Annotated in this window: 33 protein-coding genes and 2 pseudogenes (1 of these 35 only partly in view); 25 read left to right on the top strand and 10 right to left on the bottom strand. The window is 57.8% G+C overall.

All coding sequences use genetic code 11. The features are described from left to right. A protein-coding gene (locus L861_RS12965) for a BCCT family transporter (protein WP_016417475.1) crosses the window boundary here: on the bottom strand, positions 1-573 show its beginning. The gene continues 1101 nt to the left of window position 1, outside the view; 573 of the gene's 1674 nt are visible here — the first part of the coding sequence; it begins with the start codon at positions 571-573; its stop codon lies beyond the left edge, outside the window. Between the two features lie 432 nt (positions 574-1005). Between L861_RS12965 and L861_RS12960 the strand changes: the two genes are divergently transcribed. The 8 genes from L861_RS12960 (at position 1006) to L861_RS12925 (ending at position 9372) form a co-directional block, all read left to right on the top strand. Continuing rightward, positions 1006-3513, top strand: a complete 2508-nt coding sequence (locus L861_RS12960) for a CoA transferase (RefSeq protein ID WP_016417474.1) — start codon at positions 1006-1008, stop codon at positions 3511-3513. Between the two features lie 195 nt (positions 3514-3708). Beyond that, positions 3709-4542 carry an AraC family transcriptional regulator gene (locus L861_RS12955; RefSeq protein ID WP_016417473.1) on the top strand — a complete coding sequence of 278 codons (834 nt, stop codon included), beginning with the start codon at positions 3709-3711 and terminating at the stop codon, positions 4540-4542. Positions 4543-4711: 169 nt separating this feature from the next. Beyond that, positions 4712-5515, top strand: a complete 804-nt coding sequence (locus tag L861_RS12950) for an AraC family transcriptional regulator (protein ID WP_016417472.1) — start codon at positions 4712-4714, stop codon at positions 5513-5515. Positions 5516-5785: 270 nt separating this feature from the next. Then, entirely contained in the window at positions 5786-6001 is a 216-nt protein-coding gene (locus tag L861_RS24560; RefSeq protein ID WP_016417471.1) for a hypothetical protein, read from the top strand. A 75-nt stretch (positions 6002-6076) separates the two neighbouring features. After that, a complete protein-coding gene (locus tag L861_RS12940) occupies positions 6077-7579 on the top strand; it encodes a radical SAM/SPASM domain-containing protein (protein WP_016417470.1) in 1503 nt (500 codons plus the stop codon). Between the two features lie 16 nt (positions 7580-7595). Then, complete coding sequence (locus L861_RS12935) at positions 7596-8336, top strand: 2OG-Fe dioxygenase family protein (RefSeq protein WP_081645852.1); 741 nt, start codon at positions 7596-7598, stop codon at positions 8334-8336. Further along, positions 8333-9064 carry an AzlC family ABC transporter permease gene (locus L861_RS12930; RefSeq protein ID WP_016417468.1) on the top strand — a complete coding sequence of 244 codons (732 nt, stop codon included), beginning with the start codon at positions 8333-8335 and terminating at the stop codon, positions 9062-9064. Before L861_RS12935 ends, L861_RS12930 begins: the two co-directional genes overlap by 4 nt. Further along, positions 9061-9372 carry a hypothetical protein gene (locus tag L861_RS12925; protein WP_016417467.1) on the top strand — a complete coding sequence of 104 codons (312 nt, stop codon included), beginning with the start codon at positions 9061-9063 and terminating at the stop codon, positions 9370-9372. The genes L861_RS12930 and L861_RS12925 overlap by 4 nt, the downstream gene beginning before the upstream one ends. Before the next feature lie 105 nt (positions 9373-9477). On the opposite strand, the gene gstA is transcribed toward L861_RS12925, so the two are convergent. Both gstA and L861_RS12915 read right to left on the bottom strand, forming a co-directional pair. Beyond that, on the bottom strand, positions 9478-10089 hold the full coding sequence (gstA, locus tag L861_RS12920; protein ID WP_016417466.1) for a glutathione transferase GstA: 612 nt from the start codon (positions 10087-10089) through the stop codon (positions 9478-9480). 157 nt (positions 10090-10246) lie between these two features. Beyond that, complete coding sequence (locus L861_RS12915) at positions 10247-11173, bottom strand: LysR family transcriptional regulator (protein WP_016417465.1); 927 nt, start codon at positions 11171-11173, stop codon at positions 10247-10249. A gap of 447 nt (positions 11174-11620) precedes the next feature. Here L861_RS12915 and glnA point away from each other — a divergent pair, with 447 nt between their 5' ends. After that, positions 11621-13033: a type I glutamate--ammonia ligase gene (glnA, locus tag L861_RS12910; protein WP_016417464.1), complete on the top strand. Its 1413-nt coding sequence runs from the start codon at positions 11621-11623 to the stop codon at positions 13031-13033. After that, a complete protein-coding gene (locus tag L861_RS25320) occupies positions 13033-13233 on the top strand; it encodes an FmdB family zinc ribbon protein (RefSeq protein ID WP_016417463.1) in 201 nt (66 codons plus the stop codon). Before glnA ends, L861_RS25320 begins: the two co-directional genes overlap by 1 nt. 195 nt (positions 13234-13428) lie before the next feature. Here L861_RS25320 and L861_RS12900 read toward each other — a convergent pair whose 3' ends face one another. Both L861_RS12900 and L861_RS12895 read right to left on the bottom strand, forming a co-directional pair. Then, positions 13429-22500 carry a Tc toxin subunit A-related protein gene (locus L861_RS12900; protein ID WP_016417462.1) on the bottom strand — a complete coding sequence of 3024 codons (9072 nt, stop codon included), beginning with the start codon at positions 22498-22500 and terminating at the stop codon, positions 13429-13431. 17 nt (positions 22501-22517) lie between these two features. Further along, positions 22518-30101 carry a SpvB/TcaC N-terminal domain-containing protein gene (locus L861_RS12895; protein ID WP_016417461.1) on the bottom strand — a complete coding sequence of 2528 codons (7584 nt, stop codon included), beginning with the start codon at positions 30099-30101 and terminating at the stop codon, positions 22518-22520. 975 nt (positions 30102-31076) lie between these two features. Here L861_RS12895 and L861_RS12880 point away from each other — a divergent pair. The 8 genes from L861_RS12880 to L861_RS12840 all read left to right on the top strand — a co-directional run bounded on the left by L861_RS12880 (position 31077) and on the right by L861_RS12840 (position 47935). Beyond that, positions 31077-34688 (top strand): Dyp-type peroxidase, encoded by a 3612-nt coding sequence (locus tag L861_RS12880; protein ID WP_016417458.1) that lies wholly within the window; start codon positions 31077-31079, stop codon positions 34686-34688. 459 nt (positions 34689-35147) lie between these two features. Further along, a complete protein-coding gene (locus L861_RS12875) occupies positions 35148-37664 on the top strand; it encodes a hypothetical protein (protein WP_016417457.1) in 2517 nt (838 codons plus the stop codon). Between the two features lie 245 nt (positions 37665-37909). Further along, positions 37910-38878, top strand: a complete 969-nt coding sequence (locus L861_RS12865; protein WP_035568415.1) for a hypothetical protein — start codon at positions 37910-37912, stop codon at positions 38876-38878. After that, positions 38875-40713 carry a hypothetical protein gene (locus L861_RS12860; RefSeq protein WP_016417455.1) on the top strand — a complete coding sequence of 613 codons (1839 nt, stop codon included), beginning with the start codon at positions 38875-38877 and terminating at the stop codon, positions 40711-40713. Before L861_RS12865 ends, L861_RS12860 begins: the two co-directional genes overlap by 4 nt. Next, entirely contained in the window at positions 40710-42650 is a 1941-nt protein-coding gene (locus L861_RS12855; protein ID WP_016417454.1) for a hypothetical protein, read from the top strand. The genes L861_RS12860 and L861_RS12855 overlap by 4 nt, the downstream gene beginning before the upstream one ends. Then, positions 42650-44590 (top strand): hypothetical protein, encoded by a 1941-nt coding sequence (locus L861_RS12850; RefSeq protein ID WP_016417453.1) that lies wholly within the window; start codon positions 42650-42652, stop codon positions 44588-44590. Before L861_RS12855 ends, L861_RS12850 begins: the two co-directional genes overlap by 1 nt. A 141-nt stretch (positions 44591-44731) precedes the next feature. Continuing rightward, positions 44732-46891: a hypothetical protein gene (locus L861_RS12845; RefSeq protein ID WP_016417452.1), complete on the top strand. Its 2160-nt coding sequence runs from the start codon at positions 44732-44734 to the stop codon at positions 46889-46891. 3 nt (positions 46892-46894) lie between these two features. Then, positions 46895-47935, top strand: coding sequence for a hypothetical protein (locus L861_RS12840; RefSeq protein WP_016417451.1), 1041 nt, complete (start codon positions 46895-46897; stop codon positions 47933-47935). A 20-nt stretch (positions 47936-47955) separates the two neighbouring features. Here L861_RS12840 and L861_RS12835 read toward each other — a convergent pair whose 3' ends face one another. Then, the gene (locus tag L861_RS12835; RefSeq protein ID WP_016417450.1) at positions 47956-48807 is read right to left on the bottom strand and encodes a hypothetical protein; all 852 of its coding nucleotides are present in this window, start codon (positions 48805-48807) and stop codon (positions 47956-47958) included. Positions 48808-48824: 17 nt separating this feature from the next. Further along, a complete protein-coding gene (locus L861_RS12830) occupies positions 48825-49259 on the bottom strand; it encodes an ABA4-like family protein (protein ID WP_016417449.1) in 435 nt (144 codons plus the stop codon). A 167-nt stretch (positions 49260-49426) separates the two neighbouring features. Between L861_RS12830 and L861_RS12825 the strand changes: the two genes are divergently transcribed. The 6 genes from L861_RS12825 (at position 49427) to L861_RS12800 (ending at position 53328) form a co-directional block, all read left to right on the top strand. After that, positions 49427-50059, top strand: a complete 633-nt coding sequence (locus tag L861_RS12825) for a TetR/AcrR family transcriptional regulator (RefSeq protein WP_144063041.1) — start codon at positions 49427-49429, stop codon at positions 50057-50059. 264 nt (positions 50060-50323) lie between these two features. Further along, positions 50324-50620 carry a YciI family protein gene (locus tag L861_RS12820; RefSeq protein WP_016417446.1) on the top strand — a complete coding sequence of 99 codons (297 nt, stop codon included), beginning with the start codon at positions 50324-50326 and terminating at the stop codon, positions 50618-50620. Positions 50621-50628: 8 nt separating this feature from the next. After that, the gene (locus tag L861_RS12815) at positions 50629-50946 is read left to right on the top strand and encodes a hypothetical protein (RefSeq protein WP_016417445.1); all 318 of its coding nucleotides are present in this window, start codon (positions 50629-50631) and stop codon (positions 50944-50946) included. A 132-nt stretch (positions 50947-51078) separates the two neighbouring features. After that, positions 51079-51354, top strand: a complete 276-nt coding sequence (locus tag L861_RS12810) for a hypothetical protein (RefSeq protein ID WP_016417444.1) — start codon at positions 51079-51081, stop codon at positions 51352-51354. A gap of 150 nt (positions 51355-51504) precedes the next feature. Further along, positions 51505-51888, top strand: a complete 384-nt coding sequence (locus L861_RS12805; protein WP_144063040.1) for a hypothetical protein — start codon at positions 51505-51507, stop codon at positions 51886-51888. 126 nt (positions 51889-52014) lie between these two features. Continuing rightward, positions 52015-53328, top strand: coding sequence for a hypothetical protein (locus L861_RS12800; RefSeq protein ID WP_016417442.1), 1314 nt, complete (start codon positions 52015-52017; stop codon positions 53326-53328). A 311-nt stretch (positions 53329-53639) separates the two neighbouring features. Here the strand turns inward: L861_RS12800 and L861_RS12795 are convergent. Then, positions 53640-55069 (bottom strand): annotated as a pseudogene (locus tag L861_RS12795) (IS1182 family transposase). 384 nt (positions 55070-55453) lie between these two features. Between L861_RS12795 and L861_RS24555 the strand changes: the two are divergent. Then, complete coding sequence (locus L861_RS24555) at positions 55454-55744, top strand: hypothetical protein (protein WP_144063039.1); 291 nt, start codon at positions 55454-55456, stop codon at positions 55742-55744. A 1170-nt stretch (positions 55745-56914) separates the two neighbouring features. Here the strand turns inward: L861_RS24555 and L861_RS12785 are convergent. Further along, positions 56915-57202 carry a LysR substrate-binding domain-containing protein gene (locus tag L861_RS12785; protein ID WP_016417439.1) on the bottom strand — a complete coding sequence of 96 codons (288 nt, stop codon included), beginning with the start codon at positions 57200-57202 and terminating at the stop codon, positions 56915-56917. Between the two features lie 70 nt (positions 57203-57272). Next, positions 57273-57671 (bottom strand): annotated as a pseudogene (locus L861_RS12780) (hypothetical protein); the annotation flags it as partial.

Below are 57671 nucleotides of genomic sequence, written 5' to 3'. Positions count from 1 at the left end.
CCCCTTGCGATAGGCGAAGTAAGCCAATGCCAGGCCTACCAAGGCGAAGACCCCCCAGCCATGCAGTCCCCAATGGAAGATAGCCACACGCATCGCGACCTGCGCCGCCTCTATGCTGCCCTTCTGCTCCTCACCGATGAAGGGCGTCCCCTGCAGATGGTAGATCGGCTCGGCAATACTCCAGAACAGGATACCTATGCCGATACCGGCGCCGAACAGCATCGAAAACCAGGAGAAATTACTGAACTCCGGACGGTCGCTGTCCTTGCCCAGGCGGATATCGCCGTAGCGGCTGAAAATCAGCCAGATCACCAGTAACAGGCAGAAGCTCACCAAGCCTATGTAGTACCAGCCCAGGTTGCTTGCGATATAGGATTTCGCCGCTTCATACAGGGAGTTCGCATAATCGGTATTCAGGATGGTGAAAAGTACGAAGGCTGTCACCAACAGGCCGGAGCCTAGCACCATCATTGGATTGCCTACGACAGTTGCATCGGTTCGGCGGATTGGCTCGGGCGTCGACAGGTTTTGATTGTTTTCAGGAGCCTGCCTGGTCTTGTGGTTATTGTTCATCGTGAAGTCCTTTGTTTTACTTGCTCAATAAAAGGATCGGGATGTCTTTATATGTCAGCACCTTACAGTTACTCAGGCGTCGAGAAATAAGGCTGTATGAACCGGCGCGGATTGAATTCTCGTAATTAAATCGCAGCTTTGGAAGCAATAAAAAAAAGGCCTTAGACCCGAATTTATTTATGCCGGGCCCGTCATAAAAAAAATGATATCTCAGGGCGATTTTTTATTGCTGGTGCCGCCTGTTAGGCGCTCTTAGTATCGCTCCAAGTCTCATGACATAGTTTGGCGAGAACCGATGAGTTACTAAAAACCAGGATTCATGGCGAACTTACCGTTTCGTTTGAAGTAGCGCCTTAATAACTGTCATGCAAAACAATTTTCAAAACATTGGGTCGCAGCTAACTGCGTCGACAGCGAGAGGGACAAATTGAAATGCAGAACAACAGTCAATTGCCTTTGACAGGTATCCGTGTCGTTGACTTCGGCCAGCAAATTGCAGGGCCGGCGGTTGCCATGGTACTGGCAGACCTCGGCGCGACCGTCGTCCATATCGATCCGCCAGCCGGCCCGCAGTGGGATCACCCGGCCAACGCCATTTTGCATCGCAACAAGAGCTGCCTGAGGCTAGACCTCAAAACGGACGCCGGCCTGCAACAGGCGCTAACACTGATCGATCAGGCCGACGTGGTCATCGAGAGCTTCCGTCCGGGCGTGATGCAGCGCTTAGGTCTCGACTTTGTCCGGTTGCGCCAGGCGCGCCCGGAGCTGATCACCCTTTCGGTACCGGGCTTTGCCAGCAACGACGAGCTGCGTCGTGAATGGAAGGCGACCGAGGCCGTCGTCGCCGCAACGTCGGGCGCCTATACGGATATGGGCTTCAACAGGGTGCTGATGGGGCTCAACCCCAGTTTCTCGCCGCTCCCCCTGGGCTCTTCCTATGCTGTCTCGCTCGCCGCCAGTGCCGTGGTCATGGCTCTGCTGGCGCGGGAGAAGAGTGGTCGCGGCGACAATATCGAAGTGCCTGTCGCTGCCGCCTTGATGGAGGGCCTGTCCTACAACTCCATCGTCATCGACGGCCTGCCGGAGCGCTACAAGACCATGCGCGAGAAGGAGATCGAATACCGTCGGGCGAACAATATCGAAATGGACCTGAGTTACGAAGCGCTGCAAGAGTATCTCGATCCCTTCTATCGCACCTACGAATGCGCGGACGGCCGCATGTTCTACTGCGTCTGCCCGTCGCACCGCAACCATGCCAAACGCTGCCTGCAGGTACTGGGCATCTATGAGGAGCTGCTGGTGGAGGGCCTGCCCGAGGTCAAGGACCTGCACCTCCCGATCAGCGAGTGGGATGGTGAAACCTCGATCGGTGTCTACCCGCTGCCGAAGAAGTGGGCCGATATCATCTCGGCCAAGATGAAAAAGGCCTTCCTGACCCGGACCTCCGAGGAATGGGGGCGCATCTTCGGCGAAGGCCAGATTCCCGGCGCACCGCATCGCACGACCCAAGAGTGGGTCAACAGCGAGCACAGCAATGCCGCCGGTTTGATCATCGAAGTCGACGACCCCGAATATGGCGTGATGAAGCAGCCGGGGCCACTCGCCTGGCTCGAAGGTCTGGCAGAGCCCATGTTACGCCCGCGACCGCGCCGCAACGTCAGCTTCGACGAGGCGCTGTCGCTCCTGCAGTCACTGGCGACGCACACCGACTATGCCGCGCTGCGGGCCAAGGCGCCTGCCGCCAAGGCCAGCTGGCTCGACGGCCTGCGCGTTCTCGACCTGACCAACGTGATCGCCGGTCCCCATTCCGGCACTTTCCTGACCCGCTTCGGCGCCCAGGTCACCAAGCTGGATCCGGTGACGCCGCTGTACGATCCGCTGATCGGTACCCTCTTCACCTTCCAGTGCGGCATGGGCAAGCAGAGCGCCCTGGTCGATATCACGACCGATGAGGGACGGGAGGTGTTCAACCGTCTGGTGCGTTCCGTCGACCTGGTGCTGATCAACGCCCCCGAACGTCAGATGAAGCCCCTGGGCCTTGACCATGACAGCCTGCAGGCCATCAACCCGGGTGTGCTGTTCTGCCGTCTGGACTGCTTGGGCGGCCCGCGTATCGGGCCGAAAAGCAACTACATCGGCTACGACGATATCGTCCAGGCCAACAGTGGCATCATGAGCCGTTTTGGCGGGCCCGCCACTCCGGAGGAACATGCCCACCTGGGCACCCTGGACGTCAACTGTGGCTTCGCCGCCGGTCTCGGCATGGCGGTCGCCCTCTATCACAAGCTGAAGACCGGTGAGGTGACCCGGGCCCGCACCTCGCTGTCCGCTGTTACCAACTTTGCCCAGTTGCCGTTCGCCTTCGACTACGAGAGGCGTGCTCCCTTCGACGAACCCTCGGGTCGCGAAGCCCTTGGCAACCACGCACTGTCGCACTTCTACCGGACCGAGGACGGCTGGATCTTCCTCGACGCCAGCCCGGCCGAACTCGAAAAGCTGGAGGCCATCGAGGACCTGGGTGGCATCGGCCAGGCGCAGGATCGAGCGGAATTCCTGCGTGCGGCCTTTGCAAAGGCCCCCTCGGCCTACTGGATCGAAGTGCTGCACGAGGTGGACATCGCCGCTGCGCAACCGCTGGCCATCGAGACGCTGCGCGAATGGTACAGCCGGGAAGCCGACGGTACCGTGAGGATCGACGGGGGGAGCTATGCCTTCTCGATCTACCGCGATCACCCCAGCGGCCACTGCATCACCCAGATCGACCACTATGCGATTCGCCCCCGGGAAGCCGCCATCAAAGCGGTCAGCCCGACGGAGCGCTTCGGACACTCGACGCGCCGGATACTGAGCCAGGTCGGCTACAGCGAACCGGCAATCGACTCGATGATCGAACGCGGTGTCGCCGGCCTGGGCTGGGGCAAGGAGTTCCTACCCAGTTAAACCGTCCCACCCCTGCGCTTGCCTTTCTCCTCCTACCGCACCCCGGCTTGCCGGGGTGCTGGTCGTCTTTACCGATGTCCCGGTCGATCTAAGCGCGAAAAGAGGGCATATCCGGCGTTTTCCGCAATAATGTCCAAGCCATTGGCTTGGTGCATGGCCTAAGCTATGGCTGGTTGGCGTTCAGGGAGGTGTGGCATGGCGAAGCAGTCCAGCCGATTTGAGTACTTCAAAAGTCAGCATATCCCCGAGCTTACGGTCCTCCAGGCGGCGTTGAGCGATTTCAGCTATGACCGTCATGCCCATGAGGAGTACGCCTTCGGCGTCACCCTATCCGGGCGGCAGGACTTCTTCAGCGGCGGCCAGTTTCACCGCAGCCCGCCCGGCAACGTCATCCAGTTCAACCCCGAGCAAGTGCACGACGGGCACCCGGGCGACGGCAGCACGCTGGGGTATGTGATGCTCTATGTGCCTTCCGCCCAGCTCGAGGCATCGTTTGCCGATGCGGTTGGGTGCGAGCGTGCCGGTGGGTTCAGAAGCAGTGAGACCCTGATAGCGGATCCCTCCCTACGCCACGCCATCCTGGAATTGGCTCGCCTGGTGACCGATCAGGTGGGCTCCCGTATTGACCAGGAATATGCTCTCTACCAAATGGCGACACGCCTCGTTCAGCGTGCCGGCAAGTTCCAACCGGGCAGTACGGTAAGTCGCCCCGATGCCCTGCTGCAGCAAGCCAAGGGGTACATCCATGCGCACCTCGAGGCGGATCTCTCGCTGGACGAGATCAGCCAGGCCGCCCACCTCTCGAAATACCACTTCTTGCGCCTGTTCCGTCAACAGTTCGGTATCACGCCGCACCAATACGTCCTCAACTGCCGGATCAATGCCGCGCGCAGTGCCCTGGAGGCAGGCGTTGTCCCCAATGAGGTGGCATTCCGTTACGGCTTTGTTGATCTCAGCCATTTCAACCGCCGCTTCAAGCGCATCTATGGAATGACGCCGTACCAATACCAGCGAAGCGTGACCAACTAAGGACACACTTTGCTATGCACTCGGGTGTACAGGGCTTGCATCTTTGCCGTGATGTGGCGGCCCAAGATGCGCTTTGGCTAGAGTCCATTTCACTAGTAATCTAGACGACGAGCAGGCTTTATTAGCATGTCAAAAAATAAATCAATACGCAGCGAGACAGGGAGGGGAGATGAGCGGCAACCAGGATTGGGCGTTACGTGCTCCGCAATCGATGAAAGTGGAGCGCATGGAAGCCTTCTTCTGTGGATATGGCTTCGAGCCGCACCGTCACGACACTTACGCTATCGGCCGGACTCTGGCTGGCGTGCACAGCTTTCATTATCGTAACAGCATGCGTCACAGTTTGCCGGGCGGTACCATTGTGCTACATCCGGACGAACTTCACGACGGTGAGGCGGGAACTGATGACGGCTTCCGCTACCGCATCCTGTACATCGAGCCGGCTTTATTGCAGCAAGCTCTCGGCGGCAAGCCGCTGCCGTTCATACCCGAAGGCATATCTCGCGATTCGCGTCTGTATGAGGCTTCTCAGACTCTCATGCAGGGCATGGAGTGTCCCATCGATCCTCTCGAAGAAGAGGATGCCATCTATGATTTGGCGCAGGCACTGGCCGTGGTGGCTGGTACGCGGCGTGGGCGCAAGGCACTGGATTACATGGCGGCAGAGCGCGCTCGCGAATACATCCACAGTGCACTGGACAGCACGATCACACTCGAGGAACTCGAACAGGCCAGCGGACGTGATCGCTGGAGCTTGTCGCGTGATTTCCGAGCGCTCTATGGCACCAGCCCCTATCGTTACCTGACCATGCGCCGCCTGGATCATGTACGTGCGCTGATCGTGACAGGGCAGACGCTAACAGAAGCCTCCCTGATCGCCGGCTTCTCCGATCAGAGCCACATGACTCACCATTTCACCCGTACGTACGGCATCACGCCGGCGCGATGGCTGCGAATGCTACATCGCCAATGACCTGCCACTGTCCCTGATATCTGCAGTAAACCTGCACGATCTTACAAGACCACCTCGAATACCTCTCTCTAGACTCGACCCATCCCATTGCAGCAAGAACCGCTTCGGTTGGGCTCCGCATGCCCTTGTGGCGCGTCTGCACGGGGCCTTGGTCGGGGTGTCTGCTGCGCCCCGGTTTGACCTGTTGAGAAATGGATTCGCACCCGCTTGCGGGTGTTTCACGCGGCGCCTGAATGGCTCGGCGCCACACAACCAAGAGAGGAAAACGGGATGAACTCCATTACCAGCATCTCCACCATCGGCGGGACTGTAGGCGGGACCGTTGGAGGAACCGTAGGCGGAACGGTCGGCGGCACTGTAGGAGGGACAGTCGGCGGCACCGTGGGAGGAACGGTCGGTGGCACTGTGGGAGGAACGGTCAGTGGCACCGTGGGCGGCACTTCTGCTGTCGGTGGCCTGCCGCTCAATGACCGCCTGACCAAGTAACCGGTCGAAGGTGGCGTCCGGCATCGTGGCGCTGCCTTCGTTTGACAGTCTCCACGGAACCACGGAGCGTGCCAGTTGAAAGCCACAGTTGAAACCGAAGCCTATATCTTGTCCAAGGACATAGTTCAGACCAGAGTCGGTGAGCGTTTCGCCACCTATCACCGACGACTCGGGGGCCTATTCTTTCTGGACGATGCCGCCCAGGAGCAGCTCCTAAGCTTCCAACAGCCACGCCAGGTGCCCGTCAGCATTCTTTCCGGCGTTGCCGACAACCGCACCGACGAGCTGATCCAACAGCTGATTGCACGCCGCATCCTTGTTCGACCGAGCGACCAACATACAACACCCACCGCGCCCTCGACGCTGGAGAAGAAGGTCAACATCATTCAGCTTATCCTCGCCAACGCGTGCAATTTCGGTTGCACCTACTGCTTTGAAGGTGTGCAGGGCAAGGAAATGTCCGCTGAAGACGAATTCAACAAGGTCGACACCTCGCGTCTGATCGCCCGTGAAGGGATCAAGGTCAACATCGAGGATTCGATCTATGCGTCGAAGGAGCGCTTCGATCACCAGTACGACCCGAAGAACCGTTCGATGAAGCCCGCCGATGGCATCGCCTACGTCGAGTCGGCGCTCGCCGTGGCACGTTCCGCCGGCGTGTATGACGTGATGCTGCAGTTCTTCGGGGGCGAGCCGCTGCTCAACTGGCGCACCATCGAAGCGGTACTGGATCGCTTCGGCAATGGCGAGCACGACGGCATGACGATTCATTACTCGACCGTCACCAATGGCTCGCTGATCACCGACGAAATCGCTGAAATCTTCGCCAAGTACCAGGTCGCCGTATGCGTTAGCTTCGATTCCCCGACCAGCCCAAGCCGGCCGTTGAAGAATGGCGAGGACAGTACACCAGTCGTGATGCAAGGCCTCAGACTACTGCAAAAGTACGACAACCGCGTGGCGATCAATGCCGCTCTGACATCGGCCACCTGGAGCGACTTCGACGAGTCCATCGTCGACCTGGCGGTTGATGTCGGTGCGCGAGAAATCGGTGTAGTAGTCGACTTCGACCCAACCTTCTATACCGACTTCGGCGCCGAGAATATCGTCGAGCGCCTGTGGCGAGTAGTGGAGTATGGACGCCGTCGTGGCGTGGTGCTCACCGGCTACTGGCACCAAATCTTTCAAGTGATGTTGGGCTTCGACAGTGTCAGTTATCGGGGCTTCAAAAACTGCTCGGCCAAGGGGGCGCAATTCAGCATTGAGCCCAACGGCTCGGTGTTTGCCTGCAAGGCCGGTTCTACGCTGTTGGGTGATATCCGCGACGGCGTAAATATCCTCGATTCTGAACCTTATCTGGCGCATGCCAGCCTGCGGCGCGATAACCCGGAATTCTGTCACGGCTGCGAAATCGAGGGGTTCTGTGGGGGGCTGTGCCTGGGGCCTTTGGAGAAAAAGTACGCATCGGTCAATGCCGTCGAACCATCGGCCTGCGATTTCTACCGTGGCATTACTCGAAAGCACATCGAATCTCTCAAGCCGTACGAAATCGCCACCTTCGACCTCCAACCTACCTGACCCGAGAGATACGTAGATGAATACCCCCATGGTGCAGCCCCAGAAGCTCTTCTCAGCCAACGTCGACTACCTTCGCAAGGGTTACTGCGTGGTAGACATGCCAGCTACGCCACGCGACGTACTGGAGTCCTTCGATAATATGCCGCGTGACGGCCACAGCCTCGGTCGTCTACGACAGATCCGCCTGTCGCAATACATCGGCTTCTGGGATGAGAGCGAATGGGTCTTCGCCGTCCTGCCCCAACGCAAGTACATCCAGTCAGCGCGCTACATCAAGCTCGAGGAAGCGGGTGGGATCCCTCGTCACCGCGAGCCATTGGAAGTCGATCCGTCGCCACTGATTGCTCGTGTGCTAGACAACCTACCGATCGAGCAACATGACATGGTTCAGGTCAACGTCAACCAGATTCGCGTCACTGCCAACGCGCAATACCGGGGCGTGACAGTACCTGAGGGGCCTCATCGCGACGGTCACGAGTACAGCGTCATTGCCGTCGTTCGCCGCGAGAATGTCATCGGCGGCGAGACCCAGGTGATCGATCCGTTGACCAACCAAGTGGTACATCGCCAAGTGCTGGAAGAAAATCAGGCAATTATCATCGACGACCACCGCTACATCCATTACGCCACCGACATCGAGCCGGCGACCGGTGAATTGGGTTATCGCGACATCTGGGTGATCGAAATCAACCGGTGGGAAAACCGTGCCTACGGTCGGGCACACGAACGCGAGGCGATGGAGAATAGCTGCCTATGAGAGAAGCCCAACCGGCCACAGGTGACGGAGTCGCACCGCCTGCCGGCACCAGCAAAGCGGCCACGCTGCGGCGAGTAGCTCCAGCGGCGATTGCGGTTGTGCCGGTCAGCATGCTATTCGGCGTGCTGGCCGTGCGTGCCGATTGGTCGCTGCTGGAAGTGGTTGCCATGAGCCTGCTGGGCTTCTCCGGTAGCGGGCAGTTCGCCTTGCTCCCTCTTGCTGAATCCGGTGCTGGCTTTTTCACCATGCTCCTGGTCACTGCCTCGATCAACAGTCGCTACTTGCCAATCGCCTATACCTCGGCCGCTCGCCTGCCGTCAGCGGCTGGCAAGCGGGCCTGTGTGGCCCATATGCTGGGCGACGAGGCTTATGCCACGGAGCACGAGCGCGATAGCGGTGCCTGCGTGTGGTGGATTCGTGTCACCATCTTCACCACATGGGTGCTGGCCGGGCTGCTCGGTGCGCTGCTTGGTCAAGTCATTCCGACTGCCTGGCTTGGCGCCGACGTGAACCTTGGATACCCCGCCAGCGTGGTGCTGATGTACCTGTCGGCCTCGCAGTTGCGAGCCCGACTTTGGAATAACGAGCAACGGCGATCGGCGATGTTGGCTGCGTCCGGGCTGAGCGCAGGTTTGGCACTGTTGCTCATCCAGTGGTTCGGGCCGGTGTACTTCTGGATACCAAGCATACTGCTTGCGACCGTCATTCTAGGGAAGGCGTGGCCGTGAGTGGGTCGGTACTGGTGGCGATCGTCGCGCTTTTCACTACCAGTTGCCTGGTTCGTATCGCGCCGGCGTTCATCTCGCTGCAGATCGATCCGCAGACCCAGCGCTATCTCGAACGTCTGCTGCCGGCCGCTGTGTTCATCAATTTCGCTGTCTACCTCCTGTACAGCGAAATGATGCGCGAACCTGTTCCAGCCTTGGTTTCCCTGGTGATGGTCGGCGCCGTCGCCTTTCTTAACCTGCTGGGGCTGATCGGCACCGCCGTACTCGGTACCACGCTTTATTTCGTGCTGACACGCATCATTGGCTGAGGCAGTCTGACCATCTCTCGAATAGCCCAGATGGTAGATGGTAGCCACAGGTGCCTTGATGACGCGACGGATGTCGAGGGAAAACTCATGCTGATCAGGTTGAACCTAAACAGGATCAGTTTCGGCTTCAGCTGAAATGGCTGCTTGAACTGCTTCACGAACTTCAATTCGTTGCATATAACGATGGAGTACTGGCCAATCTTTGATATCTATCGAAAAGTTGGGCATCCAAGTCAGTACGGTATAGAGGTACGGGTCAGCAACACTGTAGGTTCCGATCAGGTAATCCTGATGTTCAAGGGTATTGACGATAAAGTCGAAACGTTTGAAGAGTTTTTTCTTGAAGATGTCTTTCACATCTTCTGGAATCTCGTCACTGAATAGCGGTCCGCTACCCCCATGTATTTCAGAAGTTATGAAGCTGAGCCACTCCTGGAGACGTACTCGCTCCCAGGTTCCATTGGAGGGAGCAAGGTTCGCTTCGGGTACCAAATCAGCAAGATACTGTACAATAGCCGGGCCTTCTGTCAGTACCTCACCATTGTCAAGCTCAAGTGCCGCAACATAGCCTTTTGGATTAACCTCTAGGAAATTCCCGCCTTCTGCTGTTTTTTTCGTTTTGTTGTTAATTCGGATCAACTCAAATTCAAGGCCAAGTTCCCGCATGATGATATGGGGAGAGAGAGAGCATGCCTTGGGGGCGAAATATAGCTTCATATTACCTCCAAAATTCAATTTCGACCGTAAGATTTTTTAGACGTGTCATTATCGAGACTTCAAAATTAATCCTTTTCGAATGGTACAGAGCTACTGTTCTAGCTGTAAAATTACGATTTCATTAGTGAGGCATTAGTAGGTCTAATGACGTACATGCTTATGCTACCTGAGAATTTTGGGAGGTTGTTTTCTTGCTGTTTGGGTAAGATGCCAGTGACTTTTGGATTTGATCGACTAACGCGGTGATGGGAAGAGACTTATTGTTGGGGTCTGAAAATACCAAACCAAACTCACGGTATACGGGCTGGGCTAGCTCTAGAACACGAATACCGCGGATGTTGTCCGGAATGGTAGAGAATGGCACCACGGAAAGCCCCATGCCTTCACTGATCAGTGCGTAGGCCGTATCCCAGTCCTGCACTGTGATGCAAATGTTCTTGAGTTCTATGCCCTGTTGAGAGGCGATTTCTTGACCATGTAAATGGCATCCGCCTGTAGCAGCGATAAAGGGTTCGTCGACCAGTTCCTGGAGCGCGACACCTTTTGATGATGAGCGGCGGGACAAAGGGTGTGTAGAGGGAATCACTGCCACCCATGCGTCGCGTCCTAAGGGTATCGCATGCCTATGACGAGCGGGGTTCATAACCACACCGAGGTCGATACTTCCATTGGCCAGCCACGCTTCTACCTCTTGATCCGTACCGTTTAGGTTGACTACTTCGATACTAGGATGCATTCGACAGAAGGAACTGATGAGTGGTTGTAGCATCGTCGTGAAAACCGACGGAAAGCTTGCTAGCTTGATCTTTCCCGTATCCCAGTCCTTGGCTGAATCCGCTAGCTTCTGAATTGACTCGAGCTCAGCCAGCATTTGGCGGGCTCTGTCCAATACCTGTTGCCCGACAGTAGTGACGGTCGTCTGGCGTCGCTCTCGCACGAAGACCTTGATGCCGAGGGCGTCCTCCATCTGTGTAATGGCTTGGCTGGCACCAGATTGAGTAATGCCATAGCGTTCAGCGGCTTTCGACACACTGCCAGCGTCGGCAACGGCTACGAGTAGTCGCCAGTGCAAGAGATTCATCATATCAGTAGCTCTCCTTATGTGCAGGTTGTGGATATCTAACTGTACTTGTCGACTGTGATCGGCCCAAACTCGTCTTGTTTGATATTTGTTACTCTACTATCCAATTCATCGATCCGGTTGAAAATGAACTCTCAGGCCACAGGTACCGATTCCAGGCCAAAACCGGGCTGGAAGTGCCGAAGTCGGGGATTCTACCCCGCCGATGGCTGCCAGGTAGCTACGGCGGGATTTATGCAGTATTTCCTTAGGGCGTTATTGGCGTTGTGTCGAGAGGAATAGCTGCCACTTCCGGGCTATGCTTATGTAATAGTCTAGAAACCACAGACTCTGCTGGGCCCTCGAGGCCCTGTGGAGGGTGGCGGGCATTAACCAACCAATGATGCACCGAAAAGAGGCGCGGCGACCTTATCAATGAATCCCCGTATCGATCGGTGCGGGAGGCTTGATATGAATCCGCAGCAAGCCCTTGAGTTCTCGAAAGAGAATCATTGCGAAATCGTGGACCTGAAGTTTTCCGACATGCTGGGGATGTGGCAGCATTTTTCCATTCCTGTCAGTGAGTTGGATGAAAACGCTTTTGATGCCGGGATCGGCTTTGACGGCTCGTCAATCCGAGGTTGGCAGGCGATCCATGCCTCTGACATGCTGGTGGTTCCGGATCCGAGAACGGCGGTACTTGACCCCTTCACCGAAGTCGCCACCCTCTCCCTGATCTGCGATATCGTGGATCCCGTTACCCGCGAGGCGTACAGTCGTGACCCCCGAAATATCGTGCGCAAGGCAGCGGGCTACCTGAAAAACACTGGCATCGGGGATGTCGCCTATTTTGGCCCGGAAGCCGAGTTCTTCATCCTCGACGATGTCCGGTATGAACAGAATCAGCAGTGTGGTTACTACTTCATCGATTCGATAGAAGGCCAGTGGAATACCGGGCGAGAAGAGTGGCCAAACCTGGGATACAAGCCGCGATACAAGGAGGGGTATTTCCCTGTCCCTCCCACGGATTCGCTGCAGGATATCCGCTCTGAAATGGTATTGACCCTGGAAAAGCTTGGCTATCGTATCGAGGCTCATCACCACGAGGTGGCAACGGCGGGACAGGGTGAAATCGACATGCGCTATCTGGCCATCCAGGAAATGGGGGACGGCCTGATGTGGTACAAGTATGTGATAAAGAACGTGGCCCGCCGCCACGGAAAGGTTGTCACTTTCATGCCAAAACCGGTATTCCAGGATAACGGGACCGGCATGCACGTACACCAGAGCCTTTGGAAAGAGGGTAAGCCGCTGTTCGCCGGCGACGGCTATGCAGGTCTCAGCCCTCTGGCCGTGCACTACATCGCCGGCATTCTCCAACATGCCCCGGCCCTGGCCGCGTTCACCAATCCCACCACCAACAGCTACCGGCGCCTGGTGCCGGGATTCGAGGCGCCAATCAACTTGGCCTACTCCAGTCGCAACCGTTCGGCAGCAGTACGCATCCCCATGTATCAGACCAATCCCGAGTCGAAACGGATCGAGGTGCGGTTTCCCGATCCTTCATGCAATGGCTACCTGGCATTCTCGGCAATGCTGATGGCCGGGCTGGACGGGATTCAGAACCGGCTGGAGGCCGGCGATCCTCTCGACAAGGATATCTATTCGCTGAGCCGGGAGGAGTTGGCGAAAGTTCCTTCGACGCCGGCCTCGCTGGAAGAAGCCTTGGAAGCGCTGCGAAACGACCACGAGTTCCTCCTACAGGGAGATGTCTTTACCCAGGACATGATCGAGACCTGGATCGACTACAAGTTGGAAAACGAGGTGTCCGCTGTGCGCCTGCGTCCCCACCCGTACGAGTTTACACTCTATTTCGATGCCTGATGGAGGCCGCCAGCCTTAGATGGGGGTATACGACCATGCCAACGTATCAATACCGTTGCAAGAAGTGTGGAGAGGAATTCGAGTTGAGCGAGCACATGACGGATCACACCAGTACGCAGCACGAGTGCCCGAAGTGCAAGAGCAAGCAGGTTGATCAGGTGATGACGCCGTTCTTCGCCAAGACCTCCCGGAAGAGTTGAGAAAAGCACCCTAGCAGGCCTCTACGAGTTTCAGATCGGCACAGATGGCCTGCCACAGCCGACGGGTGTGCATGTGATGGGTAAGCTTGTAGGGTGAGATTTCTCACTACATGTCGTTTATCCAGCGCATGGATAGAGCTATGATTATCATCATAGCTCTACTACTATTTCTGTTCGTTGGATTGACCAGGCTCCTTAGCTAAACGTGTAATGAACGATCATGACTAACTTTTTGAGACTTGTCAGGTCGGCTGGGGATGCGGCGAGAACAAATGGTGTATTCAGGGTAATGTCCGTTGTTTCACCTTTGCAGATCTTCCATTCATCGATCCTTGCCAGGTTAGTCGTCGCAGCGTCGATATCCAGCGAAAACGAAGCGGGATTGCCGTCCAGTTCTGCCAGTAACACCACCTTGGCTATGCTCGCATCCAGTGCCTGGGCCAGGTACGGCAAGCGCGATTCATTCAAGACAATATTTGCCGACCCGTTGTGCTTAAGTAAATGCCACTCGTTGGGCAGGTCGTGCTTGAGGTTGATGGCGGTGTGCAAACCGGTCTGGTTGAGTTCCTGCTTAATCTCCTGCAGGCGGTCAGTCATGGTTGACTCCGCCAGAGTCCGCAACGCCGAGCCACCTTCGCGTGCCGTATAGTTGAGATGCAATACAACATCGGCGATGGTGTCATAGTTGAATTGTGCCAGGTTCTTTCCGGGCAGTTCCAGCCGCCAGGCGCTGATGGCGCCGGTACCCTCAAAGGGAAGGTAGCGGTCGTCGCGGAAATTGAGTTCAAACAGGCCGCTGTCCTGCTGCGCGGTCGATGTGGCAATCGATTGGATGGCGCCAATGTTGTAGACAAAGCGGCCGTCGTTACCGGGATCTTCAGCGTAACCGGTACCGGCGAGATTGTCCGGCTGGAGGTCTCTGCGGTACTTGTTGCTCACCAACGAAAGTCTGGCGCCAACCGAAGTATGCGGACCAGCGACGCAAGGCAAGCTCATGCTCACCGCTTTGATTCGGCGAAAGTAATGACCGGGATGGTCGAGATCAAATATCGCTTCGGGCACTTCAAAATCGCAACTTCCGGTGGCTCGCAATTTGAACAGCACTAGCGGGTCGAGTGCGGCCAGAGAAATGTGTTTGGTGATCTCGTATTCACGCTTGTTGTAATCTAAATACGCCGTACTCATTCGATTGATGTCGTGGATGAGTCTATCGGCACTCTGCAGACCTTTTTTCAAACTATCCCAGTAACCGAAGGCAATGAACGTGTCGTTGCGGCCCAGTTCAAACTGGTAATTCCGTTCCGCCTTTTTGGCGAAGTCGTGGGCCAGCTTGTAGGCGCTGAAATACACCGAGCTGAGCTTGCCGATCATCCACTGGTACAGCTCCTGGTTGGTAAACTTGGAGCGCATATACTCATCGGCTTGGGTAGTGTTTTCGATCTGCTGTTCGTGGGTTTTGAGATCCGCCTCGGCCATGGCTTTGCGAATCTCGGCGGCAGTGATTTGCTTGTCTATGGCGTCCAGCTCCCTCTGTGCCAGCCGCTCCTGCAGCTTCCAGTCATCAAAGCGGCGGTCATATCCACCGAGAATAGATGCTCGATTGGCCTCGTAGGCAGCCACGCCCGCGAGGATATCCATCACATCGGCCGCCGAATTCGCCGCGGCAGCCAGGTTTTTTCCGCCCCACTGCAGAGTGACATGAGGGCTACCGCCAAAACCGGAGGCACCGCCCAGCAAGTCGGGCACCATTGCCACCACGCCCGCGAGGGTACGGCTGATCTGTGAGCCAAGTTGCATATCCTGGCTGTCACCGAGCTTGTCGAGATTGAGCTGTTCCTTGGTATTGATTTTCTCCACATCAACGTAGAATTTATGGCGCTCTTCCGTCACTTGGCGCGTGCGCTTTAACACGCCAATTTGTTCTACAGCCTCGTCGATACTGAGTTGCTTAACGCGGGTAGTGGTATCGAGCAGTTTGATTTCCAGTTCATTGCGCAATAGCGCCAACTCCTCGGCATCCTTTTTTTCCAGCGCTTGCAGCAGTGAATTGCCGAGACTGCGCACTTCGTTGGCCAGTTCACTGGCCTTTTGTGACAACACACTAAACCGGTAGTAGGGCAGTGGTGCATTCAGTCCGGCAATAATAGAGGAAATGTCGAGGCCGGCCGCCGCAGCTTTCACCAGCATGGCCGGATCGATCGGCGGCGCAAACAGTGCCAGAGTCCGTTCGATACCATCGATATTCTGACAGTGGCGGATCTTGAACAGGCGATCGGCGATCCGGTCCCAATAGGCCAGCATCTGTTCGTTTTGTGGCACGCAAAAATACAATGTGTGAAGTGTCACTGGTGCCGGGGGCAGCTCCGCGCCGCCTTCAGGCAATACCGAGAGATCCGGCAAGATGTTTTCCAGATCAATCAGGGCGTTACCCAGTGGGCCGAGCTTGGCTCGCAACTGATGGTAGGTTTCCGGCGGTGGCTCCACCAACGGCGGCACCACGCGAGGCTTGGGGCCCAGCAGTTTATCGGCCAGCACGTACATTTGGGTGGCCTGGGTGATCGACTCCATGGTGTCCTGACGGAACAGGTAATCGCCCCACTCAACCAGGTTGTCTATGTACTTCATGAGAATCGCTTTCTGGTAAGCGACGGTGCGGAAACGCGCTACCACATGGGGCCGGAACGGTTTGTCGCGCCACTGTTGAATGGCGAACTCCAGTTCCTTTATCTCCGGTGTATTGGGGTCAGCGATTTTATAGAGTAGGTTGTCGATACGCTGATCGATATAGTCGCTATCGCTGCGCAGGAAGAATGGCTTGGTCACCCAGTACTTGTTAGGCGCATCGCCGGGCAGCGCCCCGGTGGGATTAAAAATGAAATGCAGCCAATCCATCGCTTCTTCGAAACGCTGGTTGCGAGTCAGCTGGGTGGCGATCAACATCGGTAGGTGGAAGAAGATTTCCCAATTATACCCGCTGTAGCTACCGTCGGAATCGAAATCGACATTTTCCACCGGATACGCCAACGGTACAAACGGTGTGGGATCATAATGGGTATCGAAGTCAAAGCCGGTTTGCTGCAATTGCGTGCCGCGCCGCATCAGTGCAGGGATGCCTTCCTTATAGAGTATCTTGCGGAATGCGCACATAAGAGGGTGATACATATTGCTGAAACGCTCACCGTACTGAAGTCCGGCGTAAACTTTGAGTTCGGCCAGGATGTCGTGATAGTCATCATCGGCGAGCAGTTCCTGCAGTACATCGGCGGGGCTTTGTCCGCTTTGAATCTTGGCGATGTATTTCTTGTAGAGATTCAGCACATCTTCAATCAACTGGATAACGTCGGACGCGGTGCGTCTGGCCACGCTGCTGGCTGTGTTCTCTATAGTGAAGCTTTCCTCCGGCGCTTTGGATGATGAATAAAAACCGGGAATAATCACATAAGCGTGTTCACTGTCCTCCATGAAATAGGGTAGCAGGGTGCCAAACGGAATTTTGAACACCCGGTCATAGCGCGCAACCGAGCTGGAGTTGCTGCTGTAGGACATCAACAGAATGTAATGAATCAACAGCAACACCCAGTCGATGATGGTCATTTGATGGGGGTAGGTAATACGGAAGTTGCCGGGCGTTTTGTTCAATATGTTGTAGAAGCTGAATGGCCTCAGCGCCGTGCGTGCAGCCAGCTCATCGGTGACATCCCAATTGCGTTCGTTGTAGCGCTGCACGGTCAGCAGCGTATCCCTGAAGTCGGGGAAGAAATCTGGAAAATGTACCTTGCCTTGAGAGGTGAGCTCGGGATAGCCCTTACAGCCGGTGAGCAGAAACGAGCCGCGCAATTCGGTGGCGTCCTGGCCCAGTGTCTTGAGGAGTAATATCTGATCGATCGCTTCGATGTACACCAGGTTGTAGAGGTGTTGCTCGAGGTCTTCGGTGGTGTAGGTGGAGGGCGTGAGTACCGCGTCCTTGGATACCCGTTTGGGTTGCCACCTGCCGTCGGCAAACTCGCTCACCGCCAGTTGGATTTTGAGTTTGCGCTTGGGCTTGTCGCTGGCCACGACGGTGCCTGGAGTGGAGTCCGGTACCGTCGATTCGGGACTGGGGTCGGGTTCCTCACTGAAAATCGGCCAGGCCAGGGTCAGTCGGTTGTTGCGCTCTAGTGCCAGCAACTGATCGCTGGTGATATCCAGATCGACCAGTTCCCACGGCGTCCAGTAGCGTTCCTGTTCAAACCGGCGATGGTAATAGGTGGCCGGATCGCCGCTCTTGGTGCGCGCGAACACATGCATGGTGCGCGTAGCAACTTGGTACCAGGTCGCCACCACTTCCAGAAACGCCAGTTCGTCGAGGCGTTCCATATAACCGATAAACGCCTGTTCGGCAGTAAATTCGGTGAGTTCATTTTGCTGCAGTTCGTTTTCGAGATCGACAAAGATAAAGGACTTGTCGTCGCGCAGTTCCGCTTCGATCCAGTTCTCCGGGTACAGAAAGATTTTGTGATTCACCTCCCGCACCCGGAAGAGCTTGAGCCATTTCCAGTGTTCCCAGCCACTGTCGTTGTCACGGTCGGCGGCCGCTTTCGGTTCCAGCCCCATCAGACAGCGCTGTACGAACAACTGGATGGCGCCGTGAGCCTGGACGATGCGCGAGCTTGGCATGCAGGCTTCCATTTCGACGTCGATCAATAAGTGGTCGTAGAGGTCGTTGGCGTGATTGAATTCGGGACGTGTTGCCAACAGATAGGCCACCAGGGCGTCGCGTTTTTGCGGACGAATGGCGTCCATGACTTCCTGGAGGGTGTTCAGCCAAGTATTTTCATCGTAGCGGGACTTCAGCGCCTGACGCAGTTTCCGGGTGTCATCGGCGTTGAGCTTCGGCGTGATGAATACGGTGATTTCAGCCACCGAGCTGGCCAACTTGCGCGCCAACTCCGCACTTTTCAGCAGACGTGCCCAGGTCGTCGGTTTGTGGTACTTGGCGAAATCGAAAGTGGGAAAGAAATGGGCGTCGAGATCATCCAGTAGCGTCAGATCATAGGCGCTAAGCAGCGCCAGTCGTTCAAGAAATGCTTCCCGGGTGGCGGTGCTACCCGGCAGCGTCATCTCCAGCACTGACCAGAAGTCAACGGCGTTGGAGGCATCGGCTGGATCGGCTACCGGTGTCAACTGCTGCGCCAGCCGTAATGCACTAACACTGTCGAGATAGGCGGTAAACGCCTGTTCGACATGACCGCTCACATAGGGAATGCGATCCAGCTCCAGCCAGCCGAGGGTCTCGCTGTGCCGCATCAGCCAATCCAGGGTATTGGCGTCCACATCAAAGGACGCAGCCAGAGGCAACAACTTGTGGAGCAACCGCACCGCCGCGTAGTGCAAGCTGACATTGCCTTCGGAGATAGTGGGTGGTGTCGGTGGTTGATTGGTGGTATCGATCAGGTCGTCGGAAAGCAGGATATCGAGCACTGCATCGGTACCCGGCGCCGGTTGCTTGAGCAAGGCCCGGCTCAACACCACCGCGGTCAAATCAGGGTCGGCGTTGAAGGCAGCACTTATCTGGTCGAACAGGATGGCCGTCTTGGCGGCGAGAAACTGGTGAGATGACAGGGCATCCATCAGCGCCTGCATCAGGTCTTTGCTCGCCTGGCTGATATCGGCATTGGGCGCTAGCGCATCAAGGGCATCGATAGCGGACTTGATGGACGTCGTATTGAATTGCGCGGCGAACAACCCGTCGACAATGGCTTTGGCGGCGGCGGCCGATGTCCACTCGCGTTGCAGAAAGCCGAGGATGATTTTCGCATCCTCCGCTGTCACCTGGTTGAATTGACCCAGTAACTTCAGCAGGCTTTCCTGTTGCTCGCTGGCTTCCAGGTTGGGATCAAAGGGAGAGCGACTCGCTTCAAAGGCGTCCTGATAGGCGGTTTGCAAGGTGGTGAGAAGTGACTGAACCGAATCGTCCTTGATTTCCAGGGTTTCGACTTCGTCAGCCTGGTGGTAGAGCATGAAACGAATCGTTTCCAGACCCAGCGGCAGTTCCTTGGCCTGTAGCGCATACTCGGCAAACGCCAGAGTCTCCGCCGGCGCGCCGGTCGGATCGATGGCGCTGAGATCTATCAGGATGTCGATATCAACGGCGCTCAACTTGAGCTTGCGCATCAGCCGGGTGAACAGGAACAGTGAACTGAGATTGGCGATGCTGAGTTTGTTATCCACCAGCAGGGTGAGCAGGCGATCGAATTCATCGCTACGAATCTGCAGACAGGTCGCCAGGCTACCGGAAACGTTGGCGAGAAACCCGCTACCGTCGACATTGGCCGGGGTCAGTGCCTCATCGATGGTGCCGTTACGAGCCTTGTTTTGAAACGTTCGGGTATACAACTCGGAGGGAATGTCTCCATAGCAACCGGCGAGTTCATCGATGTTGATGTTGGTGAGACGACTCAAGCGCTGCAGGTCCGCCAGAATATGGAGGGTGGTATTATTGAGCTGGCCCGCACCCAGCGCCGGCTGGCTGATGAAGGCGTCCAACGTCTCCAATGCCCAACCGGTGGATTTTTGCAGACGTAAAAAGCGATGTATGCGATCCAGCGACGCATTGTCCAGATTGGAAATTTCTTTTTGGTCGAGGTTGCAGCTCAAATCCAGGTGTTTGATGAATAGATCGTCATTGAGGTCGATGAATGACAGCGCCAATAGCCGGTCCAGTTCTTCATAACTCAATCCGGTTTTGTCCAGCAGCGTACCAACGACTTTGAGATCACTCAGTGCGGTATTCCAATAATCACTCTGTCCACCGACGTCGGGCTGGGTGATCAGTTGCCGTTCACTGTCACTCAGTGCCAGTGTTTCCGCAGCGATGACGTCTTTGATCGGGGTGCCGCCAATCTGGAAGGTGCGCATCAGGTCGGCGCGGTCAATATCGAAGCGGCTGAAATAGGCGGTCGCTTCGGTGTGGTGGAGATCGAATGGCAAGGTGAATGCAAATGCCTTGGCCACCAGTTCCGCGTAGGCGGCCTGATTGACATACTCAGGCGCGGCCGCCAGTTCTTCAGCGGGGGACAGTGTCTGCCGCAGGCGGAAAATCGTGTAGTTATTGCCGCCGACATTGACGGCTTTCAGTACCGCTTTGGTATCGCGGATGTAGTGAGGCAGGGTAGCCGACGATCCTGATACCGTCTCGGTGGGATATACCTGAGCGCTACCAGTGACAGGAATGTTCTCGGCGGTGAGGGCATTGAGCAAATCCTGGGAAATGGTACCGACCAATGGGTCGCTGCCCGTAGCGAGGTCGCCGCTGAAGTCGATGCCGGGGTCCGGAGCAATCAGTTCCTCGAGTTGCTCGCACACCAGGTCGATATAGGGCAGCGGTGTAATGGCATTGGCGCAATTGAGATCTATGTCGCCCAGGTCCGGGCGTCGGTTAAACAGCACATCCCGGGCGTGGTTGGTGGTAACGTGCGGCGTCACCGTCAAATCCGTTACGCTACGGCTATCAACGAATTCCAGCAGTTCCACCAGATAGGCCGCCGGTCCGTAAACGGAACGGCAGTGCTCACACTCACAGGTGTCGATGCCCTTGAACAGGGACTTGAGATTGGGGTAGTCAGTGGTGGCCTGTTGGACCTTGGCGGCGAGTTTTTTGGTATTGATGGCCGGAATGGCATTGGCCGCGGCTAGATCCTGCAGGTCGCCAGCCACCATCAGGGTGGCGGTGGACAAGGTTTCCGCTTTGGCGTAAACCAACTCGGCCTCTTCGGCTTCGAGGCCAGCGGCGGGGGCGATCTCTTTCAGGAAGCGGTGTTTTCCCAGCGTCGTAATATCCCGCGACGAAGTCATTCCCTGCTTGAGAAGGGACATGGTCTTGCCGTACTGCGGCGCCAAGCGAAATACCCGTTGTACCTTTTTCAGTTCTTCGCGGGCGATGCGATGAGAGTTGTCGGTGAGTTTCTTTTTCTTGAAAAACTGGTCGATATTGCTGCTCTTGAGATCGAAGTCCTGATGCTCTCGGGTGATCGCGATGACGTCCGCATGATGCTCCAAAAACGGCTGCTTTTCCTTTTCCAGATGGCCGAAAAAGGCCTGTGAAGGAAAAGCCCGCTCCATGTTGTGAACCAGCGCAGAGGCATGAGCCTCGATATGTTCGGTAGCAAGGGGTTTGCCGCGGACCTTGATATCGTCGCCGGCTTTTTTCAGCAACTCGGTCCATTCTGATTTCTGAAGCCGCGCCAGGCGGCCGATGTCATCGGGCTCGGTAATGTTGTGACGCTTTGCCACCGCGTCGATGATGTGCCGATCGAATCCCAATAACTCGCCGATTGCCACATCCGTCTGCAGTTTGCGCGCCTTGCTGACGTCGCCCAGGAATTTCTTGTTGGCGATCATTTCGATCGCGCCACGAAGATCGCTGGGATTTTCCTTGAGCAGTTGCATGGCTTCGCCGAGTTTGTCCGTTAATACAAACTGGGTGACGACATCCATGATTCGGTCAGTTCGCTCTTGTTCAGCGAACTTTTCGGCGGAGGACTTATAGGCCGCCAGTGCCTTGATGTGCTTGGTAACGTTCGAAGAGGTGCTGACGGAAACCAGTTTCCGCTCCACCGCCTGTACGATATCGCGCTCGATCTGTTGTGGGTCGACCAGCGCCGCCTCGTAGAGCACGCTTTTGGTATCGGTGTTGATATCGATCACGAATCGCAGCGTCAACGGTTGTCTGAGGTCGTTTTTCAACAGCGTGTGCTGGCGTAACAGGGCGTAGAAAAACGCTGCCTCGATGTTGGAGAACTCCTCCAGACGCTGGGCCAGTACCAGGTGTTCGATGGCGTCCCGCGACTGGCGTGTGCTTTTCGCCAACATGGTGATGTCGCGGTGTTGGTCGGTTTCTTCCAATTCGCGGAGTTCAAGATCGCCGGCCGCTGCCTTGACCGTTTTCAGCAGCACATCGTATTCGACGGCTTCCGGCTCGATCCGCATGGTGATGACCACGTCGATCACTTCGCGCCGACCTGCACCAAACACCGCGTCGTCGGGACCGGAACGAAACAGGACGGTATGGTCGGTCGGCGTCAGGACTTCGAGTCCCAACGTGATCTTGGTCTTATGATTCTCATCGGCGGACCAGCACAGGCGATACGTTTCATCGGCTGCCACCGTTGCCTCTCCAAGCAGCCGCTGTTGGCGGACGCCTAGATCGTAGGCGTGGACCAGAAGTCCTTCGGTGGAATCTCCGCGGCGGCTGGTGACCGTTCCTGTGACAATATGTTTGTGTTCCATGATCGGTACCTGCGCGATTATTGATCCAGTGTTTCGATATATTCGATCAGTGCTCGACGTGTTTCCGCGTCATTGATCATTGACTCCGTTCCCTGAAACATCTGCTCCACTTCTTGCTGTCTGCGATAGCTTTCGCTGCCGGGACCGCGCGAATCGTGGCAGACTGCACAAAACGGATTGCGCCCCTCTTTCACCATTTGTTCCGTGAACCCTTCCGGTACCGGGAAATGGGATGCGTCCATGGCTGCCTGGTTGAGATCCCATAGCGTCTCGGCGGTGCCATGCACCCAACCGGGCGGTGTCCAATACCACACGTCCTTGGTCACGCCCCAGGCGACGTCACCGGCATCGCCCCCTTCAACTGCGGCATCGGTCGTCTCAGCCGCCGGGTTGACCGACTGGCTGGCAGCGTAGGCGTCGCCGGTATAGGCAAAGACACCGATCGCCGTCGCCCCGCCGATCAGCAACCCCAGTGGCCCCTTGGCCTTTACCCGCGGTGTTTTCGCTCTGGGTGAATGCACTCTAGTTCTGGTCTTGGCTTTCGGTTTCGAGCGCGTGCCCGTGGCGGTATGCGGTTCACTGGTGCGCTCGACCACGTTTCCATCCCGATCCCGGGTGATCGTGATGCGCTCACCTTTACTGGGATCGCCCTGCGGGCGTTTGATAACGGTCGAGGTAAACAACTTCTGGAATTGGAATTTGCCCTTGGCCACCGTATGCACGTTGAACACTTTGCCGCCACCGGAGCCGGTCACCTTGGACTTGAACTTGCTGGTGCCAATGGTTTCGAATTCAGCCCCCGCCTGTAGCGCCGGCAAGTACTTCTTCTGTGCTTTGGTCCAGCGGGAATTGGCCTTGCCTTTCATCTCCACCGGTTCCCAGCCTTTATTGGTTTCCACAAAGAAATCGGCCCGGCCTTCGACCCAGTCGTTACCGACTTTTACGCGAAACGGCACTTCTTTGCGGTAATTCACCCCCTGGTCGATCAGAAATTCCTCGAACATGCGCGCGGCTTTCTGTTCGTCACTCTCATGCCCGTTAATGTCCCTGAGCGACGCCGGATTGTTTTTGGCGTACTGATAGGCGTTGAGTGCGTCTCCGATACCGCTTGGGTCGGCGCTTAGCCATCGTCCCAGCCAGGGCACGTAGTAGCGCGCCGAGTGATACGACAGCCCCGTTTCCTCGTCGCGCTCCATGCCGACATAACGGTACCGCTTGGCGGCGGCGTTGATCGCCTTGTTGACCACGCGGTAAGCGGTGGTTCCGAAGGGGTGGTACTCCTCATAGGAAATGGTCTGGGCATTGTCATCGACTTCGAGACTGACGCTGTTCAGGTGATTGGCGAGCTGGTAACGAACCAGACGTGGCAGAGTGCCATCGTCGACGTCGTTGCGGGTATCGATCAGGGCGATGCGACCGTGATCGTCGACGACAGACAAGCTGTGTCTGATCAAACCGGAGTCTTGACCGGACAGTTTTCGATAACGCTCGTAGTTACCGAGATAAATGCGCTCCTCTTTTTGCTGCGGCTGCTGGCCGGCCGCTGCGGCGAGTTCGGTGATCTTGCGGATACGTTCTCCGTCCGCGCTATATTGGTAATAGGTGGTTTCCGGCGTCCCGGTCAGCACTTTCTGACGGATGGAACGAATCAGTTTTTCCTTGAAGTTCCAGGCCAGTTCTTCCAGATGCGGCATGCGGGTAATAAAGCCGTGGCTCGTGTGATGACCGTACAGATAGTTTTGCCCGGCTACGCTGGTGGATAGCAGGCGATTACTCGTGCCCTGGTAGTGGTAGTCGCGGGTCCAGCTATTACCCCCGGCTTGGTGTTTCAGTTGTAACAGGTTGCCGGCCAGGTCGTAGGCGTAGCTCTGGGTGTAATTGCGCGTTACGGCGGGATCCCCGTTGTTGAGCGCGTGCAGATACGCCTGATCGTTCCAGTTGTCGTTGGCTGCAAAACTCAGGGTGGCGTTGTTTTCCCGGCCGGTGGCCTCCCGCAGCCGGTATATGGCGTCGTAGGTATAGGTAGAAAGGCCGCTGATGAATTGATTGTTGAAAAACTGCAGCGGCACGGCGCTGTCCTGAATATGGGTGACATTGCCTGTCGCGTCGTAGGTGAAGTGCAAGTCCTGAAGCAGTTGGTTGCCTGCCGTGCGGGAGCTGATACGCAATAGATTGAAGTTATGGCTGTCGTACTGGTAGTGGGTAACCACGCCATTGCCAAGCTCGAGCCTCAGCCGTTGGCCTTTTTCGTTGTAGTCGATGTTGCTGATGAGGGTCTGTAATGGGCCACCACTGTGCTGTAGCTGTTTGCTTTCGAGTAAACCGGCCGGATTGTAGGTGATCAATTCCACCGAGCCATCCGGCGCGGTGGTTTGGATCGGGCGTCCAAGCGCGTCGCGCACCGTGGTCGAGGTAAGCACGTCGGGTTCCAGATCCGTCGCCAGATTGGCATTGGTCCAATTAGGTAGCGTTTTATAATCCGCAAACAGACGACGATGGTTGTTAATTGGCTGGCCCTTGAAATCATAGTTCTGTACTTCGGCCAGGCCACCGGTGTCGTAATAGCGCACCACTCGGCCGCGTAAATTGTTGGTTTCGGGTCCCGGTTCCGACTCACCGTAAAAAATGCGTTCAAAGATATGGTCCAATGGCTGCGGGCCATCGCCGCCAATCACCCGGGACTGTATCGGCCGTGCCAAAATGTCGTATTGGTACTGGAATTCGTGTCCGCGCTCGTCCCATGAGCGCAACGGTTTGCCATCGATATCTTCGAGCAACCAACGCTGGCCGCTGTCGAGCAGGTGTTGATAGGCATCGACCCCCAGTATGCTGTATTTGTAGGTGGCCACCACGTTATCGCGGGGATCGACGACCTGTAGCAGATTGCCTTCGATATCCAGTTCCCCGCGCGCCAACAAGAAATCTTCGCTGCCGTTGAACCTGTTGTGCTGTACCTGCAATACCGCCCGGCCGAGTGGATCGAGATGTTGTACCGACGGTGTATCGTGATAGGTCTCGGAGGCGGTCGCCGCAGCGGCCTCTTTCAAGGGATCCTTGCCCTCGGCGCTCAGCTCGGCATTGATTGAATGATTCACCCGGTCGTTGTGCCAACGGGAATCCATCACCGTATCGCCGGGGTCGTAGGTGGCTTGTTGCCAGGCGGTGAATTCGGTTTTGCTGAAGGTGCCGTCGGGCAGTTCCATGCGGATTTCGCGGCCCAGGGCATCGTAGAAAAACAGTGGCGTCACCCCGGTTTCGACCAGTTGCGGGTGATCTTCAAAATGGTGATTGGTGGAAAAGTAGGGCTCGTATTTTTTGACCGGATTGCCCTTGTTATTGACGACGATGCGCCCCGTTCCCAGCCAGCGCAGGTTAGGCGACGTATCGATTTCGGTAACGGTGACGGTATCGTCGGGATGAATGGTGAGCTGCTTGGCGAGACCGGGTTCGGCCTGTGTCTTTTTCATCGCTACTTCACCGAGACCAGCGTAATAATTGAAGCTGATCTGGATCGGTGAATGATTGTTTTGCTGAAAATGCTGCTCGCGCACAATGGTGGCCGTGACCGACGGCTTACCCGAATTCTGGAACGCGTCGAGATCATAGACATAGCGAGTGGTGGCGTGTCCCAGAAGGCTCTGGCCATGGGTAACAAGCTGATTCGAGTCGGCGGCGTTGAAGAAACTGTCGATGGTGGCGGTCTCGGCGGCACTGGTTTGTGCCTGTTGGCCACTCAAGTCATCCGCCTCACCGCCTTTTCCAAACACCGCGCTGACCTTGACCATGCCCAATTCGTCGGACAATGATTCCGACACGTTATTATTGGGGTCGCGCAGGCGACGCGGTGACAGCGTGCGAAAGTCAAACTGCTCCACCGTCACGCGATTGCCCAACGCATCTTCAGTGGCCTCCAGGAAGGTAAACGCCGCAAGATAGGAGACGGTGGTCACTGCACCTAACGGATCCCGATAGGCAACAGGAGTAAAAAAACGCGCGGCGGCTGCAGCGGTGGTTTCGCCCCCCTGGAGGAATTCAGTCCGCCCGGAACGCACCCACCAATTGTCATCGCCCTCGCTGTGTACATAAGACCCAGCGGCCATGGTCGCCGCATTGACCTTGGAACCAAAGATATCGCTGAGCAGGTCCGGCGTGTAGGCGAGCTGAAAGGTTTCAAAGGGCAGTGCCCGGGCGCCGGACTGATGCAGCGGCAGCGGACCACTCAAATCGTCACGGTAATAGGTGGTGCGAAGGTGTTCGATCAGGCGTTTTTCCGCCGCGCCCGGCAATGGGTCGTTGTGCTTGTGAGAGTAGGGCACATCGGTCGCCTGCGCGGCGCCAGCGAAATCGCCAGGCGCATAGTAATCGCCGGACGCCGACACCCCGCGCAGCTCATAGGTACGCTCTTCGGATGGCAACGGCAGACGATGGATGTCGTCGGTATCGATTGCGTTGCTAAAGCCCATCACCTTGTAGGTGATGGACGTGCGCGCTTGCGCTGTGCGGGGGGCGACGGGCAGTGAGGGGTCAGCGACCTTGCGCCCGTACATCACGGTAACCGACTCCAGTGGGTTGCCGTATTCATCGAAGCTCAGGTTGAGGGAGTGAGCGACGCGGGGATCGGCGGTGTCGCGTTCGTAGGCATAGCTAATGGCTTCGCGTTGACGTACGGCAAACACCGCGTATTCGTTCTGGCCCATCGGTTGCAGCAATTCGATCACACAATTTGACGTCTCCACCGCGTAGGGTGTCAGCTCGGCCTGCAATTCGGCGGGACTGGCGCCGCTGGTGGGGGCATCCCGGGCAAACACTTCCGAGCGCAGCGCCATACCTTTACAGGCGCGCACCGCCTGGCGATGCTCGAGGCCGCTGAGATGGTCGAGCTGAGTCGGATCGAGATTGGGTGCGGCAATGAGTTGGGCTTCCGGCAAATCGCGTTCGTTGTGCGCGGTGGGAAAGCCCTGGCGCGCCATTTCCGCATACCAGTAGTCATCGGCAAACTGGTTGAGGATGCCGGCCCCCTGCAAAAACGCGCCCGTATGGAACCACTGACGGGTGACGACCGGCTCCTGATGCAATTCCTGTTCGACGACATTATTCGAGCCACCCTTCACCCAGTGTTCGAAGTGCTCCGAATCGGTTTGCTCCACCATGCCGAAGCCGCGAAACTCGCGCTCGGCGTGATCGTAGTAACCGTGGGCATAGTGATAGTGACTCACGAAGCGATGACCGGTGATCCGGTCAGTGGTTTCGATTCGGGAGAGACAGTGCACCGGGAAGTGCAGTTGGGTGGCCCAGGGGCGACCCGCCTGCTCGTCCTGGATATAGAACCGGGTCGACGGGGTGTACTCAAGGCTCACTTCCTTGCCCATGCTGTTGCTGTACCCGGTCATCAGATGCGGCTTCAGGCTGTCGACCAGATCGATGTAGCGCAAAGGCGCAGGGGCATCCTTGCTCAGCGGACTCGACCACACTAAGCACATGGTTCCCGTCCCCAACAAGTCGGCCACGGTGACGTGGGCCAGGTTGTGGATTTCGGGAAAGAAGTGAATGTCGAATGGTGTGGCAGCAAAGCCGTTGCCGCTGAGGTTAAGCCAGCAACTGGCCTTGTTTTGGCCTAGATACACGATATCGGTGGTGCCGGAGCCGCTGATATCACCTAGGCGCACGTAAACGGGATTGAACGCATCAGGGGCGTCGAACGACGGTGGGCTGTCCATTGCCACCTTGGCACCAAACCGGCCGTAACCGAGGTTTGGCCAATAGCAGACTTCGCTGGCGCGTATGCGCACGATATCGCTGAGTCCGTCACCGTCCATATCGGCGATAAAAATGCTTTCCTTGCTGTCGGCGAACACGATGGCCGGGCCAGCGTCTTCGTCGAATACTTTCGGGGTCTTGCGTGCGGCTGCAAAACCCTCGCGCCCTTTGGATTCATACCAGGTAAAGGCGTGATCCTCGGAAATCAGAATATCCGGCTTGCCGTCGCCGGTGAGGTCGAGCAGGCGGGTATGAGGGTCCCTGTGGTCGACCTGGGCCAGTTGTTGAAAGGCTTTAAAGCCAGGCTCTTTCGGCGGGGTGCCGAGTTCGAAATAGCCTTGGACGTGGGGGCGGAAATTCGCCAGTTGCTTGCTGCCGTCGGCATCGAGGTCGAGCAGCTTCCAATTGCTGTTGGCCACCCGCACCGCCGGTTGTGGAGAGACGGCCTTCGCCGCTTCGAACCGGCCGCCGCCGAGATTGCGCTTGTAGTACCAGTTACCGGCCTGTTCCGCCAGAATACCGGACAGACCTTCGCTGTATAAATCGGTCAATTGGTAATTGGCGGCGAGCCCGGCCGGGGCGTTGACCACCTCGTCGGCGGCAACGGATTGCACGGTGCGGCTCCAGGCGTGCTGCTGATAGCTGAATTCCAAGGGGGGCAGTTGTTTGCTGCTGTAATCACCGTTGACATCCTTGATATAGCCCCTCGAGATAATGCGCCGCAAAAAGGTAAAACCCTGTTCACCGTTGCTGTCGTGTTCAAAATCGAGCGAGCGTACCAGAGCCGATCCACCCGGCAGTTCATCGAAGCGATGGAACAGCAGAACCCTTCGACACAGGCGGTTGGTTCGCACCTCAAACCCTGGCTTGTTATCCGAGAATGCGTCTGGTCGCTGAGTCCAGCTACCGGTTTTGGCATAGGGGGAGTTCAGGTCGTACTCACCGTAGTCAAATGCCGTGTGAAACATATAGCTCGATGTATCCGGGAAGGGTTCGCCGAAACCGGCGTACACAGCCCGATTGCCGTAAAAAATATCGGTCAGATAGCGGTTGGTATAGGTGAGCTTGCCACCCCGGCGGCGGTTGGCATTGTGGGGTAGAGTCGCGTCGAAGCCGGTGTCATCTTCCTCCCGGTACAGGTAGTGACAACAGTTGCCCAGGTCATCAAAGATGAATTCGGGTAGCCATTCAAACACCTTGCGATCATCGCTTGGGTCCGACAGACGCGAAGCGGCGCTCCACCCAAGAAGTATCGTGATATTGTCCCGGTTAATGACCCGCCAACGAGTTTCCAGCGTGGTCTTGTGAATCCAGCGCTCAATTCGGGCAAATAGCCCCTCAATCCGTGGTCGGTAACAGCGAATACGGAACTGTCCGTCCTGGGAGTCTCGCTCGCGAGTCACATAGCTGCCATCAGGATTTTGTAGAAACTCACCACTCGGTTCCTTGGCAAATTCAGGTACCAGGTCTTCGGCACCGGCGAACAAATAGGTGTCTGAATCTGTCAGATCTTCGTAGCGGGGCAATTCGCGATTGGCTTTGCGTTTTATCGTCTGCAGGTTGGTATTCCAGCCGAGACCAAACACACTGTTGCCGCCTCCCGAGCTGTAACTTAGCTGCAGTTGCGGCGTAACCCCACGAGCCGGAGCGACCGGTAGGGGGAAAGAAAAAGAAGCCGTGCCATTGACAGCGTTGACGGCCAGTTTTTCGTCGACCCCGCGAATAGCACCGCCACCCTGTGGCAGTTCGATGGAGGGTATTTCGATGGTTTTGAGTTCGGACAAGCCCCCTTCAATGCTGAAGGGGCCCTGGTCCGGGGGCTCTGAACCTTCTTGCATGTCCATGTCGGCATCCCTGATGATTGGTAACAGCCGTGTTGTTATGGAGGCTGTTTCCCCAGATTGACTGAACAATCCGGTTTCATGACCACAGTCTGATGACTGGAATAATGTGGCATGTTGTCCAGTATTGACTGTGTTCCAATCCGCAACGCCAAAAATCTCTACAGTTCTAAGAAATATCAGGTTAAAGCGCGGCCTACTCCACTCCCATTATCAGGAGTAGAACGCAGTATCCGACAGACATAGCTTCCTAAAATGATCCCCTACCAAGCCATCTCTTGCCGGCACTCAGTTGCCATGATCTGCTCAAAGGCGTCATGATTTCGCTTTACAGCAGACCGTTCTATTCAGACTAGTCTAGACGTAATTCATCCTTCCAGGGCGACATTTTGATTAATATCACCACCTCCCCATACTGATGCTCGTCATGTTCGAAACGACTGCCATCATGTTCCTGCTGGGTAGGATCAAGCCCCTATCAGGCATCTACGAGTTCCAGATCAGCACGAATGGCCTGCCACAGCCGCCGGGTGTGCATGAGGTGAATAATCTTTTCAGGATGAGAAATCTCATTATTTTCCTATTATTTTTATGCATGGATGGCTCAATAAAAAGTACTAGTCTTACTTAACGCAAGATATAACGACACAGCCCATACGCAGGGGTCCCCAATGGCAGCGGATTCCACCGAACCCCGCAAATGCGACTACCCGCCGCGACCGTCCCTTCTCCGCGAAGGCGTACGGATGAATCTGCTGATCCACCCCAAGACCTCGATTCCCAGCCCGTCCCAGGGCCAAGCAAGCGATTTCTCATTTGGCGATCAGGCCGATATGGCCTGGAGCCATGAGCGGTCGTTGGAGGGGAGGGAGGCGATTGCGGAGAGGCTGGCATTTGATGGTGGGAAACGAGGGACTGTCCTAGATCTCCAGGAACTCTTGATCTCCAGGAACCATAAATGGACGTAAGGGGGTAGTGATGGATACGCATGCCAGTAATGTTGATCAAACCGTATATTCAACATTAGAAAAGAAAGAACTTAACATCATCTACAGCCAGAAAGCGCTGGGGTATTTTCCCGATCACGCGATCTACTGTACCTACTACCTGCAAGAACACATCCCGAAGCTGCATGAATACTGGCAGCAACTCGCTCGTGAACTCGATACTTTCTGCGCCGGCAAGGAATACCGGACAGCGGTGCAACTCGGCGTTGGTTTCGACCTCTGGAAACAATGGAGCAAGGAACTGAATTATCCGTTCCCCAAGGGGATGGGCAGCACGGCGAAGCTCGATGAGTTCAATCAGTTTGTCGGCAACACCGGCGGTGACCTCTGGTTCCACATCAAGTCGGATGACCGGGAACATGCAAAGGAACTGAAAATACTGATCGATATGGCGTTGGTTGACAAACTCCGAGGTGAACCCCTGATCGTCGAAGCGGACAAGCGCTACGGCGGCAAGGTGATTGGTGGGCGTTTCACCGACGGCATCATCAACCCACCGGATGCCGAGGATCTATCGGCCCGCGTGGTGATCGGTAACGAGGACCCTGCGCACCGGGGCGGTGCCTTCATGATCAGCCAGCGCTTCATCCACGATTGGAGCAAGCTCGATGCGATGAGCGAGCTGGATAAACAGAACATGATCGGTCGCGATAGCGATGACCGCATCGTGCCGATGGAGGACGAAGGCAGCCATATCAAGCGCGTCCGGCAACTGAACGGCGGGCGTATCAACTTCAGGCTGCTGCGTCAGGCGCTGCCGTTCGGGCATAAAGTGGACAACAGGGCCCACGAAGAGGGGATATTTTTCGCCGGCTACAGCAAGGCGACCCATGTGTTCGATGCGGTGTTGGACGGTATCGCCGGCGACCAGAAAGGGTTCATTCAGGATAAGCTGTTTGGTGTCACCCATAGCCGCGAAGGCTCCTATTGGTATATTCCGAGCCTGGCCGAATGCGGGTTGAAGCAGGGGCCCTCCAATCAGGAAATCACCCTGAACGAGTATTTCGATACCCGCAGCGCCAACGGCTTCATGTTCTATAACGCCAAGGATTATCTACACAAGGTCCGCCATTCCAAGCTGACCGAAGATTGCCCGTTGAGCGACCGCATACTGACGCTGATCGATAAGCAGTTCTCCCGCTGGCATGACACCTGGTACAAGCAACGCGAAACCCCGCCGTTGGGCCATCTGCGCGATTATTTGCCGAAGGATGATCCCGTGCTCGGTGCGTCGGTGATGCTGAGAAAGGGCAAAGCGACCCAGATCGCGCTATCCCGCATCCTGGTCAGCCCCGAATACAGCGCCCAGGCCAACCTGCTGTCGATCGATCCGAACGAGATCATCGTCGGCAACATGCCGCAATTGTCGCTGGGGATCGGCAGCCAGGTGCTCGAGTACCTGACGGAAGACGAGAAGATCGCCGGTTTCTTCGGCAGCCTGAACGAATATTCGGCCACCGGCCATAACGTGCCCAGCTATGAGCGCCTGCTCGAGCTAGGCGTCGACGGTGTAAAACAGCTGTTTGCCGACAAGAAGTCCATGGCGCCGTCGGAGCGCCAGGATTTCTACCAGGCCGTGATCTGGACCCTGGAGGGCTTTTCGGCCTTTATCGAAGCCTATGCCGCACTGGCAGAGCGCATGGCCTCCCAGGCTGACAGCTATTCGCGTACCCAACACGCTAACCTGAAGGCGATTGCCGCCCGCATGCGCAAGATCGCGCACCATAAGCCGGATACCTTCGTCGAAGGGCTCAATCTGGTGTTCCTGCTCAACTGCGCCCTGCATCAGACCGGCGAGCCGATGTCGATAGGTCGTCTCGACCAGTTCATGTACGAGCTGTTTAAAAGTGACATCGACTCCAAACGCGAGACTGAACAGTCGATACAGGAGACGCTCGATGCCTTCTGGCTGAAGATGGATGAGACCGTCCTGTACAACTACAACCACCTGAACGACTACCTCAACTACGGTACCGGCGCCGTGTTCTATTCCGCCGGCAACTTCCCGCAAGGCGCCGCCATCAACCAGTGGGTGCAGCAGTTGACGGTGGGCGGCGTACTGGCCAACGATGCGGAGCAGCCGGTGGATGCCTCCAACGAACTGAGCCTAATGTGCCTGAGATCGGCCCGTCGCCTGCCACTCAACGCTCCCTGCCTGTCGCTGCGGGTGCACAGCCAAATGAAGGACGACATGCTCAGAGAGGCGGCCAAGGCGTTGCTAAGCGGTGGTGCCCATCCGATCCTGCTCAACGACGACCGCCTGGTGCCCGCGCTGATGAGCTGTGGTCCGCTGTCGCGGGAGGACGCCCGCGACTACACCTGCGACGGTTGTTACGAGCCGGTGATCCAGGGCAAGACGGAGTGGGCTTTCAGTTACGTGCCGCTGCTGCCGCTGGTCGGCATGGCGATCAATCAGGGGGCGACCATCGAGGGAGCGGGGCCGGTCCACCTGAGGGGGCTGAAGAGTTCCTGGAACTCGCCGCCCGCCGAACAGATCGAGAGCTTCGAGCAACTGCTGGAGATCTTCTACACCCACTGGCGCTGGGCGATCTGCAAGTTCTTCAACAGCTTGATGAACGGTTACGGCTCGCTGGCGAACTACTGCCCCAGCCCACTGTTCTCGGCCTTCCTGGAGGATAGCCTGGAAAGCGGCCGGGATCTGACCGAGGGCGGTGCGCGCTACCACATCGTGGCACCGATGATGTGTGGCATCACCAACGCCATCAACTCGCTCTATGCGATCAAGAAACTGGTGTTCGACGAGCGGAGTGCACGCTGCTCCCTGCCGCAGATGTTGCTTGCCCTGCAGTGCAACTGGGGCCAGAAAATGGTGGCACCTTTCTATACCACGCTGGAAGGTGAACTCAGGCGCGAACAGGATGCCAAGTTCTACCAGCAGTTGCGCCAGTATGCCCTCGAGGTGCCCAAGTTCGGCGTCAGCGACGATAAGGAGCTGAACGCCTTCGCCCGACAGCTGGTGGGGCGCTGCGTCAGCATCATCCACTATAACTTCGATAACCCGATTCCGGAGATCGCGCAGGCCTATGAGCAGCTCAAGCAGTGCTACGACAGAGCGGGGCGCCCCTTCGAATTTACCGTCACGCCTGGCGTCGGCACCTTCGAGGACAACGTCGGGCTAGGCATGGAGATGGGCGCTTCGGCGGATGGACGCCTATCCGGTCAGCCCACCGCCGACGATTTCGCCGCCGCGCCCTGGCCGGACGATCTGCCCCTCAACACCCAAGTGAGCGACCCGTTCGTCACGCTGAAGGCGTGGGATTGTGAGCCGATCACCCACGGCATCGCCAACTGCTCCGCCATCGACCTCAACATACCGGAAGCGTTTCCGCTGGAGAAACTGGTCGAGCTGATCCGCGACTTCGCGCAGGGCAAGCTGGGCTCCAACATGATCACCATCACCTGTGCCGACTCAAACACCTACCAGGAAGCCGCCAAATTCCCGGAACGTTACGACCTGGTGCGGGTGCGCATGGGAGGCTGGAGCGAGTTCTACGTCTCGATGTTCGATTTCCACCAGGACTATATCGCCCGACGGCCCTATTACGCCGTCAAAGCGCGGTAACCACTAGGTAAAGGAGAGCGGCCGGTGCAGCCGGCCGCTCTTTCTCAACCATACTTACACCTGCCGCAATTCGCCGGCGTGTGCATGAGTTGAATAGGTTCTTCAAGGTGAGATATCTCATTACGTTTCGTTGATCTTGTCATAGACAGCTCAAGGAAAAGTACTAATCTTACTTAACACAAGACATAAAAATACACAGTACGTACGCAAGGGTGCCCATATGGCAACGGTCACTTCCGAACCCCGTATCAGGCTTCACCCTCATGCCGTCGAGACCACTCCCTGTGATGATGTGGGGATGGACCACCTCGTCTTCGTCGATGCCGTCACCCACCACCCTATTCGGTGTTATGCGCCGAATCCTGTCGCATTGACGGCTACTGCCGCAGGACAAGCGGAGTGCAATACGCGTGAGCTGAGTTAAGGCGGTCTATTTTGTAATAGTGGCGTGGAGGCTCCATGCTAATTTATGACCTAACGTCCTTTCGCATCCTAGCCGCCTTCGGGCTGCTTTTCTTCTTACCCGTTTCAATGCCCGTGCAGAGCGCGAGCCTCCAAAGGGCGCAAACCCTGCCTGACGAAATCGCGGACGATCCGCAAAGGCGGCCGATCTTCGATCGTCCCGGTGGCCCGCAGGTGCTTGAAGTGTTCACTCTTCAAGAGGACGAACATTCGCTGCGCCTGGGTTTGAAATTGGAGTTCCTTGATGGCTACGACATGCTCGTCGAGGCCATCGACGCGGACGGTGCATCGCTTGCGGCCGTGCCTGCCGCCGTGGTGGCGGTGGACCAACCGCAGGAACGCACCTTCGTCACCTTGGCGGTGCCGCCCGGTCCCGAGATGGACGCGAGCAGCTCGTACTTCCGCATCGTAGCCCGGCGTCAGGAACGTAGCGATGAGTTCCTGCGACTCTATTACCCATACGAGAAGACGTGGGAGGCGCCTCCACCGGTGGTGCGGCCGGAACCGATCGGCGAGGCAGTGACGCTAGTTCGTCGGCTCCAGCAGGAACATCGCCCCCCGATTGCGGAAGCGGAAGAAGCCGAAGACCTGTCGGAACAGCAGACCGAAGCGCGGGCCGAAGAGCATCAGGTGCTGATCAATCGCGATGTTCTCGAGGAGCTAACGTCGGAGCGGATCCGATACCGGCACGAGATCCTGAGCCAGCCGCAGGCCGAGTCGATGGAGGAGCCGCAGCGCGAAGAGGCTCCGAGGGTTGCAATCGAAGAGCAAGGACTACGCGAGCTGCGCCCGGGTATCGCTGTTCACGAGGCGATACGCGGACAGCTTCTCGAGGCGCCCGAACCGCTGGGTCAGCCCGGATCGGGCGGCACGCCAGATCGACCTCGTGCGGCGATTCGACCGTTGAACGCACAGATGGAGATCGACACCTCCGATCTGCAGACCCTCTCCGAGCCGGTTCTGCAGCTCAGCGAGGTAGGCGCTATCGAGGCGCAACCAGTGGTGTCCGATTCCCCAGTCTCGAGAAGCGCTGGACGATTCGTTCTGAGCGAGCATGGTCTGCTGCAGAACGAATCGGCCTCGAACTTGCGCACACTGAATCAGGACGTTCTCGCGGATCTGCCGCTGCGCGACTTCGAGCTGCGCGAGGTACCGGAACACGCATTTCCCATCCCTCAGCCGCAGAACGAGGATGAGCCGGAATCGAGACAGCCTACCCATCTGGTCGAAACGTCGGGCCCGGCGCTATTCAGCCTGGTGCGCAGCGAACCCGACGTCGATGTCGATCTGCACCGGGTGCTGGGCATCGAGCCGGCGATTCTGCCGGATCGGAATGCGGCCAGCGGCATCTACTATTACATCCCGAGCACCTATCGGCTGGCCTTCAATCGCGACCTCGGCGGCAGCCGCGGGTTGGCACTGCGGATAGACTACGACCGGGTGACGGCGCCTGGCGCGGACGAGAACGCCGTACGTGTGGCGATGACGCTCGAGACGCCACTCGACGGCAACGGGCTCGCGATCGTCAGCAAGCTGATGCAGGCCTACGCCCGCGCACGGTCCGACTTGCGCTTCACCGAACTCCGGCCGCTTCCGCTGGCCTCGGTTCCGGGCTTCGAGTTCGAGTCCAACCTGGCCGGAATGGTCGAACCCGAGGATATCGCGGTGACGGCGTTCTCGGACTTCCTGGAAGGCCTGGTCGTGACCTGGCGCACCGACCCGGTGCGGGCCGAGCGGATTCGCCGCGACCTGACAAGCGAGCTGGCCGGCATCACTGGCACGGCCCGCTTCCCGCTGCCCTCGGAGGGCCAGCAGCTTGTGCGTGAGGTTCCGGCACAGGTGCGGCTGTCGGACCCGGAGGTGTTCGAAGCAGTGCGGTTCGACTGGTCTGGCTCACTGGAGAATGTCTCGCCTGTGCCGGTACGGCTGAAGTACCTGCACGCGTTGGTCCTCAGCGCCCCGGGAAGCCCGCGGATCTACACTTGGTCGCTCGGCGACGCGACGATGCCGGCGGGCAGTGAAGCGACGCTGGATCTGGCGAATTTTCCGTCGGCGCTGGACACCATGGCCGACCGGATCTGGATCGACTACGGCCTCGACCCCGCCTGCGATGGCTGCCTCGGCCCGGTGGTGGAAGAGGTGCTGAACGGCGGCGTCTGGCCCGACACCGAGACGGTCGAGATCCACGCGCTGCCATCACTGTTCGAGGAGGGGGAGGATGAGATCGTCGAGATTGAGGTGCAGATGCGCTCCCGCTTCTTCGAGCCGGGAGATCGCACGCTGCGTGAGGCTCCGCCGTTCTACCTGACCCCCGAGGTCACCGAACATTCGGTGGGGCCGCTTTTCCCGGACGACCGCGCGGATGCACCACTGTACGAGTACCTCCTGAGCGTTCGCTACGGCTCGGGCCGGTTCCTCGATGGACAGAACTGGATCTCGCAGGATCGCACTCGGCTACGTCCGGGGCGGTTTCAGCGCGACCAGTCGCTGGGCACCGTCGCGCCAGGTGAATGATGTTCACTCGTCACGTACCCCTGTGCTGTTGCGGGCCGTTTGGGAGCCGCCAGCGGGCTGCCTGTATCGCGTGGTCGGCAGCGGCCCTGTTGTTGCCGGCTCTCCCCGCTGTCGCCGTCCCCGACGCCGATCGGCACGAGATTGCTGCGGGCGTGACGGTGTTCGGTGATGACTCGCGGGGGGCTCTCTTCCACGTTGTACCATCCGGCGTGCGGCCGCGGCAGGCCGTCGATGGTGGGCCGGAGATGACGTTTAAACTGGCACGCTATTCCGGCTCGCAGATCAGCGGCGACCAGGGGCGGGTCGAGATCAACTCGGTGCTGCGACTCGGCCTGGTGCTCGAAGTCCCTGATTCCGCCGCTCTGACGCGGGCGAGCGAAGTTCTTGCACAGCGGCACGGTCGGCCGGTGGAGCTGCGCCCGCTGGCCCTGCGTCACCTGACGGCGCGGCTGCTGCATCCCGGGACTCTGGAGACGATCCCGGCGGAACAGGGGCACGAGGAGGTCCGCACCTTATGGCGGGAGCGTGACATTGTCCTGCGCCTGGCCCCGACTGAGGCGGAGCTGCTGGAGCGTATCCTGGAAGACGAAACCGTCGGCCTGACCTTGGCTTGGTCGGCGTATGCGCAGGTCGAGGGCAGCCCCGAGATTACCATCGTCGTCTCCTCGTCAGTGCAGCGCGACGGCGAGAGCCCATTCTCCACACGCGAGCTGGCAGAGGCGTTGCAGGAAGCGGCTCCCGAAGCCGGCGAAGAGGCCATTGGCGAACAAGTCGTTGCCGCCGGCGCACTGGCCTTGCGCCTGACGTCGGGAGAGCGCGCGCTGCGCGTGGAGCGTTACGACATTGATGCCGCCCTGCCGCCGCTTTATCCGGTGCTGACGTCGCTTTGCTTCACCTTCGCCGACGAGCTTTCCCCCGACCTGGTCGAGCGGATCGTCGAGGTTGAGGCGACGGCCCTGGGCGGTTGGCGGACCCGGACCGAAGCCATCTTCAGCGCCGAGCGGCCCGAGCGAACTGCCGCGCCGCTCGCCTTCGAGCACGCCGTTGACCTGCAGCACCCGTATCGCTGGCGCGTCCTCGACATCCATTCCAGCGGTGAGATGCGCACCAGCGACTGGACGACGGTCGACCGCTGGAATGCTTTTATAGATATCACTAATGCAGGGCTGGAAGCACCGCCCCAAGAGGGTGGTCGCCAGGAGGAAACGCAATGATCCGCCGCACCCGCCATCTTCGCACCGTGCTCGCCGCCGCTCTCTTTCTGCCCGTCGCAGCGCCGGCGCAGGTAATAGACTACGACGCCGGGGTACTGGTCATCCAGGGCGTTCAGGTGTTCCAGGATGCGGGCGACCCGCAGCAGTACTACTACCTGCCGCAGTTTCCCCGCCTGTCGCACAATGACGCCGGGAACCTCGAGCTATTGATGATGCAGATCGTGTCGGCTGACGAACAGCCGGACAGCGGTCTGGGCGGTATCTTCCATGCGCTGATCGAATTCTCGTTGCCCGAGGACCTGCGCGTCGCCGTCGAGGCCGAGCTTCAGGAGCAGCGACCGGACGCCGAATTGGTGGGCGCTCTGCCCCTTCTGGAGCCAAACGAGGAGGAGGCGGCGGCGCTGGGCAGCTTCCGCATCGTCTCTGCGACGCTGGACTCTGATGCTGACGAGGTGTCGAACCGGGTGCTCACCTCTGGCCCGGCCCCGCTGCGTCCGGGGTCGAAGGCTGCCGTCGCCACGCGGCTGACACCTGAGGAAGCGTCGGTGCTGATGGACACGCTGCGCGGCGCCACGTCGGATCTGTCGGTGTCGATCCGCGGCTTTTACGAGGCGCGCGTCGAAGGCTACAACGCCATCGTCGACGCCAGTATGGAAACGATCTACGAGCACGACTCCAGCATTTTCAACTATCAGCAGCAGTACACGCGCGATCAGGTGCGCGACATCGTCGACGAGCTGCACCAGGAGGGCGCGCTCAACATCGAGGTCTTCGATCGTTCTGAGGGGCTCGGGATCGAGGCGGATGACCTGGAAAAGATCCTCGAACTCCTCACCGATAAGCTGATCGAGGTGATGTTTGATACCGAGACCGGCTGGTCGCAGGTCCCCGAGCCCGAGCAGGCGGTCACGCAGGATCAGATTCGCGGACGGCTTGAGCAGGGCTGGTTCCAGAGCATCTTTTCCAATGACGAGGACCAGCCCTATTACACCGATAATCAATACGTTGTAAAGCGGCGCGAGAACGTGCGTGTGGCGCGATTCCACCTCGACCTCAGCCGGTCGACGACACTACGAGTCCCGTTCGATTCCACCGGCAACCTCGGGGGCTTTTACGAAGCGATCGACGAAGAGACGCGCAGCCGACACTTCCGCATTATCGTGCCTGGCGAAGACGTGGCGCGCCAGAGCCGCGAAGTGCTTTTCCAGATCGACGGTGAAATCGCCGAGGCCTTCGCAGGCAGCTTCAACGGCGTCGCTGTAAATGTTCGTCGCAAGGGGCCGGATGGCGAGGCCGACTTTACCCGCACGCTGCGATTCACTCCCGATGTGATCGAGAGCGAGAACGGCCTGCAGGCAGTTACCTTCTTCCGCCAGGGCCATCCCGATGTCGATTGGCTGGAATACGAGTACCAGGCGGCGTGGAGCATGCGTGGCGGCGACGAACCGCTTCGCGTTCCACCTGATGAGACGGAATGGATCGCCGCCAGCGACGGTCTGGTGGCGCTGAGCCCGCCGCTGGAGCGGGAAGAGATCGATCTCGACGTTATCAGCGATGGCTTCGAGGAACTCGGTATCGCGGCTGTCGAGATAGAGCTCGCTTCGAGGCGCCAGGGCGAGCCGCAGTACCTTGCCGACGTATTGATCCGTTCCGAGGCCCTGGAGCTCGCCCCGAGCACGCTAGTCGTGTGGCGTGATCCGGGAGAAGCCATCGCCTGGCGCGCCCGCTGGTACACCCGCCAAGGAACGGCTACTAGCAGTTTCCAGTGGATCGAGGGTCGCTATCTACTGATTGCTCCTCCCGACGCGGCCTGGCTTGAGGAGGCTCTGCAATGAGCCGCGTTCTGAGTCCGCGTGTGCTGCCGGCGTTCCTCCCGTGGCCTGCCAGCAGAGTATGCAACCGGTGCCATCCCGCATCGTCAGTTGCTGTTCGGTGGCAGAGTGGCCTTTCGCGCCTTGCCATCTGCCTGGGCTTTTTTGTGGCCGCTCTGGGGATCAGCGAGGGGCCAGCCAGCGCCGACGATCTGCTGGTCGACCGAGGCCGCCAGGTAGAGGGGCTCTGGGTCTACCCGTCGCTCTCGGAGCCGTCGCGCTGGCGCTATGTGCCGGACCACGCTGAGCTTTCTCGCGACGATCAGGGCCGCCCCCTGTTCTCCCTGACTTTCTATATCAGCGAGCGCACGGCTGAGGAAGAGAATGGCAGCGCGACATCGATCGTTGAGGCTGAAGGTGGTGGACTTTTGCATTTCATCGTCCAGTACCGTACCGATCCCGAGCAGGTGGAGGCAGCGCAAGCCGCGCTGCGCGAGCTCACCGGCGATGACGAGGCGGAGATCGTCGGGTCGGTTCTGTTCGATGATGGCCGCTATTCGGTCGTCACCTCGATCGTCGACGAAGCCGGGCAGGGGGAGCGGCCGCTCCTCATGGCCCAGCGCCCCGCGCCGTTGATGGAAGGCAACCGGCTGCCGATTACCGCACAGCTGTCGGCCGAGCAGGCGTCGATGCTTCTGGGATCTCTGCAGACGGCGACACCGGACCTCTCGGTGGTCTTCGAGATGACATTCTCGGGCCTATCGCAGGCCTTCGACGCGGCCATGGTCGTCGACTGGGAGAAGACACGCGACGCGCTGCGGGCCAGTGCGGGCGGCAGTGTTTACTTTGTCTCTGCCGATGTCGAGGCGGTGATAGACGAGGCGATGCAGAACGGTGGCATCGAGCTTCGGGTCAACGGCGAGGACGCCGCTATGGAGTCGCTGGTCGAGATGGTGCACGCCCGGGCGCTGGACATGATGTTCGCCCCGATCGAGGTGGACGAAGTGCCCGAAGAACAGCGCGGCGACTTGCTCGACGCGCTGGCGGGAGTGGTGGGGCGGGACGGAGCGCTCAGCAGCGGGAATACCACCGGGTTCGGCGTCCACATGGGCTATCGCGTCAAGGAGTTGCGCAGCGAGGGCGAAACCCGGTTGTCGTTCAACAAGCGCGCACGGGTAGAGCGCCGGGCGGTGCTGACCGTCAATCTCGGCGAGGCCGCAGGTCTGTCCACAGAAGACCCCGAGACGGTGCAGTATGTCTCAACAGTCGATCCGGCGACGCAGCTTCGGCGGGTCTACGTATCGGTCGATGGCGATCTGGAACGTGAGCTCGGCGGCTTCATCAATGCGGTGACAGTGACGCTGCGGAAGGATCACCCCGGCAACCGCGAGACCGTCAAGGAGCTGATTGTGCGGCCAGAGACAGAGGAGCGCGGGTCGGTCCATGGGCCGCTGACCTACTCCAATGTCGAGCGTGAGGACGAACAGAGCTGGTTGACCTACCGCTACAAGACCGACTGGAGCTTCCAGGGGGGTGGCCGCTTCCGAAGCGACTGGCATCCGACCGAGGCGGCGATGATTACGCTGACTGCGCCCTATCACCGTCACGACGTCTACGTCGAGGGTGAGACCGACCCGCTGATCGACGCCGGCGTCCGTGCAGTGATCACCGAGGTCGTGGCCGACTTTTTCGGTGAGCGACAGAGCGAGCGTCGAATCATCCGGCCGGATAGGCCGGGAGAGACCTTGGCTGTCGATCCGATCACGCTGACACTGCCCTCGGGCGACTTCTCGTACGACTGGACCATCACCTGGGCGATGGACGACGGCACCCGGCGCAAGCGCTCGGGTCACGACGATCTCGGCTTTCTTTTCGTCGATGAGCTGCCGCCGGGCCCTGGCGACAGCGAAGACGACCATGCCGCCGATGACACAGCCGCGACACAGCAGGAGGAAAACTGATGAAGATGCACACCGTGATTGGTGCGGCTCTGGCGATGGGCCTGCCGCTGGCCGCAGTCATGCCGGCGGCGGCCGAAACGCTCGCCGCTGACCGCCGCGTCTCGATGGTCCTGGAAGACGGAACCGATGTGCTGCTCTATGGAGCCGTCGGGCCGGAGGACGGCACAATCGAGTACTACTACCTGCCGACCGAACTGACGGTGTCGACGGGCGAGGCCGGGCGGCCCGAATTCCTGTTCATGAAATTCATATCGGACGAGGCCGCAGATACTGGTGGCGTCTCGGGGGCCATCCTGCATTTCCTGGTGGAGTGGGGCTTGACGCCGGAGCAGGAAGAAGAGGTCGCCCAGCGGTTGGAGAGCGAGCACAACGGCAGCCTGGCCGGCGCTGCCACCGTCTTTCCCGTCACCAATGACGGACCCAGTTTCTCGATCGTCTCGGCCACGCTCGATGACGAGGAACTGGGCGGTGAGCTGATCACCTCGGGGCAGGCGGCATTGATGCCGGGCGGCAAGGCCGCCGTGGCCACGCGGCTCGACAATTACGGTGCGCAGATTCTCGGCGAGACGTTCGAGGAGGACTCCACCATCACCGACGTCACCGCGGTGATGACGATGGAGTACCCGGTACGTGTGTCGGGGGTCGAGGGAACCGTCACGGTTGAGTGGGAACGGATCCTTGATGAGGGCGAGGACCTTCTCATCGAGTACGAGCGGGAACTGGAAGAGGATGCGCGCACCGAGAAGCGCTGTTTCATCGTCTGGTGTCATGACAACACGCTCGACGACTACGCCTATTCCTACGAGGAGACGCACGAGCAGTGGCAGTTCCTCGAAGAGAACGAGTACGTCAATTTCAACTTCGTGCAGGGCGATATCCCTGAAGAAGTGGCTGAGCCAATCCGCGACGCGTTCATACAGTACTTCATCTCGAAGGTGACCGAGGCGCAGGCCCCCAGGCCCGAGCCGCGAGAGCCCCCCGAGGAGAATGAGGAAGGCAGCGACGAGACCCCCAATGTCCAGACGGGCGCCGAGTACACCTACGATGTCGAGCGTTTCCGGAACCAGGAGCAGACAGGCACCCAGACGCTGTCACTCGATATGGATCTGACCGTCCGATACCCATTCCAGATTGTCGGTAACATAAAGGACTGGTACGACGAGGCAGTCTCGGACCCTTTCGCCGTGCAGGAGGTGTTCCTCAACGATCCGTTCTTCGAGCGGCGTGACATCGTCTTCATCCTCGACGGCGATCTCGAGGATATGTTCGAGGATCACGTGAATGCGGTGACCGTTGAGATCCACAAGGATCGGCCCGAGCACGACTTCAATGACGATCTAACTTTCACCGCACAGTCGCTCTCGGAGGAAGGGCAACTGAAACGGATCAGCTATGCCCGAGGCAGCGACGAGGGCTCGGAGGCGTACGACTACCGGGTGAAGTGGAACTTCCGAGGCGGGCTCGAGTACATCGAGCCGACGACCGGCTGGAAAGAGGGCGCCTGGGAAGGAGTGACCCTGACTGCGCCGGTCGAGTCCCGCACCGTCGAGCTCGAGGCCGACCAGGAGGAGCTTGAAGCGCTCGGCATCCGGCGCGTCACAGCGCAGCTGCGCTATCCGATCCTCGGCGAGGAGCGCAGCACCAACATCCAGATGTCGTCCAGCCATGACGAGCCGATCGTGTCGCAGAAGATTTTCCTTGATCGCGACGCGGAAGGTTACGCGTTCCGACTGATCTTCAACCATGAGCGTCTCGGCCGCCTTGCTACACCCTGGAGCGCTCGCACGCGGAGCGACAACTATATCTTCGTGATCGTCCCCGACGAGCTGCGTGAAGGGTTGGAGACCGCGACGGCGACCGAGGAAGTCGAGGCGGCGCAAGAGGCTGTCACGGTAGAGGAGGATAGTGGCCTCGCCGCCCTGGAGGAACAGTTGAACTAGGAGGTTCCGATCATGGCCAGACTCCCTCTGACTATTGGCGACAGCACTGCTGTGCGGCGCGTTTCTCTCGCTTTGCCTGGTGCCGGAGATGGCGGAAGGCGATGGCAGGTTCGTCACCAACGATCCCGTTGTGGAGGACAGATGACCATGTTCACCTCAAACGTCCCGATACGCTGCTGCGCCCTGGCGCTGCTGTTGTCCACGTCGTCGCTGCCGGCGCTGGCCCAGCAGGTCGTGCTTGACCGGCAGGTGCGCGCAGGGTCGCTGACCCTGTTTCCCTCGGTCTCGGACGACACTGAGTTCTTTTACGCCCCGACCGATGCCCGCCTGGCCCGGCATGAGGATGGCACGCCCCAGTTCGCCTTCACCCGCTACATCATGCCGGTGAGCGAGGAGACCGAGGTCGAGCAGGCCGATGCCGCCGGCGTGGTCACCGCCGTGGTTGAGCTTGGTGTCACCGACGAGCAAATCGAGGAGGCGCGGGACGCGGTCACCGACGCTGTTCCCGGCGCGACCATCGTCGGTCCCGTTACCTTCACCTCGGGGACGTTCGCGTTGATCTCGTCGTTTGCCGAGGAAGGGTCCGAGACGACAGATTCCGTCGTCGGTGTGGGCAATATGCCGTTGCTGGAAGGTGACCGTGCGGCGGTGTCACTTAGGCTGAATCGGCAAGGCACGCTGGAACTCTGGGAGAATTTCAACAGGGCGACGCCGGACGTGTCGTTCTCGTTCGAGGCCGATATCGACGGCTATCGGGCGCCAAAGCAGGCGCTGATAGAAGCCAACTTCGACCGGATCTATGAGCATGAATCATTCGAGGCCGGCCTGGCGACGCCGTATCTGCAGGCAGAGATAGAGTCCGCCTTCGATGAGCTGCGACGCGAGGGCGTGATCAGCATCACCCAGGTCGGCGAAGACGAGAACATGAACGCGATCATCGAGACGGCGTATCAGCGGTTGATCGACATCATCTTCGAGAAAGCCGAGACAACAGGCGTCGGCTCGCTCTCGGAGCTGTCGGCCGCAGCCGGCGGCGGACAGTCCGGCACACCAATGCTGGACAAGGCGTCTAACCTGCTGAAGCAGCGGAACGACGAGGCCGAGTCGGCGAATGAGGACATCCGCCGTCGCAATGCCGAGCGTACTGAGGCCCAGGCCGAGGCGGCCCAGGCCGAACGAGCGGTGCGTGCCACAGAAAGTCGACGCGACGATGCCCAGCAGAGTGCGGTCGAGCTGCGTCAGCGCGCGCAAGCCGCACGCGATGGCGCCGCCGAGGCCGAGGCCGACGCCGAGCGCTTTGACGGCGAAGCCGCCGAGACAGCACGTGCTCTGGCCCAGCGGTTCACCCAACAAGCCGAGCGCTACGAAGCGATGGCTACCGAGCAGGACCAGGTGGCGGATCAAGCAGAGGAGCAGCTTGCCGAACGCCAGCAAGCAGACTCCCAGGCTCAGGCCGAGGCAGAAGCGAAGGGGGAGATCGAGGCTGAGGAGGAGGCAGTTCCGATCGCGATTGTTGCCGCGTACCGAATGAAGCGTGTGCGGGAGAGCGGCGAGTACACCATCGATCTCAACAAGCACACTGCCGATACGATGTCGTTGCGCTTCGACGAGAATATCGGCGACCTGACCGAGTTCCGTGACGACGAGGACGTCTTCCATACTGTCGATCTCTCGGATACGGCAGCTCGCCAGCGTGAGGTGCAGGTATTTCTCGATGGGTTGAACGTGGATGACTTCGGCCAGTACGTGAACTTCGCTACGGTGGTGCTGCGCAAGGAACGTGGCTCCGAACCGCCGGCGCTGCAGGACATCCGCATCGACCGCGAGAACTTCGACGCAGAAGGCAACGACTTTCGCCTCAGGTACGTCAAACTTGATGACGAGGCGACTGACAGCTTTCTTGATTACGATTATCGCGTCAGTTGGAACTTCTTCGGTGGCGACGAGGTGGTGGGCGACTGGCAGTCGAGCGATCAGGCCGCCATCGGCATCACTCCTCCGTTTCAGCGGCGCACCGTCTTCCTCGAGGCCGACCCGGACATCCTCGACGCGGAGGGCGTGCGTGGCATCGAGGTCCGCCTCTACTACGAAATCGGCGGAAACGAGTATTCACGGCGTCTGTCGCTACGCCCGCGCGATGGCGAGGGCGTCTCCGAGAAGATCCACTTCATGCAGCCCGCCGAGAACTATGAATACGACTACGAAGTGTTCTGGCGCATGCGCGACGGCACCACCCACAGCACGGGTCGTGTCAGCAGCGAGTTCGGAACCGTGTATCTCGACGAGATTCCGGAGGACTGATCCATGATTCGACTGACGACACTTTGTCTGGCGCTGCTTCTAGCGCTTTCCGTCGGCGGGGCAGGAGCACAGGACGACCCGCCGGTCACAACTTTCGACTTCGAACCCATGCGTATCGACGTCAACTCATGCTGGTTCATCGAGGACCGGGTCCGCGACATCATGGAGACCGATGACGACTATCGTGCGATCGCCCAGTACCTGCGCGAGGCCGAGCCGCATGTGAGGCGCTACGTGGAGGATTCGCTTGGACGCCAGCAGGATGCGGTGGCGATGGCGTTTCGCGATTTCGCCGCCTGGTATCGCCACCGGATCGCCGAAGATAACGCCGAGAGTCTTGCCCAGCAGCAACTCGCGACCCTGCTCGGCACTGGCCTTCAGCACGCGCTGAGCGTGATGCTGCCAGGCTCGGGCGTCGTGGTCTCTACGATCCGTGCCGCCGGCAATACGATCTATTCGCAGGTAATAGCGAATACCGGTGGCGATACGACCAACCCACAGACTTACATTGACGCCGTCTCAGGCGAGCTGGAAGACAGCGAGGCATTACGCGAGACGTTCGCCGACGCGATGTTCAACACTATCGACAACCAGACGCTACGCGACCGCGTCGAGGCGATCAAATTCGAGTATGCGATGGAGCGGCGCGCGGCCGAGCGGCTGGCCTCTCAAGCGATGACCGAACTGAGACCCGACACCTGCTCGGGGCAGATGCTGGCCGACCTTGGTATCCTTCGCCCCAGTGAGGCGAACTTTCACCGCACAAGGCGCGAAGTCCTCGAACAGCTCATGTACGAAACGCTGTGCATCGAGCACCGTGGCAACCCGGTCGGCAACTGCGAGACGACGCAGTATCAGATACGCGCGGCCGCCGAAGGTGGGGCACGGCGCCTGATCCAGGTCGGGCGCGCGAATGTCGCACGGATGTGGGACCTGACGGATTCCGAGGATCTCGCTGCGATTTGCCCCGATGACTACTACCCATTTGGCGCGTTCAGCGGTCCTCATCGGGACTGCCGAGAGTGGAAAGCCTCGCAGCGCTGATCGCCTGGCACAGGCGCTCCTCACCCCACCATCGCCAAGAAGGGCTGGCCCATCAGGGCCTGGACGAAGGTGTAGAGCACAAAGGCGGTGAAGAGGAGGCCGAAGATGCGGACTGGCAAGCGGTTTTCGGCGCCGAAGAAGGTGGCCGAGACAAGGCCGAAAGCCGGGATGAAATGCATCGCATGGGTGGCGAAGAAGTGGGAGACGCGCAGGTCGCCGCCATCGCGCGCCCAACCCATGAGCGCCATGCCGCCAGCGTCGCTCGGCTGGCCGCCGATCCAGTGGCCATCCATGCTGCTCATCGTTCCCGCGGACAGAAGCGTCAACGGCAGGACGAGAGCGAGGCCGAGAACCAGCGCCTCCTTGAGCGCGCTGCCGATCTCCGGTTTCGTGTTGCGGGCGATCTGGACGGCGTAGACGGTCGAGGCGCTGGTCAGGAGCACGGCGCCGGCACCCATGACCGCATAGATCACCACGCCGATAACGCTTTCGTTGAAATGGGACGCCGTGCCCAAGGCGGCGGCACCGCCGATCCAGATTATTTCGAGGACGACCGCCGCGACGACCGCGCCGATATAGGCGCGATACCAGCGCTTCGCCCGGACCTCGGCCGGCACGAAGCGGGCGAAGAAGGCGAGCGTCAGAACATAGGTGGCGATCGCCAACTCGAACTTGAGCGGCTTCACCCAGATGTCGACACCCAGGAATTCGCGCGGGTCCACGGCGGCGGCAAAGCCAGTCGGTAGCATCAGCGCCAGCAACAGGAGGCCGAGGGCGGTGAAGCGCGGTTCGTGATCGCGAAAGGCGGCGGCAAGGGCGCGCAAGCCCGGAGTTGCGCAACGGAACGACGAATAAAGAACGTGAGCGGCCATGGGAAAGGTCCTCGATGTCAGGCGGTGGTGGTTCCAGTGCGGCGGGCGTAGACGGTGCGCAGGGTGATGAAGACAAGGAAACCGGCCGGACCGAACAGGAAGGTCAGTACCAGGCACGGGATAACGAGCCAGAAGGCAAGCCCGGCCTCGCGGGCCGAGCGCGCGATCCAGGCGCCGACGAACATATCGAAGGCGAGGTAATGGAGCCAGCCGGCCAGCAGCAATTCGCGCGTCTCAAACAACCGCGCGACATTGTCGAGGCTGTCGAAGCCGCCCTGCGCTCCGGCCCAAAACGCCAGGACGAGGCCTGCATAGGCAACGGAGAGCAGGCCGGGGATGAGGAACGCGGCAATGCGGTCGGCAAGCCGCGGGAGCCATGGGCTGGCGAGCAGCACGGCCCAGCCGGCCAGGGCGGTCATGTTGGCATACGGGAAAATCATGTCGGGCGTCATGGCTGTTTCCTACTGGCCGTTTTATCTTGACAGTGGAAAGATTGGTGATTTTCTTTCTCCTGTCAAGATTGATTTTTACATCGTCAAGATTGTGATCGACAGGGCGGCCTGATACGGTTGCGGAGACTAGGGGACGGCAAGAAAGGGCGTGCAGGCGCTTCAACACAGTGAAGAAAGAGATGAACCCGAAAACACCCACCCCAAAGCAACCCTATCACCATGGCGACCTGCGCAGGGCGCTGCTTGATGCGGCAGAGGCAGAGCTTGCCGAGAAGGGCGTGGAGGGTTTCACGCTGCGCGGTTGTGCCAAGCGGGCGGGTGTTTCCCATGCCGCGCCGGCCTATCACTTCAAGGATGCGAATGCCCTGCTGACAGCGCTCGCCACCATCGGCTTCGAACGGCTGAACCGCAGCATGACGAGCCGGCAACACGCCGAAAGAGGTGACCCGAGGCAGGACCTGGTGGCGGCTGGCGTGGGCTATGTCGCGTTCGCGCGGGACAATCCGATGCTGTTCAAGCTGATGTTCGGCTCCGAGCGGCCCTCGAGCGAAGACAGCGATCTCGTGCAGCACGCGTCGGGGGCGTTCGCCACCCTCGTCAACGGTGTGCGTGACATTCGCGGAGACGACCCGATGGCGGATGCAGACGGGCTGAAGGATATCGCCGCCGCGTGGTCGATCGTGCACGGCATTGCCAATCTCCTGATCGCCGGGCGGATGGGATTTCTTCAGCCACTGCTGGAACGCGACCCCGAGACGGTGCTTGCCGACATCATCGAGCGGTCGCTGCCGCAGCAGTAAAAAGGCTCAGTCCGCTCCGATGACGAGCCAAGGATTGACCACCACATCATTACGGTGATCAAGCGAATCACCTCGGTAGTGCGCCAGGATGACATCGTGGCTCGACTTGGGGGCGAGGAATCGAAAACCCGCGACCTACCTGATGAGAGTACGAACCGTTGCTCTATTCGGATAACCTGATGTTCTGGTGGCTCAGCTAGCTGCTGAGCTCGGCTGACGCATGATTCGGCCCATCTGGGAAGCTAAATACACAAGGAGAGAGACATGAAGCAATATGCTGTCGTGGCCTACGACTATACCGATGCCGAGGCGATCGATCGTCGCATAGCCCATCGTGAAGCGCATTTGGAAGGCCTTCGCCAACTCGCCAGGCAGGGCCACTTCCTCAGTGGCGGGGCGATCCTGAATGAGGAAGGTAAAATGATCGGCTCGAATGCACACTTCCTGTTCGCTGATCGTCAGGCCCTGGATGCCTGGCTCGCGACTGAGCCTTATATGACCGGGCGTGTCTGGGAGGATGTCAATATCCGGGAGGTTCGACTATTCGACCCGCATGGATAATTAACGCTGTGATCAATAGCAAGTGGCGCTTCCTGAGCCGGGGGCCATGTGCTTATCACGGCATCGCCAACTGCTCCGCCATCGACCTCAACATCCCGGAGGCGTTTCCGCTGGAGAAAATGGTCGAGCTGATCCGCGACTTCGCGCAGGGCACGCTGGAGCGAGTTCTACGTCTCGATGTTCGATTTCCACCAGGACTATATTGCGCGACGGCCCTATTACGCTGTCACTGCGCGGTAACCGACCAGGTGCAGGAGAGCGGCCGGATGCTGCCGGCCGCTCTTTCTCATACTTATACCTTCCGCAATTCGCCGGCGTGTGCATGAGATGGATAGGTTCTTCAAGGTGAGATATCTCATTACATTTCGATGATCCTGTCATGGACAGCTCAAGGAAAAGTACTAACCTTACTTAACACAAGACATAAAAATACACAGTACGTACGCAAGGGGCTGGCTATGACCCCGGATATTTCTGAACCCCGTATCAAGCTTCATTCGAACGCCGTCGCGACTATTTCCCGTGACGAAGGGGCGCTCGTCCTTGCTGCTGTTGTCACCCCCTGTCCCTACAACGAGGACGCCAGTTGGTGCACTTTCGATATTTTTGGCGATATGGCGAGGGCCGGTAAGAAATGGCGGAGATTGTCGGGTGACTGTCAGGAGTCGACCCAGAGCGGCCATGCTGGCAAAGGCCGCAAGCATGTTCATCGGTATTATACTGCCTGGCTATAAATTAATAGATTTTTCAATAGGTTGTAATTTTTGTCGCGTGCAGTATAACATTGCTGAATGTGCATGCTCGTTCAAGTGGAACTTCGAGAACGGAATATAATAAAACTGTTATGCATAGTCCAACCCCCAGTAGTAACAGAGGAGAGTAGCTTGGAATTGTGGGAGGTTATTGTACCGGCAGAGGCAAATGAATACTGCATGTTCATAGACGAGCTGGAGAATGATCCGCTCGTGTTCTTCCATGCGGCACCGCTCCGTCACAAAAGCTCAATTGTCGAGAAAGGCTTTCAGTCCGCGGCTATTTTGGGGGTAGGCGAGCTCCAATCGGTGTCGTATGCCAAGAAGAGCTCTGGGTGCCTTGCGCATCTAGGCTGCAACATCAGCGAAGATTACGCTGTGTTCGCCGTTAAATTTCAGCCGCAGGAGCTGGATCGCGTGGTTAACAACCCATCTGACATTCACGTTTATGATCAAAGCGTTCAGCCTCAAATACTTGGCTACTGTGTGCTCAACGCTGGTTTCAATGTTGTTTAGGCATAAAAAATCGCAGCAGTACGCGGCCTGCGGCCGCCGGACGCCCTTTCTATGGCTCCTTCGTTGCCATTCCAAGGTCGCCGCTGTGCTTCGCCGTTAACTGTTCCGAGTTATTGAGGGTTATAGATGCAAGTTTTCTCGTTAGAAAAGATGGCTGAAAAAATACACTACGGTAAAACTAAAGACTATTTTGGGGAAGTCTTATCGTCTTATCACAACGAAAATTACAGATCAGCCGTTGTTATGCTTTGGTCTGTTGCTGTTTGCGATATCGTCTATAAGCTGCAAAGCCTAATTGACCTATATGGTGATGCATCGGCAAGAAAAATTTTAGATGAGGTAAGCGAAATTCAAAAAAATGACCCGAAATCTTCCTCGTGGGAACTAAAGCTCGTTGAAGATGTTTGCGAAAAAACAAATCTTTTAGACACATCAGAATACGAAAATCTTCGATATCTACAAAAGCAGAGGCATTTATCAGCGCATCCTGTTTTAAATAAGGAGCGAGAGCTTCATTCTCCAAATAAAGAAACAGTTAGGTCTCTATTGCGGAATACGCTCGATGATCTACTAACAAAGCCTCCTTTCTATACTCAGCACATTCTCAATGAATTGTTGAGCGATATTTCCGAATCCAAGGAAATTTTAAATACTAGAAGAAAGGTAAAAAAGTACGTAGTAAATCGTTATTTTAGCCGAACAACCCAGGCAGTTGAGATCAATATATTTCGTTCGCTTTGGAAAATTGTCTTCAAACTTGAAAATGAAAAGTGCGATAGAAATAGGCTGATAAACTTGCATGTTCTGGAGGTAATAGCCAAGAAGAATAAAGTCGCGCTTCCCAGAGCCATTCAGGGTGATGTCGATTTCTATAGCAATATCGCAAATTCGGGTGAGCCATTAAGTTACTTAGTATTTTTTCTCTCTAAAAACAGTGAGCTTTATCCGCTTTTGAACGAGGCAGCCAAACTCAAGGTCGAGCATTGCATTGTTGAAGACGAGGTTGGCAAGATAGTAGGTTGGTTTGTAAAAGAAAGCCTAGAAAAGCATGCTGATGATATAGAAGAATGGATCGAAGGCGACGAGCGTCCGGTGTTTACGCCAGAGCAGTTTGAAAACATATTAGAAATGTCTGACTCGGATGAATGGCAGGAAAGGTTTTGCCGAATTGTTTCAACGTACTATGGTACGAGCATGAATTATAATCAGGCTGATTCCCGCTTTCAAGTTGCGATACCAAATTTTATTCGATTGTTTAATAAAAACGCCATTCGGGATCTAGCTCATAAAATCGAGAGTAACAGCCAGTGTCATGATAGAAGGCAGGCAAGGCACGATTACGCAATAATTAAAGAAAGAATTGATGAAATATTTGGAGATGGTGAGTTCAATTACCAAGATTACTACTGGTTCAGCAGGAAGCTTGGGTTGGCAGATTAGCATACAGTTAACAAGGTCAGGCAGCGCGACCCATTTTTCGTTGCACTTTGCTCCAGTAAAAATAGTCGCCTGCTGGCGGCGTTATATCAGAACACGCTGAATATCAGCTTATGGCCGAGGCTGTGTGGAAACACAAAATACCGCCGTCGATGCCTGGATCTGGCAGTAAAGCCACCCTCAGCGGCCAATGAGACGCTTCTTAGCGCTTTCATCATCGTCACATCCGAGGTTATTCAAAATAATGCTCCCCGAGAAAGCTTCTCTGAAGAGCGTCAGAGGCCGCTACAGAAGCGATAAGGGCGGCAGGCACATTATGCCTGCATCGCCTGAATCAATCGCTTAGTGCCGAGGATGTTCATGACGCGTTTCATGTTGTAGGCCAGCACGTGAAGGCTCATTTCCGTGCTGACGTCTTGAGGGTTTTGGTTAGAAAATGCGTTGCTCCCATCCAGGCTTTCAGCGTCCCGAACGGATGCTCGACTGTCTGGCGCCTGAGACGCATCATTTCCGGCTTCTGATCCAGTCGACCTTGCACCGACTCAAGCACACTCTCATGCTCCCAACGCTTGATTCGTCGATATATCCCCGTGGTGCATTGTGGCTTCCTTGAACAGCCCGGGCAGGCGGAACTCCAGTAGCAATGTAGCACCTGTCCCTTTTCGACGTTCTTGAAACGCCAGATCAAGCGCTCTCCCGCCGGACAGCGATATTCGTTCCTTTCAGGCACGTACCGGAGTGCCTCTCTGGGAAACAGCCCTCGTGCCTGACTCGGCGAGGTCTTCGGTTTAGGGAGATAGGTGGTGATACCGGCCTCGTGGCATGCGAGTACCTCTTCCCCCTTAAAGTAGCCGCGATCAGCCACAACATTGAGATCGCTGGTGCCGGAGGCATCACGCGCCCGCTTGGCCATCCGGGAGAGTTGGCCACGATCACTGCCGACGTTGGTGACCTCATGGGCGATGATCAAGTGATGCCGGCTATCGACGGCCGTCTGCACGTTGTATCCCACCACCCCAGTGCCTCGCGTCGTCATGGAGCGAGCATCGGGGGCCGTCAACGACACCTGCTGGTCAGGTGCCTGGGTTCTTCGGATTTCAATCGCTTGCAGTTGCTGCACCTCTTCCGTGAGGGCGGCGATCTTTTCCTTCAGATGAGCGGTTTGCGCTTCCGTGACAGCAAGGGCTCCCTGGTCAGCCGAGTCGAGTTGGCGTAGGTAGTGTTCAATGCTCTTCTCGATCTCTTCTGCGCGCCGCTTCATCTTGGCGAAGGTAAAATTGCGGTCTCGATTGTTGACCGCTTTGAACTTGCTACCGTCGATGGTCACGATCGCTTGTGAGAAGAGCCCCAGGCGCCGGCACAGCACGACAAAGTCTCGACAGGTGTCGCGGATCGCCTTGCCATTGTTCTTACGGAAATCAGCAATTGTCTTGAAGTCTGGTGTCAGGCGCTCCGTCAGCCACATCAGCTCGACATTGCGCTGCGCCTCGCGCTCCAAGCGGCGGCTGGATTGGATGCGATTGAGATAACCGTAGAGGTAGATTTTCAGGAGAACAGCGGGGTGATACGCGGGGCGACCGGTGGCATGGGGATCGACACCCTGGAACCCCAGATGTCTGAGGTCGAGGGCCTCAACGAAGGCTTCGATGGCCCGGACGGGGTTGTCTTCTGTGACGAAATCATCAAGGAACTCTGGGAACAACGTGGCCTGAGACCGGGACTCACCTGAAACGAAGCGCTTCATCGGCACCTCCACGAGCTGTCACGGGTTGAGTATAGTGGGAGCCACGTTTTCACACAGCCTCGGCCGATTGTGGAACCTTAGCCTATCCTAACAATGGATTGAATAAGATGATGACCCAAAGCGGCCATGCTAGGAAATGCAGTAGGATAGTTTATCTGTCTCTTGACGTGTAGGGAATACTATGATTTGTCTGGCCGCTAGTTTTAAGCAACTAAGAATGTTGCTCTTTGATGACGCTGGCTTTGCCCAAAATTTCTGAGGTATAGGCCACTCGAATAAGGGCTAACAAGCGGCTGTTGTCGCCTTGCGGGGCTGGGACGGCCTTTCCGTCGCTACGCGTCTACAAGTCTGCCCCAAAGCTGGCCTTTGTACTGGAGCAAAGATATGGAAATGCTTCTTGCAATAATCGGGTTGATAGTCGGCTCTCTCGTTACATGGTGTGCAGCAAAACATTATTATGAAAAAGCTTCCAATGATCTCGCCAAGGAAGCCAATGAGTTAAAACACTTAAACACCCTTATGCTTCGAGGTTTAGAAGAATCTGGAATGGCAGAGTTTTCTCGTGATGATGAAGGAAATGTAAAAGGAATGATAATACAATCTTCTGGAAGCCTTCATGCTGGACCGGCTACTGTAAAAGGTGTTGGCAAGGTCACCCAAAAAGGCAAAGAATGATTTAATGTTACAAAAACCATAACAAGGCCAAGCAGCATCGCGCACTACGTGCGCTGGAACTTGCTACGCTCAGCCGATGTTGGCAACGTAATATCTGGTGTTCCTAAATTTCCGTTTCTGGCCGATAGAGGAATGTTAGTCTATGCTGATGGATGGCTTCCGACCCCAAGCGGCCCTGCCGGCAAGCAGCAGGCTTGTTTGTCCGCGTAAGGGTGTGGCAACCCTTTCGTGGATCGATCAATAGTGCCTATAAAGGAGAAAACCATGGGAATTAAACCAGGTCCAAAAAGAACTGCTAAATCAACTGGTAAGCCAGACAGGCGTCAACGGGACAACAAAAATACTCCCGGGAATACGCCATCACTTAAGCCTCACAAGCACAAGAAAGGTGATTAGCAAAGGGATAATTTCACCTAACAAGGCCAGCCAGAGGGATGGGTTTATGAGCACGGTATTTGAAACGGTAATAGCAGGTGTCTCTGTTTATGTGCTCGGTCAGATGATCATCAAATTCATCATTGAGCCTATCCTTGAGTTTAGAAGTCTTCTTGGGAGAGTTACTCAATTCTTTCTTCGTAATCAGGGGGAGATAATCACTGCCAAAGGTAGTGAGTCGACACAAGACGAGCTTTTCGTTCTAGCCTCAGAATTACTCCAAAAGAGGCAGTCGATCATCTGGTATTCACGATTGTCTTGCCTTTATGGTCTACCGTCTTCTGCGAAGGTTTTGGACGCTGCCAAGAGTATGAATCAAATCGGAAACCGGATTAGGAATGGCAACGAGCAACCTGCTGATAAACAGGTTATAATTTATGGATCAATGCAAAATATCGAGAGGTGTTTAAGCATTAATGTCAGCTATAACAATTAGTTGCAGTGCTTTCCAGGCCTGAGGGCCCTCCACCGGACAGCCACTTCTCCGCATCGCTTTGAAAGGCAACCGCTGAAAAAAAGCGTTATATGAGCTTTCGCTGAACGTCCGTTCTTGGCCGACTGGAGCCAGTTAGCAACTTCTTAATTAGATTGCATCTCCTGGTAACTTTTAACTTATTGCTGTGCAAGAGATCGCCATTATGCTCCTTGCATGCTCAGTATCTCGTTGTGGGAATGGTCGGTGTTGACGGCACTGGCCAGTTGGGCGAATTTCCCGTTCTTGTATTGACCCTATGTCTAGACGTTCGGGAATTGTCCCATACTCCGCAGGTACTCTAGCGCAAGTTGGGCCCGGCTCGACAGCGGCCACTCGGCATGGTGGACCAGCCATAGTTTGTCGACCACCGGTGGACTGCCCTCGACCACCTGGATCTCTTCCCGATGGGCGAAAGCCTGGCGCGCATAGTACGGCAACACGGTAAAGCCCAGACCACGGGCCACCAGTTCGAGAATCAGGCCGATCTGATTACTGAAGCCGAGCGGCCCGAGAACAACCTCGAATACTGGAAGAGCGGCGTTTTCCATTTCTGCGTCCAGGACCCGGAGGGGGTGGCCGGGCGTATCGCCGCCGCCGGGTGCACAGAACACGACCCGATCAAACGGTGCGCCAATCGGCAGCGCCTCGCGCGTTCAGTAACCACGTCCCCAGCCCGGCGATAGCGAGTCCCAGGGTGGCGAAGAGCAGGAAGGTGGTGACATGACCTTCGGCCCCGACAAGCCAGCCGGCCAGGGGGGAGCCGGCGACCTGGCCGACCGAGGTGGCGAGCAGCGGCAACACCGGCGCGAAGGAAGGCGCCTCGGTCATGATTTGGGTGCTCCTGACCAGGTAGAAACCGCTGAGGGTCATGTACCCGGCGCCGAACAGGGCCGCGGAGGCCAGGGCCAGGGCGAAGTTGCCGGGAATGACGACCAGCAGCGCGAGGCTGGCGGACATCACGGTGAGGCCGGCAGCATGGCTCGCGGCCGGCCCGAAGCGCGAGATGAGATCACCGGC

It is taken from the genome of Litchfieldella anticariensis FP35 = DSM 16096 (genome assembly GCF_000409775.1).
Lineage (GTDB): Bacteria > Pseudomonadota > Gammaproteobacteria > Pseudomonadales > Halomonadaceae > Litchfieldella > Litchfieldella anticariensis.
This window is presented reverse-complemented; position numbering and strand designations above follow the sequence as displayed.

Excerpts from the sequence above, each read along its gene's own strand:
- L861_RS12960 (WP_016417474.1), top strand. The coding sequence starts at position 1,006 with ATGCAGAACAACAGTCAATTGCCTTTGACAGGTATCCGTGTCGTTGAC.
- L861_RS12955 (WP_016417473.1), top strand. The coding sequence starts at position 3,709 with ATGGCGAAGCAGTCCAGCCGATTTGAGTACTTCAAAAGTCAGCATATC.
- L861_RS12950 (WP_016417472.1), top strand. The coding sequence starts at position 4,712 with ATGAGCGGCAACCAGGATTGGGCGTTACGTGCTCCGCAATCGATGAAA.
- L861_RS24560 (WP_016417471.1), top strand. The coding sequence starts at position 5,786 with ATGAACTCCATTACCAGCATCTCCACCATCGGCGGGACTGTAGGCGGG.
- L861_RS12935 (WP_081645852.1), top strand. The coding sequence starts at position 7,596 with ATGAATACCCCCATGGTGCAGCCCCAGAAGCTCTTCTCAGCCAACGTC.
- L861_RS12930 (WP_016417468.1), top strand. The coding sequence starts at position 8,333 with ATGAGAGAAGCCCAACCGGCCACAGGTGACGGAGTCGCACCGCCTGCC.
- gstA (WP_016417466.1), bottom strand. The coding sequence starts at position 10,089 with ATGAAGCTATATTTCGCCCCCAAGGCATGCTCTCTCTCTCCCCATATC.
- L861_RS12915 (WP_016417465.1), bottom strand. The coding sequence starts at position 11,173 with ATGATGAATCTCTTGCACTGGCGACTACTCGTAGCCGTTGCCGACGCT.
- glnA (WP_016417464.1), top strand. The coding sequence starts at position 11,621 with ATGAATCCGCAGCAAGCCCTTGAGTTCTCGAAAGAGAATCATTGCGAA.
- L861_RS25320 (WP_016417463.1), top strand. The coding sequence starts at position 13,033 with ATGGAGGCCGCCAGCCTTAGATGGGGGTATACGACCATGCCAACGTAT.
- L861_RS12900 (WP_016417462.1), bottom strand. The coding sequence starts at position 22,500 with ATGGAACACAAACATATTGTCACAGGAACGGTCACCAGCCGCCGCGGA.
- L861_RS12895 (WP_016417461.1), bottom strand. The coding sequence starts at position 30,101 with ATGGACATGCAAGAAGGTTCAGAGCCCCCGGACCAGGGCCCCTTCAGC.
- L861_RS12880 (WP_016417458.1), top strand. The coding sequence starts at position 31,077 with ATGGATACGCATGCCAGTAATGTTGATCAAACCGTATATTCAACATTA.
- L861_RS12875 (WP_016417457.1), top strand. The coding sequence starts at position 35,148 with ATGCTAATTTATGACCTAACGTCCTTTCGCATCCTAGCCGCCTTCGGG.
- L861_RS12865 (WP_035568415.1), top strand. The coding sequence starts at position 37,910 with ATGACGTTTAAACTGGCACGCTATTCCGGCTCGCAGATCAGCGGCGAC.
- L861_RS12860 (WP_016417455.1), top strand. The coding sequence starts at position 38,875 with ATGATCCGCCGCACCCGCCATCTTCGCACCGTGCTCGCCGCCGCTCTC.
- L861_RS12855 (WP_016417454.1), top strand. The coding sequence starts at position 40,710 with ATGAGCCGCGTTCTGAGTCCGCGTGTGCTGCCGGCGTTCCTCCCGTGG.
- L861_RS12850 (WP_016417453.1), top strand. The coding sequence starts at position 42,650 with ATGAAGATGCACACCGTGATTGGTGCGGCTCTGGCGATGGGCCTGCCG.
- L861_RS12845 (WP_016417452.1), top strand. The coding sequence starts at position 44,732 with ATGACCATGTTCACCTCAAACGTCCCGATACGCTGCTGCGCCCTGGCG.
- L861_RS12840 (WP_016417451.1), top strand. The coding sequence starts at position 46,895 with ATGATTCGACTGACGACACTTTGTCTGGCGCTGCTTCTAGCGCTTTCC.
- L861_RS12835 (WP_016417450.1), bottom strand. The coding sequence starts at position 48,807 with ATGGCCGCTCACGTTCTTTATTCGTCGTTCCGTTGCGCAACTCCGGGC.
- L861_RS12830 (WP_016417449.1), bottom strand. The coding sequence starts at position 49,259 with ATGACGCCCGACATGATTTTCCCGTATGCCAACATGACCGCCCTGGCC.
- L861_RS12820 (WP_016417446.1), top strand. The coding sequence starts at position 50,324 with ATGAAGCAATATGCTGTCGTGGCCTACGACTATACCGATGCCGAGGCG.
- L861_RS12810 (WP_016417444.1), top strand. The coding sequence starts at position 51,079 with ATGACCCCGGATATTTCTGAACCCCGTATCAAGCTTCATTCGAACGCC.
- L861_RS12800 (WP_016417442.1), top strand. The coding sequence starts at position 52,015 with ATGCAAGTTTTCTCGTTAGAAAAGATGGCTGAAAAAATACACTACGGT.
- L861_RS24555 (WP_144063039.1), top strand. The coding sequence starts at position 55,454 with ATGGAAATGCTTCTTGCAATAATCGGGTTGATAGTCGGCTCTCTCGTT.
- L861_RS12785 (WP_016417439.1), bottom strand. The coding sequence starts at position 57,202 with ATGGAAAACGCCGCTCTTCCAGTATTCGAGGTTGTTCTCGGGCCGCTC.